The organism is Microvirga aerilata, from assembly GCF_016743775.1.
Lineage (GTDB): Bacteria > Pseudomonadota > Alphaproteobacteria > Rhizobiales > Beijerinckiaceae > Microvirga > Microvirga aerilata.
In genome coordinates, this window is the sequence record NZ_JAEQMY010000033.1 from 1 (window position 1) to 55094 (window position 55094).

The window sequence follows — 55094 nt, forward strand, 5'->3', positions numbered from 1 at the left end:
GAGGAGATCGCCCGCAGCGTGCTCTACCTGGCGGCGGACGAGGCCGGCTTCATCACGGGCTCGACCCTGTCCGTGAACGGCGGTCAATACATGGCCTGACCCGGAGGGCGTCATCCCGGATGGTTTTCATCCGGGATGACGCCCCGGTGCATCGATGCAGCGCCGCAATGGCCGGTCCGCCTATGGAGTCTCATGAATGAATCACATCGACATGGCCGGCAGAACCGTCGTGATCACGGGCGGGGCTCGCGGCATCGGCTACGCGATCGGCGAGCGGCTGGTGCAGTCGGGAGCCAGGGTCGCCCTCTGGGATCTTCGGGCTGAGGAGGCGGAGGCGAGTGCTGCGGCGCTCTCGAACGACTGCATCGGCCTCAGCGTCGATGTTGCGGACAGCCTGTCCGTCGAGCACGCGGCTCAGCAGACCCATGCCGCCTTCGGCCGCATCGACGGCCTGGTGAACGGGGCGGGGATCACGGGGCCCGTCAAGCCGCTTGCCGACTACTCCGTCGAGGAGTGGCGCAGCGTCGTCGAGGTCAACCTGACGGGAACCTTCAACTGCTGCCGGTCCGTCGTGCCGATCATGCGGGAGAACGACTACGGCCGCATCGTCAACATCGCGTCGGTGGCGGGCAAGGAGGGCAATCCAAACCTTGCAGCCTACAGTGCCGCGAAGGCCGGCATCATCGGGCTTACCAAGTCGCTGGGCAAGGAGCTGGCCAAGACCGGAATTGCCGTCAACTGCATCACCCCGACCACGGCCAAGACGAAGATCCTCGACAGCCTCACGCCCGAATTCATCGAGTACATGCGCGTGAGGATCCCGCGGGACCGCTTCGCCGAGCTGCACGAGATCGCCGCCATGGTGGCCTGGCTGCTGTCCGAGGAGAACTCCTTCACAACGGCCGCCACCTTCGATCTCAGCGGCGGGCGAACGACGTACTAGAGTTGCCTCCAGCGCCATCTCCAGGCTTCGCGTCTGCGGAGAAGACGTGCTAGGTGGCGGCCATGACAGCTCGCACCGCCACCACCATCGGCCTCACCGCCATTCTGCTCTGGTCCCTGCTGGCCGTGTTGACGGCCGCAACAGGCACGATCCCGCCGTTCCAGCTCAACGCCATGACCTTCCTGGTCGGAGGGCTCGTGGGGGTGGCGAGCTGGATCGCACGTCCCGAAGGCCTCAAGGCCCTGCGCCAGAAGCCTGTCGTGTGGGCTTTGGGCATCGGCGGACTGTTCGGCTACCACGCGCTCTATTTCGCGGCCCTGCGCTGGGCGCCGCCTGCGGAATCCGGGTTGATCAACTACCTCTGGCCGCTCCTGATCGTGCTGTTCTCGTCGCTTTTGCCAGGGGAGCATCTGCGGCGGGCACACATCGCCGGAGCCTTGCTCGGCTTTGCCGGCGTCATCGTGCTGATCGCCGGGCGCGGCGCTTTCGACGCGCGGGCGGAATACATGCCCGGCTACATCTGCGCCTTCGTCGCCGCCTTCGTCTGGGCTGGGTATTCGGTCCTGTCCCGGCGCATCGGTCAGGTGCCGACCGATGCGGTGGCGGGCTTCTGCCTCATGACTTCGCTCCTGAGCCTGGTCTGCCATCTCGCCTTCGAGACCACCGTATGGCCCGAGTCGACGGTGCAATGGCTGGCTCTCCTGGCGCTGGGCCTGGGACCGGTGGGCGCGGCCTTCTATGTGTGGGATATCGGCATGAAGCGGGGCGACATCCGCTTTCTCGGCGTCGCGTCCTATGCCACGCCGGTGCTCTCCACGCTTCTGCTGGTGGCGGCCGGCTATGCGGAGCCGTCCCTGACCCTGGCGCTGGCCTGCGGCCTGATCGTGGCAGGCGCCCTGGTGGCGACCCTCACGCCGAAGAGGAACGCCCCGGCATGACCCGGTGGGTGTAGCGATAGGCGGTCTGGAAGCCCAGCGCCCCATAAAGCGAGCGGGCGATCTCGTTCTCCTCGCGCACCTGGAGATAGGCCGTGTGAGCCCCCTCCCCGCAGCCCCAGGCGATGAGGCTCGCAACCACCCGGCGGCCCAGCCCGATGCCGCGCAGATCGGGCGCGACCACGATGTCGTAGAGGCCGACATAGCCCCGCTCCGCCACGCCCAAGCCCCAGGCCACCGGCCTGTCGTCGAGGCTGAGGGTCGCGAAAGCCGACGTCTGGCGGATGCGCGAGACGATCTTCAGGAGGGTTTCGTCGTCGGCCTTGTCGCCGCCATAGGAGTGCGAGGCCTCCTTGACCCAGCGCTTGGACACCTGCGGCTGGAGCTGAACCTCGGGGTCGAGCTCGCAATCGCCGCTGCTGATGGGGGCCGCAAGCACATGGGTCGGCTCGATCTCCTTGAAGCCGCGCATCTTGAGCATGGCGTCCACATCCGGCGCCTCCATCCCGTTGAGGCGGAAGGTCGGACGCACATTGGCCTCCACGAAGCGGGCGACCATGTGGTCGATCAGCTCGTCGTCCAGGGTGGCATTCGGCATGAAAGGCGTCGCCGAATTGGCGCGCTTCGAGTAGCCGTTGGCCAGGCGCAGGATCCAGCCGTCATAGGTTTGATAATCGAACGAGGGCCAGGCGTTCACGAGGCGGCTCTCGAGCCCGATGATGAGGCTGTGGTCGTTCATGAGGCTGTCCGCTCCTGCAGGGTCGCCGTGCATCAGAACCTGTTCTTCCATTCGCGCAAGGCCCCGAAGACCTCCATGGGCTTTGCCCCTTCCTTATGAACGGATTTCGCCACCGCAGGCTCCCCGCTCCTCAGAAAAGGATTGGTGGCCTTCTCCTGCCCGATGGTGCTCGGCACCAGGAAGCGCCCTTGCGCCCTGGCGGCCTCGGCCTCAACTGCTCGCGCCCTCAGGGCCTCGTTGTCCGGCTCGACGGCCAGGGCGAAGCGTGCATTCGACAGGGTATAGTAGTGACCGCAATAGACCCGCGCCTCCTCCGGCAGGGCCGCCAAACGCTGGAGCGAGTGCCAGAAATCGGCGTAGGCGCCCTCGAACATGCGCCCGCAGCCGAGGGTGAACAGGGTATCGCCCGCAAACAGGGCGCGGTCCGCCGCAAACCAGTAGGAGACGTGATCGGCGCAATGGCCTGGCGTTTCCCACACATGGGCCTGGAGGCCGCCCACATGCACCGTGTCGCCCTCGCGCACGAACGCATCGGCGGACGGCACGGCCTCGCGCGCCTTGACGGGCGCCACCACCCGGCAGCCCGTGCGGCGCTTGAGAGGCTCGACCGCCTGCACGTGATCGGAATGGCGGTGCGTGACCAGAATGTCGGTGAGCTGCCAGCCGGTTTCGGCCAACGCCGCCAGGATCGGCCCTTCCTCGGGGGCATCGATGGCCGCGCAGGCCCCCGTATTGGGATCGTGGATCAGAACACCGATATTGTCCTGAAGGCAGAGAAAGGCGTGGATCTGGGCCGACATCGAGGAACCTTGTCTTGATGTGCTCTGAGCTATCATGGAACAGTTGGCCCATGAAACCAGACCCTGGTCCCGCATCAATCGCCGAAGGCTTGGGTCGAGAGGCGCCCTGTTGAGGTCATGAGCATCGACATCACCGATCTGCGCGGCTTCTACGCCAGCCCTCTCGGAGCTGTGACGCGCCGCTTCGTCGGACGGTCCGTCGACAGGTTCTGGGGCCCCCTCACGGGTCTGCGCGTGCTCGGCCTCGGCTATGCGCCGCCCTATCTCTCGGCCATCAAGGGCGAAAGCGAGCGGACGCTGGCCTTCATGCCCGCAAACCAGGGCGTGGTGAACTGGCCCAGCACCGGAGCCTCGGCCTCGGCGCTCGTCGACCCGCTGATGATGCCCCTGCCGGACGCCTCCATCGACCGGGTTCTCGTGGTCCATGCCCTGGAGACGGTGGAAAGCCCGAGCGAGCTCCTGCACGAGATCTGGCGCATCCTGACCCCGGGCGGGCGGATCATCCTGGTGGCGCCCAACCGGCGCGGCCTGTGGGCCCGCATGGACACCACCCCCTTCGGCTATGGGCAGCCCTACAGCCGCTCGCAGCTGAAAAGCCTCATGCGCCAGACCTGGTTCTCGCCGGAAGGCTGGGCCGAGACCCTCTACGTGCCCCCTTTGAGCAACCGCTTCCTCCTGCAGACGGCCCAGGCCTGGGAGCGGGTCGGGGCCGGCTTCTCGCTTCCCTTCGCGGGCCTTCACATCGTGGAGGCGACGAAGCAGCTCTATCATCCCGGTGCGGTTCGCGCGGTGCGTCGCTCCCGCAGGTTCTCGCCGGTTTTCGCGCCGGCTCCGGCGGCCCCTGCCTCGCGGGTGACGGGATTGTCCTTGATTCCGCCGGGTTTTGAGGGAGTAAGGCAGGGGCCAACTTGACTTGGAGCCCCTGAATCGCCAGTGTCCGCCCGCTTCGGCAGGCCTATCGGGTCACGCCGGCTTTCATTTTCATAGAGTCTGATGCGCAGTTATCTCGATTTCGAAAAGCCCGTCGCCGAGCTGGAAGCCAAGGTCGAGGAGCTTCGGGCTCTCGGTGAGAACCGGGACGCCGTCTCCATCACCGACGACATCTCCCGCCTGGAGGTCAAGGCCGCCGACGCCCTGAAGGATCTCTACGCCCGGCTCACGCCCTGGCAGAAGACCCTTGTGGCCCGCCACCCCCAGCGACCCCATTTCGTCGATTACTGCGCCGGGCTGATCAGCGAGTTCACGCCGCTTGCCGGCGACCGGAAGTTCGCCGAGGACGAGGCCATCGTCGGCGGCTTCGGACGCTTCCGCGGCCAGCCGGTCTGCGTGATGGGCCAGGAGAAGGGCCACAACACCGAGACCCGCATCCGGCACAATTTCGGCATGGCCCGTCCCGAGGGCTACCGCAAGGCCGTGCGCCTCATGGAGATGGCGGATCGCTTCGGCCTTCCGGTGATCTCGTTTGTCGACACCGCCGGCGCTTATCCGGGCATCGAGGCGGAGGAGCGCGGGCAGGCCGAGGCCATCGCCCGCTCCACCGAGATGCAGCTGTCCCTCGGGGTTCCCAACGTCTCCGTCGTGATCGGCGAAGGCGGCTCGGGCGGCGCCATCGCCATTGCGACAGCCAACAAGGTGCTGATGCTCGAGCATGCGATCTACAGCGTGATCTCGCCGGAAGGCGCGGCCTCGATCCTCTGGCGCGACGCGGCCCGCGCCCAGGACGCGGCCACCAACATGAAGATCACGGCCCAGGATCTCCTGCGGCTCGGCATCATCGACGGCATCGTGACCGAGCCCATGGGCGGCGCCCACCGGAACCCGGAGGCGGCGATCGCCTCGACCGGCAACGCCATCGAGGAGGCCCTGCACGACCTCGGCAACATGGGGCCGGCGGAGATCCGGGATCACCGCGCCGACAAGTTCCTCGCTATCGGCCGGAAGCTCTGAAAGCCTGCGGCAACCTGAGGCTCGCGATGCTGGGATCCGGTCTCCTGCGAGCCTGCCTTACCCCTGAAGAGATGCCTTCTTCCCGGCGAGGAGCGTCCAAATCCCTCGATGTCCGGATTTTTTACCTCTCTTTAACCATAACCTCATAACGGCCCCGCTTGCAGTAAGGGCCGGTTAAGGCTAACGATCTAGAGGTATAAGGGGAACTGCTCGGCACGAAGCCGGCAGATCAATAACTGCGGGGTCCCCCATGATGAAGCGTATCGCATTGGCCGCGAGCCTGGTGCTCGCGCTTGCTGCCTGCCAGGACGACAACCTGTCCCGAGGCTCCACACGCCACCTGGCTCCGATTCCGCCCGCGACCATGGCGTTGATGTCGACCAAAGGCATGTCCAAGGACGATCCCATCCTGGTCCGAGCCTACAAGAAGGAATCGGAACTGGAGGTCTGGAAGCGCGGCTCCAACGGGAAATACGCGCTCCTCAAGACCTACCCGGTCTGCCGCTGGTCGGGCCAGCTCGGCCCCAAGAACCGTGAGGGCGACCGCCAGGTGCCGGAAGGCTTCTACACGGTCACTCCGGCGCAGATGAACCCCAACTCCAACTTCTACCTCTCGTTCGACACCGGCTACCCGAACGCGTTCGACCGGTCGCTGGGCCGTAACGGCGGCGACATCATGGTCCATGGCTCGTGCTCGTCGCGCGGCTGCTTCGCCATGACCGACCAGAACGTGGCCGAGATCTACGCCATCGCCCGCGAGGCGCTCGGCGCCGGCCAGCGCGGCTTCCAGTTCCAGTCCTATCCGTTCCGGATGACGGCCGAGAACCTGGCCAAGCACCGCCTCGACCCGAATATCGCCTTCTGGAAGAACCTGAAGGAAGGCGCCGATGCCTTCGAGGTGACGAAGGACGAGGTCCGGGTTGCCGTCGGCCGCGGCCGCTACGAGTTCAACCTCGATCCCGACTCCGCCTCCGTCGTGGCGCAGAAGCGCGCCCAGGACGAGCAGGAGGTGGCCGAACTGGTCGCCAAGGGCGAGAAGCCGATCAAGCTCGTCTACAACGACGGCGACACCCACGAATCCTTCCGCACGGCGCTGGCCAACGTCACCGGCGTGACCGACAGCAAGCTCGGCTACGTGAGCCGGATCGACGGCATCTCGTCGGGTCCGCAGGTGATTGCCCTCAACGACAGCGCCCCGCAGACCAGGCCGGAAGCCCCGGCAACGGCCCTTGCCTTCGCGTCCATGAAGGAAGTGCCCGCCACGCAGCCCGAGAGCCGCGCGGCGGTGACGCAGCAGACGGCTCCGGTGGCAGCGGCCGCAGCGGCTACCGCTTCGGACGAGACGCCCTTCTACAAGAAGATGTTCGGCGGCGTCGGCGACCTGTTCAGCACCTCGGCCGCGCAGCCTGTCGCCGAGACGGTCCAGGCGGCTCCAGCCGCTCCCGTCGCTCCCGTCGCCAGGATGGAGCCCGCCGCGAAGGCTGTGCCCCAGAAGCGGGCTCAAGCTCCCTCGAAGGTCAATGTGGCGGCGGCTGACTGAGCACCCCAAACATCACGCAATGCAAAAGCCCACCGATCGGCGGGCTTTTGTTTGAGACGCGGATTCTTCGGGCTCGAGGGGCTGTTGCACTGTTTTTCGTGAGAAACGACGCCCTTGCGAGCGGCGTTTGATGAGCTGGGCATTCTTGCAGGATCGGATCACCCGAACAGGGCGTCGATGTCGTCCTGGGACGTGCGCGTCGGGTCGCCATCCAGAGCAGGCCCGTTCAGAAGAGCCTCATCCCCTTCCCGCTCCGGCACCTGGAAGGCCTCCACATCGCTGAAGCTTTCCAGCCCGCCCCAGATATGCGCCATCTGGGTCACGCGCTCCTCGATGAACTTCATCGAGTTCACGACCTTGCTGATCCGCTGGCCCGTAATGTCCTGGAAGTTGCAGGCCTCGAAGATCGTGATCACCTTGTCGGAAATCCGCTGAGCCATCTCGGCGTCCCCATCCGTAAGGCGGGGCGCAAGGGCTCCGGTGATCTCGTCGATCTCCTCCGCCGCCGCCAGGATGCAGTTGGTGGCGGCTTCCGTGCCGCAGACCACCGCTCCGAGCTCGTCGGTGACGCTCGTCACCTGCCCGCCCGGCGTGCGGGAGTGCAGGGTTGCGATCTCCTGCTTGGTGCGCTGGATCGACCCGGCTATGGCGTCGAGCTGTTCCTTCAGCTTCAGCGCCTCGCGCAGGTCCGTGCGGATCTGGTCCAGGAGCGCCTTGGAGGCCCCGCTGTTCGGCTCGAGAGCCGCATGGATGGCAGCCATGCCGCGCATGAGTTCGGCATGCCGACGGGCCGCAACGCTCTCGCGCGACTGGGCCAGCAGGTCCAGGTTCAACGGATCGAAGGAAACCGGTGGCGGGAGGCGCATGGCAGCTACTCACCCAGCACGGCGGCGATCTTCGAGCGCAGGGTGTCCGCGTTGAAGGGCTTCACGATGTAGTTGTTGACGCCCGCCTGCTTGGCCGCCACGACGTTTTCGGTCTTGGCTTCCGCGGTGATCATGATGAAGGGCAGGCTGCCCAGCTCCGCATCGGCGCGAACCTTCTGGAGAAGCTCGAAGCCGGTCATCGGAGCCATGTTCCAGTCGGAAATCACGAGCCCGTACTGCTTCTCCTTCAGCTTGCCCAGAGCCTCCGAGCCGTCCTTGGCTTCGTCGACGTCGTTGAAGCCGATCTGCTTCAGGAGGTTGCGGATGATGCGCAACATCGTCTGATAATCATCGACGATGAGCACCGGAAGAGACGTATTCAATGCCATAATGTTTCGGCCCAGAGAGTGAGTAAGGGATAATCGCGAAGGATCTTTGCCAGAAACTTCTTCAAAAATAGTTGTTATCCACCCACCCTAGAGGTTGATGCTTGCCCAAGGCTGGCGCAGCGACACGGTCGATTCCAAAAGGTCTTGCTCCTGCGGCAGCTTGCTCTGCGTCAGGCCGGGACCGGAAGCCCCCTCGGCCGCCCGGCTTGCAGGCTTCAGACCTGAGGATTGGGCGCCGCCGCAGCAAAAAGCCCGGCGCGGGGCCGGGCTTTGCAATCTCAGCTCTCAATGGCGCAGGCCCGGAGCCTCCTGGCCGGTGCGGGCCACGTACTCGGTATAGCCGCCGCCATATTGGTGGACCCCCTCCGGCGTGAGTTCGAGAACCCGGTTGGACAGAGCCGCCAGGAAGTGGCGGTCGTGCGAGACGAAGAGCATGGTGCCCTCGTAGCGGGACAGGGCGTCGATGAGCATTTCCTTCGTGGCCATGTCCAGATGGTTCGTGGGCTCGTCGAGCACCAGGAAGTTCGGCGGGTCGTAGAGCATCTTGGCCATCACCAGCCTGGCTTTTTCGCCCCCCGACAGGACGCGGCACTTCTTCTCCGCATCGTCGCCCGAGAAGCCGAAGCAGCCGGCAAGGGTGCGCAGCGAGCCCTGGCCCGCCTGCGGGAACGCATCCTCCAGGAACCCGAACACCGTGCGGTCGCCCTCCAGCACCTCCATGGCGTGCTGGGCGAAATAGCCCATCTTCACGCTGCCGCCGACCGCGACCGTACCCTCGTCGGGCGCGGTCGCGCCCGTCACCAGCTTCAGCAGCGTCGACTTGCCGGCGCCGTTGACGCCCATGACGCACCAGCGCTCCTTGCGGCGCACGCCGAAATCCAGGCCCTCGTAGATGCTCCGGCTGCCGTAGCGCTTGTGAACGTTCTTCATGCTGACCACATCCTCGCCCGAGCGCGGGGCGGGCTGGAACTCGAACGCCACGGCCTGCCGGCGCTTGGGCGGCTCGACCCGGTCGATCTTCTCCAGCTTCTTGACCCGGCTCTGCACCTGGGCCGCGTGGGAGGCGCGGGCCTTGAAGCGTTCGATGAACTTGATCTCCTTGGCAAGCATCGCCTGCTGGCGCTCGAACTGAGCCTGCTGCTGCTTCTCGTTCAACGCCCGCTGCTGCTCGTAGAACTCGTAGTCGCCCGAATAGGTCGTCAGGGTTCCGCCGTCGATCTCGATGATCTTGTTCACGATGCGGTTCATGAAGGCGCGGTCGTGCGAGGTCATGAGCAGCGCGCCGTCGTACCCTTTGAGAAACTCCTCGAGCCAGATGATGCTCTCGAGATCCAGGTGGTTGCTCGGCTCGTCGAGCAACATGACGTCCGGGCGCATCAGGAGGATGCGGCCCAATGCAACGCGCATCTTCCAGCCGCCGGACAGGGCGCCCACATCGCCCTCCATCATCTCCTGGCTGAAGCCCAAGCCCGCGAGAACCTCGCGGGCCCGGCCCTCGAGGGAGTAGCCGTCCAGTTCCTCGTAGCGCGCCTGCACCTCGCCGTAGCGTGCGATGATCTCGTCGAAATCTCCAGCCCGGTCCGGGTCCGCCATCGCGGCCTCAAGCTGCTTCAGCTCGGCGGCGACCTCACTCACGGGACCTGCCCCGTTCATCACCTCGGCCACGGCGCTGTGGCCGGCCATTTCGCCGACGTCCTGGCTGAAGTAGCCGATCATGATGCCGCGATCGACGGAGACCTGGCCCTCGTCGGGCTGCTCCTCCTTGTTGATCATCCGGAACAGCGTGGTCTTTCCCGCGCCGTTGGGGCCCACCAAGCCGACCTTTTCGCCTTTCTGGAGGGTCGCGGAAGCCTCGATGAAGAGGATGCGGTGGCTGTTCTGCTTGCTGACGTTCTCGATACGAATCATTAGTCCAGGGCCTGAGAGGGTTTCGGCGGCCTTATGGCATGGGTCGCACGCAGGCACGAGGGCCCTGGATCGGGCAAAATGTCAGAGGCTTCAGCTCCCGTCGGCAGGCCTGCGGCAGCGCGCTCAGGCTTGAGCCTGCAGGGCCATCCTCTTCTTGGCCTGTCTGGTCATCCAGACGGTGAGAACGATCGTGGCCACAAGGCCGACCACCAGCAGGATCCAGTTCGCCACGCCGGCTCCGCCCTGCGCGGCGGTGCGGCCGATGACGCCGATCCAGACGTTCTGGATCGTGCCCGGCACGATCCCGATGGCGGTTGCGAGCAGGAACGACCCGAGGCGGACACCCGTGACGCCGAACGCATAATTCTCGACCGCGAAGGGCGTGACGGGGGTCAGGCGGGACAGGAGGATCGTCTTGAAGCTCTCCTCATAGGCGACGGTGTCGATGGCCCTGATCGTCGGATGCTTGTCGATGAAGCGCTTCACACGATCCCGGGCGAGATACCGGCTGATCAGGAAGGAGATCAGAGCCGCCAGCATCCCGCCGAAAAAGCAGATCAGCAGCGACCACCAGCCGTAGGCGACCGCGACCGCGAGCGTGAGCGGAACGCCCGGAACCAGCAGAATCGTGCAGATCACATAAGCGATGCTGACGAGCACGACGCCCATCGTCCCGAGGCCCTGGGCCCATTCGCTGAAACTTTGGAGCCAATCCTGCACAGGCAGCAGAAACCAGGCGACGAAGATCGCCACGAATCCGAGCACCGATGCGGCCGCGAGCCAGACGAAACTCCGATGCTGGGATACAGATTGCACAGGGCCAAGCTTTCCTTTTGAGCCAAGGCCAAACGCCCCATCGCCTGTGCTGTTCCGGCTCCTCTGGCGCTTCAGGGGCTTTGGCCGATCCCAGCCCAAGAAAAAGCCCGGCGCTGGGGCCGGGCTCTTGCGTCGATGTTTCAGCCCTTCGGGCCTCAGGCCACGAACTGTCCGTGGCAGTGCTTGAACTTCTTGCCCGACCCGCAGGGGCAGGGCTCGTTGCGGCTCACCCGGCCCCAGGACGAGGGATCGTTCGGGTCGCGGGCCGGGACGGGCTCCATCTCGGCGGCGGCTGCCGCAAAGCCCAGAGCCGGGCCGGCACCGAAGGCGCCGCCTTGCGGCATGTCGAATTCGTTCTCGCCCGTCGCCGGATCGAGATGCTGGGCGAACATGGGCGGCAGTCCTTGCGGCTCCGGCTGCTGGAACACCACCTGGATGCGCATGAGCTGGCCCGTCACCTGCTCGCGCAGATGGCCGATCAGGCCGTTGAACAGCTCGAAGGCCTCGGACTTGTACTCGTTGAGCGGGTCGCGCTGGGCAAGCCCGCGCCAGCCGATCACCTGACGCAGGTGGTCGAGGGTCACGAGGTGCTCGCGCCAGAGGTGATCGAGGCTCTGGAGCAGAACCTGCTTCTCCACATAGTTCATGACCTCGGCGGAGTTGGCCTCCACGCGCTGGGCGTAAGCCTCGTCGGCGGCCTTGGTGATGCGCTCGCGGATCTCGTCGTCGGCGATGCCCTCTTCCTTTGCCCATTCCTCGATCGGCAGGTCGAGGTTGAGGAAGTTGACCACATTCTCCTTCAGACCCGCGACATCCCATTGCTCCGCATAGGCGTTCTCGGGGATCGCCCGGGAGACGATGTCCTCGATGACGCCGTGGCGCATGTCGTCGATGGTCTCGCGCACGCTCTCTTCCGCCATGAACTCCTTGCGCTGCTCGAACACGACCTTGCGCTGGTCGTTCATGACGTTGTCGTATTTCAGGATGTTCTTGCGGATGTCGAAGTTGCGCGCCTCGACCTTCGCCTGCGCCCGCTCGATGGCCTTGTTGATCCACGGGTGGATGATGGCCTCGCCTTCCTTGAGACCCAGCTTCTGCAGCATGCCGTCCATGCGGTCGGAGCCGAAGATGCGCATCAGGTCGTCCTGGAGGGACAGGTAGAACTTGGAGCGGCCCGGATCGCCCTGGCGGCCGGAGCGGCCGCGCAGCTGGTTGTCGATGCGCCGCGATTCGTGGCGCTCGGTGCCGAGCACGTAGAGGCCGCCGGCGGCCAGCGCCTTGTCCTTGAAGGAGGCGACCTCGTCCAGGATCTCCTTCTCGCGGCGGGCGCGTTCCTCGCCCTCGACCCCGGCAAGCTCGCGCTCGATGCGCATCTTGGCGTTGCCGCCGAGCTGGATGTCGGTGCCGCGGCCGGCCATGTTCGTGGCGATCGTGATCGCGCCGGGCACGCCAGCCTGGGCGACGATGAAGGCCTCCTGCTCGTGGAAGCGGGCGTTCAGCACGGCGAAGTGCTTGGTGCCCCGGCCGGCCCGGGCGTCCTGGTAGAGGGGCTCCAGCGCCAGCGGGTTCTCGAAGTCGATGAGGGTGTAGCCGTCCTTGATCAGAAGCTCGGCCAGATGCTCCGACTTTTCGATGGAGGTGGTGCCGACCAGGATCGGCTGGCCCTTGGCGGAGGAGGCCTCCACATCGCGGATGACCGCCTGGTAGCGCTCCTCGACCGTCCGGTAGACCTCGTCGTCGTCGTCGATGCGGGAGACGGGGCGGTTGGTGGGAATTTCGACCACTTCGAGGTTGTAGATCTCCAGGAACTCGTCGGCCTCGGTGGCTGCCGTGCCGGTCATGCCGCTGAGCTTGCCGTAGAGACGGAAGTAGTTCTGGAAGGTGATGGAGGCCAGCGTCTGGTTCTCGGGCTGAACCTGCACGTGCTCCTTGGCCTCGAGGGCCTGGTGCAGGCCCTCCGAGTAGCGGCGGCCCTGCATCATGCGGCCGGTGAACTCGTCGATGATCACCACCTCGCCGTTGCGGACGATGTAGTCCTTGTCGCGCTGGAACAGGGTGTGGGCGCGCAGCGCCTGGTTCATGTGGTGGACGAGGGTGGCGTTCTGGGCGTCGTAGAGGTCGCCTTCCTTGAGGAGCCCCTCGGTCCGCAGCAGCTCCTCGATCTTCCCGGTGCCGTCTTCGGTGAGCGCCACGGAGCGCTGCTTCTCGTCGAGCTCGTAATCGCTCTTGTCGAGGCGCGGGATGACCTTGTCGATGGCGTTGTAGAGCTCGGAGCGGTCGTCGAGGGGGCCGGAAATGATGAGCGGCGTGCGCGCCTCGTCGACCAGGATCGAGTCCACCTCGTCCACGATGGCGTAGTAGTGGCCCCGCTGGACCATCTGCGCCATCTCGTACTTCATGTTGTCGCGAAGGTAATCGAAACCGTATTCGTTGTTGGTGCCGTAGGTGATGTCGCAGGCATAGGCCTGGGCGCGCTCCACGTCGTCGAGCCCGTGGACGATGACGCCGACGGACAGGCCCAGGAAGCGGTAGATCTGCCCCATCCACTCCGAATCGCGGCGGGCGAGGTAGTCGTTCACCGTCACCACATGGACGCCCTTGCCGGCCAAGGCATTGAGATAGACTGGGAGCGTGGCCACCAGGGTCTTGCCCTCGCCGGTACGCATTTCGGCGATCGAGCCCTCGTGGAGCACCATGCCGCCGATGAGCTGCACGTCGAAGTGGCGCTGGCCGAGCGTCCGCTTGGCCGCCTCGCGCACCGTGGCGAAGGCCGGCACCAGGATATCGTCCAGGGTCTTGCCTGAGGCGAGCTGGGCCTTGAAGTCCTTGGTGCGGGCACGGAGCTGCTCGTCGGACAGGGCCTCCAGCTCGGCCTCCATCGCGTTGATGGCCGCTACCTTCGGCCGGTAGGACTTCAGCCGGCGGTCATTGACCGAGCCAAAGATTTTCTTCGCGAGAGAACCGAACATCGAGAGCCTTCAGAATTCCAGAATGCAGGAGATAAGGGCGTTTGCGCCGCCTTATAGACCTAATTACGCCTGAGCGCATCTTAAAGGCTGTGCCGGAGTGGCGCAGCCCTCGCGCTCACAAGCTGAGCCCTGTTCAAGACCCCGCGAGCGGCGATGCTGTGACATAAATATGCCATCACTTGCAAACGTAAACACATTCGGCCATCTGATCATCGCTGTCCGTGGGCAATCTCGCGCTCACCAGAGGAACTGACATGTCTCGCTCACTCACCGTCCGCAAGAGCCTTCTGACCCTCGGGGTTGCCCTGCCTCTCATGGCCGGCGCCGCCTTCGCCCAGACGAGCCCCGCCACCTCTCCCGCCACATCCCCTGCGGCCGTTCCGGCCATCGATCCCGCCAAGGTGATCGCCCGCGTCAACGGCCTCGAGATCACCGAAGGCGACCTTGCGCTGGCTGCCGAGGATCCGGCCCTGCAGATGCCGAACGTGCCCGAGGCCCAGAAGCGCGACCTGCTGACCGGGTACATGATCGACCTGAAGCTCGGCGCCAAGGCGGCCGAAGCCGCCAAGGTCGGCAGCGGCGCGGAGTTCGCCCGCAAGCTCGCCTACAACCGGGACAAGACCCTGCTCGACCAGTATCTCGACCAGGAGGCCAAGAAGGCCGTGACCCCGGAAGCCGCCCGTAAGCTCTATGACGAGACGGTCAAGAGCGTTCCGGCCGAGCAGGAAGTTCGCGCCCGCCACATCCTGGTGGAAAACGAAGAGGACGCCAAGAAGGCCGCGACCCGCGTGAAGGGCGGCGAGGACTTCGCCAAGGTGGCCGGCGAGCTCTCCACCGATCCGGGCTCCAAGACCGACGGCGGCGATCTGGGCTTCTTCACCAAGGACCGCATGGTCGAGCCTTTCGCCGAAGCCGCCTTCAAGCTGGAAGCCGGCCAGATCTCCGATCCGGTGAAGAGCCAGTTCGGCTGGCACGTGATCAAGGTGGAGGAGAAGCGCAACAAGCCTGCGCCGAGCTTCGAGGAGACCAAGGATCAGGTGGAGGCCTATCTCGCCCGCAAGGCGCAGCAGGACCTGATCGTGGGCCTGCGCAAGGATGCCAAGATCGAGCGCCTGGACGACAAGGGCAACCTCGTCGAGCAGAAGCAGCCGTAAGCTCCAGGCACTTGCGACGTCGAAGGGCGGCCTCCGGGCCGCCCTTTTCGTTCGGGCCGGCCGAAGGGAAGCCATGGCTCAGTGCCTGATCGTGGATCCCCTTCCCTCGCCTGCGGCTCGCCGGGGATGACAGCGACACACCTTCAGTGTCATTCCCGGCCGGAGCGTAGCGGAGGGGAAGGGAATCCACTCACCCGCACACCACTATGGATCCCCTTCCCGGCCTGCGGCCGCCGGGGATGACATTGCCCTGGGGCCAATGTCACTTGTTCGTGCGGCCCATCCGGCTCTGATCGACTCCGCCCTGGTCGTTGGTCTGGTTCTCGACGTCGCCCTGGAACGTCGATCCGCCGTCGAGATCGCGCGGATCCTCGCCGGCCATGGTGGCGCCTTTCGACCGTCCGATGCCGGGATCCACCTCGAGATCGCTGCGGGGGCGGTCCTGCGGCTGGGTCTTGGGATGCTTGCTCGTCACGAAGGCCTCCATCGTTCTCAAGACCGGTTCAACGGCAGGGGTGAGGCGTCGTTCCGTGCCATTGGAATTCCCCTGCTGAAGCTTTGACTTGACAAAAAGCCTTAAAAAACCACAGGTCGCGGCTCGCAACGTCGTATCCCAACACCTCTCCAGGCTCTCGCATGTCCAAGACCGTGTCTCCGCTCGCGCCTAAGTCGTTTCCGGCTCTTCCCGCCATCGAGGGCGTCAGGATCGCGACCGCGGAGGCCGGCATCCGCTACAAGAACCGGACGGACGTGCTCTATGTGACCCTGCCCAAGGACACGGCCGTCGCCGGCGTGTTTACCCGTTCCAAGTGCCCGTCGGCGCCGGTGGACTGGTGCCGCAAGAACCTTGCGAAGGGCACGGCCCGGGCGCTGGTGGTGAATTCCGGCAATGCCAACGCTTTCACCGGCAAGAGGGGCGCGGAAGCGGTGAAGCTCACCGCCGACATCGCTGCCGAAGCCGCCGGCTGCCGGGCCTCCCAGGTCTTCATCGCCTCCACCGGCGTCATCGGCGAGCCGCTGGACGCCGCCAAGTTCGAGGGCGTGCTCACCGCGTGCGAGAAGAAGGCGAAGCCCACCGCCTGGCTCGACGCCGCCAAGGCGATCATGACCACGGACACCTTCCCGAAGGTGGCGACCCGCACCGCCACCATCGGCGGCGTCGAGGTCACCCTGAACGGGATCGCCAAGGGCGCGGGCATGATCGCCCCCGACATGGCCACCATGCTGTCCTTCGTGTTCACCGACGCGCCGATTGCGGCCCCGGTGCTGCAGGCGCTTCTGAAGAAGGGCGCCGACAAGAGCTTCAACTGCGTGACGGTGGACAGCGATACCTCCACGTCCGACACGCTCCTGTTCTTCGCGACGGGCACGGCGGGGGCCAGGGGCGCTCCCACGATCTCGCTGCCGAGCGACCGGCGCCTCAAGGAGTTCCGCTCGGCGCTGGAAAGCCTCCTGTGCGATCTCGCCCAGCAGGTTGCCCGCGATGGCGAGGGCGCGCGCAAGTTCGTGACCGTGAAGGTGACCGGCGCCACAGGCGCGACATCCGCCAAGCGCATCGCCATGGCGATCGCCAACTCGCCGCTGGTGAAGACGGCGGTTGCGGGCGAGGACGCCAACTGGGGCCGCGTGGTCATGGCGGTCGGCAAGGCGGGCGAGCCTGCCGAGCGCGACAAGCTCGCCATCTGGTTCGGCGACATCCGCGTTGCCGTCAAAGGCGCGCGCGACCAGGAGTACGACGAGGCGAAGACCTCCGCCTATATGAAGGGCGACGAGATCACGATCCGCGTCGATCTGGGGTTGGGCCGGGGCGAGGCCACCGCTTGGACCTGCGACCTCACCAAGGCCTATGTGGAAATCAACGGCGATTACCGGAGCTGATCCCTATCAGGGGACAACGGTGATCTTCCGCTTGATGGTCACCCGCATCGGGCCGCCATATCGGCCCGTTCCGATGAAGGTATAGGCGAATGCGTCGGGCCCCTGATAGCCGGGCTTGGCCATGTAATAAGGCTTGAGTCCGTTAATTCCCGCCCTGCCGGTCCTGGGCTTTTGGGAAATGACGGTTTCGGTCACCGCCCCAGGAATGCCGTTGAGGTTGAAATAGCAGCCCTTGCCGGCCTTCACGGTCATCGGACCTTCGACCTCCGCGAGATCGCCATTGAAGTAGACGGGGTCCGCCGCGCAGTTCTGTGCTTTTGCTTCCGCCCCGAAGATCAGGCATCCGACGATGCCTGCAGCTGCGATGGAGAGGGACTTGCTCATGGGATCGCTCCTCAGCATTCATGCAATGATAAATTATTTCATAGGATTGTATGGCTTGGAAGCGGCATGGCAAGACGGTAGGAGGGCTGATCGGGAACGGGGCGTAACCCTGCGCGGATGGCCCGCCGAGGACGCTCACGAAATTCAGTTCGCGCCGCCCCGGAAACAGGTTAAGACACCGCCTCTGACCTCATTTTTCGCCATGCTCTAAAGCGGATTCTCGGCGTGTCCTCCATAAAGCTCACCCTCGTCGTTGCCGTCGCCCTCATCGACACCGACAACCGCATCCTTCTCGCGCAGCGCCCCGAGGGGAAGCAGCTGGCCGGCCTGTGGGAGTTTCCCGGCGGCAAGGTGGAGCCGGGCGAGCGGCCGGAGGAGACGCTGATCCGCGAATTGCGGGAGGAGCTCGGCATCGATGTGAAGGAACCGTGCCTCGCGCCGCTCACCTTCGCGAGCCACGCTTACGAGACCTTCCACCTGCTCATGCCGCTTTATGTCTGCCGCCGCTGGGAGGGCTTCGTGCAGCCGCTCGAGGGGCAGGGACTCAAATGGGTGAAGCCGCAGGAGCTGCGCGCCTATCCCATGCCGCCCGCCGATGAGCCGCTGATCCCTTTCCTCGTCGACCTCCTGGCCTGAGGTCGCGCATGTCCGCCACACCTGGCGAAGCCGCCGCGCTTCCCGCAGCCCCGACCGCGATCTTCTTGGCAGCGAACCTCCTCGTCTGCTCGATGCTGTGGTCCACCTCGTTCCTGTTCATCAAGCTGAGCGGAAGCATAAACCCCTTCGTGCTGGCCTCGATCCGTGGCCTCATCGGGGCATCGGCCCTCCTCGTGTGGTTCGCCGTGCAGGCCAAGAGCCTCCGGCCCGACAATGGCCAGTGGCACCATTGGGTGGTTCTCGGCACCCTCAACGGCTGGATTCCGAACGTTCTCGTGGCGCATGCGCTGACCCAGATCGGAACCGCTCCGGCGGCCATGATCCAAGCGTCGGGACCGCTCATCGTCGCGGTTCTGTCGCACCTGCTCTACGCGGACGAGCGGCTGACTGTGCGGCGCTTCGCCGGTGTGCTCGTCGGCCTTGCGGGAATGGGCATTCTCATCGGACCCGCGGCCCTGCCGGACAGCGGCATCAGCCCCTGGGGCGCACTGGCCATGGTGGCGACCGCTCTCAGCTATGCGACCGCAAACCTCTATGTCCGCTCGATCAGGCAGGCAGACCCGGCCCGCCTCGCTCTCGGTCAGCAGATCTGCTCCGCCATTCCGGCAACCGCGCTGGCGCTCGTCGTCACTGGCCCATCCGCCTTCGCAGGCGTGCCGAACAGCGCGGCGCCGCTGCTGGCGCTCGGCATCGTCTCCACCGCTCTGCCGATCCTGCTCTTCATGCGGCTCATCCGCCGCGCCGGTCCGACAAGAGCCTCGATGGTCGGGTATCTCCAGCCGGTCTGGGCGGCGGTCCTTGCCGTTCTCTTCCTCAACGAGAGCATAGGATTGCGCGAAATCATCGGCGGAGCCGTGGTGCTGTCGGGCGTCGCGATCGTGTCCTTGAGCGGGCGGTTCAGGCGAGCTGCTTGAGCGCCTCACGGGTGCTTGGCGGAATCTCGACCGACCGCTGGGTGGCGCGATCCACGTAGACATGAACGAAATGGCCCTGCGCTGCCGCTTGTGCGGCACACGCCTTGAAGATCCCGATCCGGTAGCGCACCGAGGAACGGCCGAGATGGTCGACCGCAAGACCGGCCTCCAGGGCATCGGGGAAGGCGACGCTCTCGAAATAGGTGCAGCCGGATTCGACGACGAGCCCGACGACCGGACTCTCGGCGATGGCAAGCAGGCCCTGCTCGACCAGCCAGCCGTTCACCGCCGTGTCGAAATACGAGTAGTAATGCACGTTGTTCACGTGCCCATAGGCGTCGTTGTCCATCCAGCGGGTGGCGATAGGGCGAAAAAGCCTGAAGGCGGCGCGGTCGGGACGCGTGGGGCGGTCTGCCATAGGCCTGTCACCAGGCCGCTTCGTAGATCGCGCGGGCATCCTGGAGGGTGAGCGGGCGCGGATTGTTCACCAGAAGCCGCGTCTGCTTCATGGCGTCTTCGGCCATCATCGGTACCGCATCCTGCGGGATGCCTACGTCGCGCAGGCGCGGCTGCAGCCCGACCTTTTCGCACAAGGACGCGAGCGCCTCGACGAAGGCCGATCCTGTGGCGTGACCCTCAAGGTCCGGGAAGGCGAGGGGCGCGAGTTCCGCGTAAGATCGCTCGCAGGCGCTCGCATTGAAGCGCAGCACATGCGGCAGCACGAGGGCGTTGGAGAGCCCGTGCGGGATGCCGAAATGGCCGCCGATGGGATAGGCCAGGGCATGCACCGCCGCGACCGGAGAATTGGCGAAAGCCTGGCCTGCCAGCATCGAGCCGAGCAGCATGGCGGAGCGTGCCTCCAGGTCCCCTCCCTGGTGCACCGCCCGCTCGATGTTGCGGCCCAGCAACCGCAGTGCTTCCTTGGCCAGGGCCTGCGACACCGGATTGTTGTTGGCGCTCGTCGACGTATAGGCCTCGATGGCGTGAACCATCGCGTCGATGCCGGTGGCGGCCGTCACGTGGGGCGGCAGGTTCACGGTCAGATCGGGATCGAGGAGCGCGATGTCCGGGATGATCAGGGGCGAGACCACGCCCTTCTTCTCGTGTGCGCCGGTGGTGACGATGGAGATCGGCGTCACCTCCGATCCGGTGCCGGCCGTGGTGGGGATGGCGAGCAGGGGAAGCCTGGGCCCCTTCGCCAGACCGACGCCGTAGATGTCGGGCAGGCTCTCGCCGCCCACCGCCAGCAGCGCCACGAGCTTTGCCACATCGATGGACGAGCCGCCGCCGAAGCCGATGACGGCTCGTGCCTCGAAATCCCTCGCCCGAGCGACGGCTGCGAGCACCACATCCTCGGGCGGGTCGGCGACCACCGCGTCGAACACGTCGACGGCGACCCCGGCCTCTTCCAGCGAATGCAGGGCCGGCCCGACCAGCCCGGCTTTCACGAGCCCGGCATCCGTGACGAGCGCCACCCGGGGCCCGAGGCGCTGGGCTGCGATCTCGCCCAATCGGGCGATGCTGCCGGAGCCGAAGATGAGCGAGGGGGCGGTGTTGAAGATGAACGGCGACATGGGGGGTTCCCAAGATGGGGGCTTTGCGCCGGAGATTGCCTTGGGGCTGCCGCGGCAGCAACCCGCATCCTCTAGGCCATTGGGAGAATGGTCTAGTCGGTGAACTCCTCGATGGCGTCCACCCGGTCAGGATAGAAGGCGAGATGCTCCTTGATGGCGGCAACCGAGGAGGCCGGCTCCTCATAGCTCCAGGCCGCGTTCTCCCGCACCAGACCGCCGCCGTTGGCGGTGAAATAGGATGCATCGCCCTTGTACGGGCAATGGGTCTTGTGATCCGTCGGATCCATGAGGTCCATGCGCACGTCCTCGCGGGGAATGTACTGCACGGGCGGATAGGAGGCTTCCTGAAGGGTCAGGGCCTGCGTGGTCTCGGCGATGATGAAGCCGCCGAGCATGACCCGGATGCGGTTGGGGTTCTTCGTGATGGTGATCGGATGATCCGGCCCGGGCTCTTTCATGATTCGTCCTCTCTGGGAATGCGTCTGGAGAACGAAAGACACGGCAGCCCGGTTGCAACCGGACGCGAAGGCTCATTCCCCCTTCGGGTTGACCGGAGCTGCGCCCTCCTTGACGCCCAGGGCATCGGCCAGACGCACCTTGGCGGAGCCTGGACGCAGGGGCTTCTGCTGGCTTTCATGGGGGGTCCAGCCGGACAGCCAGACGATCTCGAAGGTTGCCGGAATGCGCCCGTCAGGCTCGCCGAAGCGCTCCGCGTAGATCTCTGCGGCGCGGATCAGGGTGGCGCGCCGCAGGGGGGTTCTGCGACGATCCTGGAGGGCGTTGGTCAGCCCCATCTGGCGCAGGTCGCGCATGAGCGCGAAGGCATTGGCGTAGCGCACCCGGACGATGTCGGAATCGGCGACCGGGAGCGCGAAGCCTGCCCGCTGGAGCAGGCCGCCGATGTCGCGCAGGTCGGCAAAGGGCGCCACGCGCGGGCTCACGCCGCCCTCGATCTCCGCCTCCGCCTGCGTCAGGGCCTGGCGCAGCTCGGTGAGCGTCGTGCCGCCCAGGAGGGCCCCGACGAACAGCCCATCGGGCTTGAGGGCCCGGCGGATCTGGACCAGGGAGCCCGGCAGATCGTTGACGCCCTGCAGGGCCAGAAGGGAGACCGCGAGGTCGAAACGCTCCCCCGAAAAGGGCAGGCGCTCCTCGTCTCCCAGAACGCTTCCGGGCTCCGCCACCGGCGACAGGCGGATTACGGTTTCGGCCCGTCCGCTCCGGCGCAGGGCATCCGCTGCGGCGGGGGTGGGCGTTCCCACATCCAGAGCAAAGGAGAATGACCGCAGCACCGTGGACAACCGCTCCTCCAGATCCTCGACGGCGCGGACCAGGAGAAAATCGGCATAGCCCTGCCGGAGCGCTCGCGACAGGCGGCGGCGGACGAGAGGGCGGTCGAAGACGAGGGGCGTGCTCATGAGAGGCTCGATATGGCGTCTGCCGATGCCGGAACCAAGGGTCTTCTGGCCGATCCGGCGAAAGAGGTGTCAGGAGGCCGTCCATCGGCTAAGCTTGCCCCATGAGCGAGCCCCTTGACGCCGAGCCGGTCCGGCTGAACCTGCGCCTCCGTCGGGGTGCGCGAGCGGCTTGGGGCGCGGCGCTCGGTCTCCTCTACCCGCCCACCTGCATCGCCTGCCAGGCCGCGACGGGGGAGCCCCATGCCCTGTGCGCGGCCTGCTGGGCTGGAATCCGCTTCATCGAGCGCCCCTTCTGCGAACGGCTGGGAACGCCCTTCGCCGTCGACCTCGGCCAGCCGCTGCTTTCGCCTGCCGCCATCGCCGATCCGCCGGTGTTCGAGCGCGCCCGGGCCGTGGCCGAATACGACGGCACGGCAAGCCTTCTCGTGCATCGGCTCAAATACGATGACCGGCTCGAGCTGGCGCGCGCCCTGGGCCTCATGATGAGCCGGGCCGGCGCGGAGCTGCTGCGGGAGGCGGACGTGATCGTTCCCGTGCCCCTGCACCGCTGGCGCCTCTGGCGGCGGCGCTTCAACCAGGCGATGGCGCTGGCCAAGGCCGTGTCGGCCCAGAGCGGTGTCGCCTGCGACCCGTTTCTGCTTGCCCGCGTGAAACGCACCCGCCGGCAGGTCGGCCTCACCAAGGCGCAGCGACAGGTGAACCTCCAGGGCGCCTTCCGTGCGCCCGAGGAGGCCAGGGCGCGGCTCAAGGGCAAGCGGGTGCTCCTCGTCGACGATGTGCTCACCACGGGCTCCACCGCCAACGCCGCCTCCCGGGCGCTGCTGCGGGGCGGCGCGGCGTCCGTGGACGTCCTGGCCTTCGCCAGGGTCGTGCAGGAGTTGTGAAGAAGCCCGAAGGCTTCCTATATCCTCCCCATCAATGGAGACCTCGATCATGCCGTCCATCACGATCTACACGAAGAGCTGGTGCCCCTACTGCTCGGCCGCCAAGAAGCTTCTCGACGAGAAAGGCGCAGCCTTCACGGAGATCGACATCGAGAAGAAGCCGGAAGCCCGCGCCGAGATGATCCAGAAGGCGGGCGGCCGCTCCACGGTGCCGCAGATCTTCATCGGCGAAAAGCATGTGGGCGGCTGCGACGACCTGTATGCCCTCGATGACAGGGGTGAGCTGCAACGGTTGCTCGCGGCCTGAAATCGCGGCCGCATGATGCATCGAAGCGACAGGCGGCCCTGATTTTGAGAACAGGCGGACCAATCCGCTTGCGATATATAATATTGTTTGAGAAAGTCGCGCCTTGGATCTTCCATGGGCAGACATGCGCACTTTCAGCTTTATCCTTCTTCTCGGCGCTTTGGCGGTAGCAGGCTGCAATACCACCGGCTCGACAATGAGCACCAAGGTGGTTCTGAACGGCAGGACCCTGAAGGTCGATACCTGGGGCTCCCTTAATCCGGAATGCGTCTCGACAGGATCAACCAGCATCCGGGTTCTAGAGCAACCCAGGAACGGGCGTATCGAGATCAAGGAGGCGATGGATTTCTCCACTTACCCGAAGGACAACATTCGCGCCCATTGCAACGCGAAACGCACCCCGGCAACCCAGGTGCTCTATACTCCGTCGCCCGGGTACAAAGGCCCCGACACCTTTCAGGTCGAGGGAATTTTTCCGAACGGCTCAACGAGAATAACCCGCTACTCACTGGATGTCCGGTAAGGGCGGGCCAGAGGGCTTAGCAGGGTACCCGGCTCTGGACAGGCAGGCCTTTTAGGGCCTTATTACGGGCCTGACGGAGACCAAACCCCATGACCCAAGCCCGCTTCACCGCCGCCTGCATCCAGATGCGCTCCGGGCGCGACGTCCTGAAGAACCGCGACGCCGCGGTTGGCCTCATCCGTGAGGCTGCCGACCGGGGCGCGCATTTCGCCCAGACCCCCGAGATGACGTCTCTCGTGTGCCGGGACCGGGCCGAGCTCTTCGACAAGGTCGGGCCCGAGGCGCAGGACCCGGTCCTGGCGGCCGTGCGCGAGGTGGCGCGGGAGCGGGGCATCGTGGTCCAGATCGGGTCCATTGCCGTGAAGGAGGGCGACAAGGTCGCCAACCGCGCCTTCCTGATCGGCCAGGATGGGGAGGTGATCGCCTCCTACGACAAGATCCACCTCTACGACGTGGACCTGCCGAACGGCGAGAGCTGGCGCGAATCGGCCACCTATACGGGCGGCGCCTGGGCGGTCGCCGCCGAGACGCCCTGGGGCTATCTCGGCCTGACCATCTGCTACGACGTGCGCTTCGCGGCCCTCTACAAGGCGCTCGCCGAGAACGGCGCCTCCTTCCTGTCGGCTCCCGCCGCCTTCACCAAGCAGACCGGCGAAGCCCATTGGCATGTGCTGCACCGGGCACGCGCCATCGAGACGGGCTCCTTCATGATCTCCGCCGCTCAAGGGGGCCTGCACGAGGACGGCCGCGAGACCTATGGCCATTCGCTGATCGTCGATCCCTGGGGCCGGGTTCTGGCGGAAGCCGGCACGGAGCCGGGCGTGATCCTGGCCGAGATCGACACCGCTCTCGTGGCCGAGGTGCGCGGCCGCATCCCGACCCTCAAGAACGCCCGACCCTTCAAGGTCGAGGTCGTGCCCACCATCGAGATCGAGCGGGCGGCAACCGCCTGATCCCTTCCCTTTTGGCCCCCAAGCCCATACTTCCCAAAGGACATGATCAAGTACGCCCTGGCCTGCGAGCAGGCCCACGCATTCGAGAGCTGGTTTCCCTCAAGCGACGCGTTCGAGACGCAGCGCAAGCGCGGCTTCGTGACGTGCCCGTTCTGCAACTCGGCCAAGGTCGAGAAGCAGATCATGGCGCCCTCGGTGGCGCGCACCGACAAGGCCCCCGCCCCGGCAGCGCCGGAAACCCAGCCCGTGGCGGTTCTGTCCGAGAAGGAAAGGGACATCCGCGCCGCGCTGCGGGCCCTGCGCGACCATGTGCTGAAGAATTCGGAGAACGTGGGCAAGGGCTTCGTCGAGGAGGCCCGCAAGATGCATTACGGCGAGACGGAGGAGCGCTCGATCTACGGCGAGGCGGATCTCGCCGAGGCCCGGGCGCTCCTGGAGGAAGGCATCGACGTGCTGCCGATTCCTGTCGTGCCCGACGACAGGAACTAGCGCCGGGGTTCGTCCGGTTGGAGGCCGGACGAAAGCCTACTTCTTCGGCACGATCATCTCCACGCCGAGATGCGTGTCGCCCTTGAAGGCCCAGATGCTCTTGTAGGCCCCTTTGTTGTCATCGTCCTCGACGAGGAGAGCCGTGCCGCTGGAACCCTTGCTCGTGAAGCTTGCCGCCATCACGCGCTCGTCGCCGATCGCAAAGCCGTCGTATCTTTCGCCTGCGATGTTCCAGGTGAGCTTGAACGTGTCCTTGCTCGTTTGAACGATGGTCAGCGTGCCCTTGTAACCGGAGTCAGGTTCGCCGTTGTTGCCCTCGACCGTGTAGACGCCAGGCCCGCCTGCCATGGCCGGAAGGCTCATGCCCATGGCAAGCCCCATCAAGGCCAGCCCAAACAATTTCGATTTCATCATGTGTATCCCCTGCCCAATGGGCCTTCAAAGAAAGACTGGTTCAGCGCTGATAGGTGAATGTGGAGATCTTGCAGACGTCGACCGCGCGTCTCACGTGGGAGCTGCCGTCCGTGAAAACGGCCTTGAAGTCGAACTTGCAGGCGCCGGTGCCGTCATCGATATCGATGTCGAAGACCTCCCCGTTGGCCAAGGTGTCCTCGCCCAGGATGTCTTCTTCCCAATCGTCGGTTCCGGTCGCGGAAGCATAGAATTCCGTCAGCGTCTTTCCGGTCTCGTTGACGATGTCGACATGCCGGTTTGCAGCAGCGGCTGCAGTGAGAGCGGACACGGCAAAAAAGCCGGTCACGGCGAGTGCTCTGATGATCTTCAAGGTTTGCCCCTCAGGTAACGATGGCGGCAGGATCGCCCTGCCAAATGCACCCAAGTTACAACGAGCCTAGCTGTTGGGGACTTTTATTGTCTCGGCTTAGCCGGATGCGTGCCCCGAATAGCATAGCTTACCTTAAGGAAATACATCCATCTCACCGGGAATTTGTTCTCCTTGGCTTGGAGCGCGGTCCCTTCCGGATCTCGACCTTTGGAACCTCTGCCCCATCTGACCCTCACGCTCGACCCAGGACATCTTCCAGTAGGACCTCCCTTGGCGGTTTTCTTCACCAGCGACACCCACTTCGGCGATCCTCGCGTGCTGCGGATCGACAAGCGGCCCTTCAAGACGATCCCCGAGCATGACGAGGCGCTCATCGCCCATTGGAACGAGACCGTCTCACCTGACGACGAGGTCTGGCATCTGGGCGACTTCGCTCTGCATGTGCGCCCGGAGCGGATCGACGGCCTGCTGGGGCAGCTCAACGGTCGCAAGCACCTGATCACCGGCAACAACGATGGCGCCGCGACCCTTGCGGCGAAGGGCTGGGAGAGCGTGCAGGCCTATGCGGAACTCGTGCTCGAGGGGCACGCCGTCGTGATGTGCCACTACGCCTTCCGCACCTGGAAGAACATGGGCCGGGGCTGGATCGACCTGCACGGGCACTCCCACGGAAAGCTCAAGCCCCAGACGCGGCAATACGATGTGGGCGTCGACGCCTGGGACTACCGGCCCGTGACCCTGGAGACCGTGCTCGGCACCCGCCGCCGGCGCCTGCCCGCCAAAACCGCCTGATCCAGCAGAGTTGCTCCTGGTTTTGTTATTGGACCCGCACGAGCCTGGAAGCTTTATCCGAACCATTCGCCGCATGACCGGTTTGGGTCACAAGGAGTTATCGATGGATCAGCCGGGAAACAGCCTGAAGCCTGCACGACGCGTCTCACTGATGCGCCGGTTCTTCGACAGCGAGGCGTCCGGCGGCATGATCCTCATGGGTGTGACGGTGATCGCGCTTGCGGTCGCCAACTCGCCCCTTGCCGATGCCTATTTCGGCCTTCTCAAGACCTATGTCCTGGGCTTGAGCGTCCTGCACTGGATCAACGACGCGCTCATGGCCGTGTTCTTCCTGCTGGTGGGGCTCGAGATCAAGCGCGAGATGCTCGACGGACAGCTCTCCACCTGGCCGCGCCGGGTTCTGCCCGGGATCGCGGCTCTAGGCGGCATGGTCGTGCCGGCACTGGTTTATCTGGCGATCACCTGGAACGAGCCGCATCTTCGCCACGGCTGGGCGATTCCAGCCGCCACCGACATCGCCTTCGCCCTCGGCGTGCTGGCGATCCTGGGCTCCCGCGTGCCCACTTCGCTCAAGATCTTCCTGACGGCGCTCGCGATCCTCGACGATCTCGGCGCGATCATCATCATCGCCCTTTTCTATACGAGCGACCTCTCGCTCGCGATGCTGGCCGCGGCCGGCTTGTGCCTTCTCGTGCTGGTGGCCTTCAACCGTTTCGGCATCACCACGCTCCTGCCCTACCTGGCCGTGGGTGCGGCTCTGTGGTTCTTCGTCCTGAAATCGGGCATCCATGCCACGCTCGCCGGTGTCGCGCTTGCGCTCACGATCCCGCTCCACGCCAACCCCAAGAAGACAAGAGCCGAGGACGCACCCCTTCATCGGCTGGAGCACGCGCTTCATGGATGGGTGGCCTATGCCATCATTCCGATCTTCGGCTTCGCCAATGCGGGCGTGTCGCTCTCCGGCCTCTCCCTCGACGCCGTCCTGAGCCCCCTGCCGCTGGGCATCGCCATGGGTCTCTTCATCGGCAAGCAGGTGGGCGTCTATGCTTTCTCCCATGCGGCCATTCACTTCGGCTTTGCCGATGTGCCGGCCGGCGCCACGCGTATCCAGTGTTACGGCGTCGCGCTCCTGTGCGGCATCGGCTTTACCATGAGCCTGTTCATCGGGGCGCTGGCCTTCCCGGGCCAGCCGGAGCTGGGGGATGCCACCAAGATCGGCGTTCTCATGGGCTCCGCCCTGTCGGCGCTCGCGGGCTATCTTCTGCTCAGCGTCGCGCCTCGGGAGCAGCCGCTCCAGCCTTCGAGGCCAGCAGCATATAATTGACGGCCGTGTCGCCCGACAGGGACCAGCTGTCCCGCAGCGGGTTGTAAGCCACGCCCTTGAGATCGTTCACCGCAAAGCCGGCGGTTTCGATGGCGGAGGTCAGCTCCTCGGGGGTGACGAACCTGTCCCATTCGTGGGTGCCCTTGGGGAGCCAGCCCAGGATGTACTCGGCGCCCACGATGGCGGAAGCAAAGGAGCGCAGGGTCCTGTTGATGGTCGCCATGGCAAGGCAGCCGCCGGGCTTCACCGCCTGCGTGCAGGCGTTCACGAAGGCCTGCCGGTCCGCCACGTGCTCCACCACCTCCATGGCGAGCACCATGTCGAAGGTTTCGCCGCGCGCGACCACCGCCTCCACGGTCTCGTTGCGATAATCGACGATCACCCCTGCACGCTCCGCATGGAGCCGGGCGACCGAGATGTTGGTGGGAGCAGGATCGAGCCCGGTGACGCGGGCGCCCAGGCGTGCGAGCGGCTCCGAGAGTACGCCGCCGCCGCAGCCCACATCCAGGATGGCGATCCCCTCGAGCGAGCGGGCGGAGCGTGGGTCGCGTCCGAAGCGGCGGCAGGCCTCGTCGCGGATATAGGCCAAGCGCACCGGATTGAACCGGTGCAGCACCTTCATGGGCCCCTTCGGATCCCACCACGTGCTGGCGATCCCTTCGAAACGGGCGACCTCGGCCGGGTCGATGGTCGTGGATGCGCCGGTGGACATGCCGGTGGACATGGCGGACTCCTTATTTTCTTTCCCTTGAGGAAAGACAACGAAACAGCGCGTTGACAGGGCGCACCCCTGCCGTCATGTATACGCGCCTTTTCGCGGCGCGAAGGGGCAAAATTCATTTCCCCTCACCACGGCCTCCCCTGCCCATGCCCCGTCTCGTCATGAAGTTCGGCGGAACATCCGTCGCCACCGTAGAGCGCATCCGCAACGTGGCGCGGCACGTCAAACGCGAGGTCGAGGCGGGCTATGACGTCGCCGTGGTGGTGTCCGCCATGGCAGGCAAGACCAACGAGCTCGTCGGCTGGGTAAAGGACGCCTCGGCCCTCTACGACTCGAAGGAGTACGACGTGGTCGTGGCCTCCGGCGAGCAGGTGACCTCCGGCCTCCTGGCGCTGGCCTTGCAGGAAATGGGCCTCAAGGCCCGCTCCTGGCAGGGATGGCAGATCCCGATCATGACCTCCGAGGCCCATGGCTCGGCGCGAATCGCCGCCATCGACGGCACGGGGATCCTCAAGGGTTTCACCGACAACAAGGAAGTTGCCGTCGTGTCCGGCTTCCAGGGGGTGCACCAGCCGACGGGGCGCATCACGACCCTGGGGCGCGGCGGCTCGGACACCAGCGCCGTGGCGTTGGCGGCCGCCGTTCAGGCGGAGCGCTGCGACATCTATACGGATGTGGACGGCGTCTACACCACCGATCCGCGCATCGTGCCCAAGGCCCGGCGCCTGGATCGGGTTTCTTACGAGGAGATGCTGGAAATGGCCTCGCTGGGGGCCAAGGTGCTGCAGGTGCGCTCGGTCGAGCTCGCCATGATGCACCGGGTGCCCACCTATGTGCGCTCCAGCTTCGACGATCCCGCCGATCCCAAGCTCGGCACCCTCATCTGCGACGAGGAAGACATCATGGAACAGCAGGTTGTCACGGGCATCGCCTATTCGCGCGACGAAGCCCAGATCACGCTGCGGGACATTGCGGACAAGCCGGGCATCGCCGCTTCGATCTTCGTGCCCCTGGCCGACGCCAACATCAACGTGGACATGATCATCCAGGTGGTGTCCGACAACGCCGCCACCACGGACCTGACGTTTACGGTGCCCACCGCCGATTACGAGCGGGCCTGCGCGCTCCTGAACGAGCGCCGGAACGAGATCGCCTTCAAGGAACTCCAGGGGGCGACCGATGTTGTGAAGGTCTCGGCCATCGGCGTCGGCATGCGCAGCCATGCGGGCGTTGCGGCGAGAGCCTTCAAGGCCTTGGCGGACAAGGGCATCAATATCCGGGCGATCACGACCTCTGAGATTAAGTTCTCAGTCCTGATCGAATCCGCCTATACGGAACTTGCGGTGCGCACGCTCCACTCGCTATACGGCCTTGATCAAGCCTGATTGACGAGTGATCTGTCGGGCTGCGACACTCAAGCGACGTAGCCGCCGGTCCGCCTCGCCGGCTCCAAAGGACGGGAACTGATAAGCTCATGCCCAGCGCTCCCGGCGGTCCGCGCCTTCTGTTGCGCCGCCTCCGCGAGATCATGGCGGAGCCGGTCGGGGCGCAGGACCGTCTCGACAAGATCGTCACCCAGATCGCCGCCAACATGGTGGCGGAGGTGTGCTCCGTCTATGTGATGCGCGGCGACGGGGTTCTCGAGCTTTTCGCCACCGAGGGCCTGAACCGGGAAGCCGTCCACCTCACCGTCATGCGATCGGGCGAGGGCCTGGTCGGCCTCATCGCCTCGACGGCGGAGCCCCTGGCCCTTTCCGACGCCCAGAGCCACCCGGCCTTCTCCTACAAGCCCGAGACGGGCGAGGAGATCTACCACGCCTTTCTGGGCGTGCCGCTGCTTCGCGCCGGCAACACGCTCGGCGTTCTCGTCGTCCAGAACCGCACCTACCGGGCCTATGCGGAAGAGGAGATCGAGGCTCTTCAGACCACCGCCATGGTGGTGGCCGAGATGCTTGCCTCGGGCGAGCTGCAGGCCCTGGCGCCGGTGGACACCGGCATCGCCCTGCGCCGCCCGGTCTATCAGAAGGGCGTCGCCCTGGCCGACGGCGTGGGCCTGGGCCATGTGGTGCTGCATGAGCCCCGCGTGGTGGTCAAGAACCTCATCGCCGAGAATGTGGAATCGGAGCTGAAGCGGCTGGATGCGGCCATCGGCGAGGTCAGGACCTCCATCGACGAGCTGATCGAACGCGGCGATGTGGCCCATCACGGCGAACACCGGGAGGTTCTGGAAACCTTCCGCATGTTCGCCCATGACCAGGGCTGGCTCCGGCGCATGCGCGAGGCGGTCACCTCGGGCCTGACGGCGGAAGCCGCCGTGGAGCGGGTGCAGTCCGACAACCGCGCCCGCATGCTGCGCCAGACCGATCCGTACCTGCGCGAGCGCCTGCACGATCTCGACGATCTCGCCAACCGCCTCCTGCACCGCCTCGTGGGGCGCGACCTGGTGGTGGAGCGCGGCCTTCTGCCGGAAAACGCCATCCTGGTGGCCCGCTCCATGGGGCCTGCGGCGCTCCTCGACTACGACCGCTCGCGCCTGCGCGGCCTCGTGCTCGAAGAGGGCGGCCCCACGAGCCACATCGCCATCGTGGCTCGCGCCCTTGGCATTCCAGCGGTCGGCGAGGTGTCGAACGCCACATCCCTCACGGAGCCCGGTGATGCCATCATCGTCGATGGCGCAGCGGGCGAGGTGCAGATCCGCCCGAACCCGGACGTCGAGGCAGCCTATGCGGAGAAGGCGCGCCTGCGGGCGCGGCGCCAGGAGCAATATCTCAAGCTTCGGGACGTGCCCTCCGTCACCAAGGACGGCGTCGAGATCACCCTGCAGCTCAATGCGGGCCTCGTGGTCGACCTGCCGCATCTGGCGGAGACGGGAGCAGCCGGCGTCGGGTTGTTTCGCACAGAACTGCAATTCATGATCGCGGCCAGAATGCCCTCGGCCTCCGAGCAGCAGGCCCTCTACAGCACGGTCTTTACGGAAGCCGGCGACCGGCCCGTCACCTTCCGCACCCTCGACATCGGCGGCGACAAGATTCTGCCCTACATGCAGTCGGTGGAGGAAGAAAACCCGGCCCTGGGCTGGCGCGCCATCCGCATCGGGCTCGACCGCCCGGGCCTGCTGCGCGCCCAGATCCGCGCCCTGCTCAAGGCCGCGGCCGGACGCCCCTTGAAGATCATGTTCCCGATGGTGGCGACCTGCGACGAGTTCGAGCGCGCCAAGCAGACCGTGGAGCGGGAGAAGTCGCATCTGGCCAACCATGGCCACCCCCTGCCGTCGGACCTGAAGCTCGGGGTCATGCTGGAGGTCCCGTCCCTCCTGTTCCAGCTCAGGGAAATCTGCGAAAGCGCGGATTTCATCTCGCTGGGCACCAACGACCTGATGCAGTTCCTCTTCGCAATCGATCGCGAGAACCGGCGGGTGTCGGATCGTTTCGACCCTTTGAGCGCGCCCATGCTGCGCGCCTTGAGCATGGTCGCCGAACAGGCGCAGGCCTCAGGCTGCCATGCGACCGTCTGCGGCGAGATCGGCGGACGGCCCCTTGAGGCCATGGCCCTGATCGCGCTCGGCTACCGATCGCTTTCCATGTCCCCGGCCTCCATCGGCCCGGTGAAGGCGATGCTGCTCGAGATGAATGTCGCGGAGATCAGCGCCCTTGTCCGCGAGGAGCTGATGAATGCCGGAAGCGGCGATACGCTGCGGCCGAAGCTTGCCCATTTTGCGGAAACCCATGGTATTCCGGTCTGATGACGATTGCGCCTCCCTCTGATCGCCTGAATGCTATTCTGGCCCGCCATGACATCATCACGGCGACCCTGAATGCCGGGCCCGACCCTGAAACCTTTGTCGCCCTCTCCCGCGAGCTCGCCGAGCTCGACGGGGTGGTGGAGGCCATCCGGGCCTACCGGGCCATGGAGGACAACCTGAAGGGTCTCCACGCCCTTCTCAACGATGCCGCGACGGATTCCGAGATGCGCTCGCTCGTCGAGGACGAGCTGCCGGGGGCTCGGGACAGCGTGGAAAAGGCCGCGCAGGACCTGCGCATCATGCTGCTGCCCCGGGACGAGGCGGACGAGAAGAGCGCCATCCTCGAGATCCGCGCCGGCACCGGCGGCGACGAGGCTGCCCTCTTCGCCGGCGACCTGCTGCGCATGTACACCCGCTATGCCGACCTGAAAGGCTGGAAGGTCGAGATCGTGTCCGAAAGCGAGGGCACGGCGGGCGGCTACAAGGAGGTGGTGGCCGAGATCAAGGGCCGCGGGGTGTTCGCGCGCCTGAAGTTCGAGAGCGGCGTCCACCGGGTCCAACGGGTGCCGGATACGGAAACGCAGGGGCGCATCCACACCTCCGCCGCCACCGTCGCCGTCCTGCCGGAAGCCGAGGACGTGGACATCGTCCTAAACGACGCGGACCTGAAGATCGACACCATGCGGGCCCAAGGCGCCGGCGGCCAGCACGTGAACAAGACCGAGTCGGCGATCCGCATCACCCATATCCCCACCGGCATGGTGGTGTTCGTTCAGGACGAGCGCTCCCAGCACAAGAACCGCGCCCGCGCCATGACCCTGCTGCGCGCCCGCCTCTACGACGCCGAGCGCACCGCCAAGGACGCGGCCCGCGCCGCCGACCGCAAGGCGCAGGTGGGCTCGGGCGACCGCTCGGAGCGCATCCGCACCTACAACTTCCCCCAAGGGCGCGTAACCGACCACCGGATCAACCTCACCCTCTACAAGCTCGAAGAGGTGATCAGCGGCAATGCCCTGGACGAGCTGATCGACGCCATCGTGACGGAGCATCAGGCGGCCCAGCTCGCGGCCCAGGATCAGGCGGCATGATCGAAGGCAGGGTCGGGGGCAAGCTCCCGGGGCGCGCTCAGGCGCTCAGGGAGCTGCGCCGGACCTTGAGTGAAGCCGGGTTCGAGACGGCGGCCCTGGATGCCCGCCTGCTCCTTCTGACAGCTCTCGGCATTTCAGCGACGGATCTTATCGCTTGGCCCGACACCCCCCTGTCACCCGGTCAGGCCGAGACCCTCGCCTCCTATACGGGCCGGCGTCTCGCCCATGAGCCGGTGGCCCGGATCATCGGCGAGCGCGAGTTCTGGGGCCTGCTCTTCCGGCTCTCCCCCGAAACCCTCGTGCCGCGGCCCGATACCGAGACCGTCGTCGAGACGGCGCTGGCCCTGCTCCCCGACCGGCGCGCCCCCCTGCGGATCGTGGATTTCGGCACCGGATCGGGCTGCATTCTTGTCGCCCTCCTGCATGAGCTGCCGTATGCGACGGGTGTCGGGATCGACCTGTCCTTCGGGGCTCTTAGCACGGCCCGCGACAATGCCCTTGCCAATGGGGTCGGCGCGCGCAGCCATTTCGCCCTCTCCCGCTGGGCTGACGCGATGTCCGGCTCCTTCGACCTGATCGTCTCGAACCCGCCCTACATCGCCTCGGCCGTGATCCCCACCCTCGACCGGGAGGTGCGGCTCCACGATCCACAGCTTGCCCTGGACGGTGGCCCGGACGGCCTGGAGCCTTACCGGGTTCTCCTGGGGGAGGCAGGCCGGCTGCTCGGCCCCGAGGGCCTGCTTGTGGTCGAGATCGGATACGATCAGGCCGAGAGCCTGAAAGGCCTGGCGGCCGCTCACGGCCTTGAAATCCTGAGGATCGCGCACGATTTAACGGGGACACCCCGCTGCATCGCCATGAAGCGATCGTGATCGACAAGATGAGGGAATCTCGTCACAACGGGGAGAAATTCTGAAATATCCCTTGTTGGACCGAGCGGAACCCGCTAGATTCAGGCATAGAGATCGTCCTCGGTCTAAACAAATCGGCGGCTCCCACGGGGAGAACGCCGGAAGACCAAACGATATCAATCGCGCAGGCAGGGGCTTTTGAACGAACAGCCACGCGCGATCATCTGAACCCGACACTGAAGGATGGCCAGGCTTTTCCAAAGGCTGTGGCTGAACGACAGACGGTTTGCCACGCGAACGGTGGGCGTTGAGCCCGTTCGGTGAACATTGGCTTGCATATCGCGTGGGCTTGAAGAACCAGCGAGGCTCGTAGAGCGAAAATGAGACCAGGACAAAACAGGCGTATGCGCGGTCGTAACAACAACAACCGCAGTAACAACAACAAGGGCCCCAATCCCTTGACCAAGAGCTACGAGTCCAATGGGCCGGATGTAAAAATCCGCGGCACGGCTCAGCATATCGCCGAGAAATACAGCCAGCTCGCCCGCGACGCTCAGTCCAGCGGCGATCCGGTGGCGGCCGAGAACTATTTCCAGCACGCCGAGCATTACTTCCGCATCATCGCTGCCGCCCAGGAGCAGCTGCGCGAGCAGTACGGCTACCAGCAGCGTTCCTTTGACGAGGAAGGCGGCGACGAGGACGGCTTCGCCCAGGGCGAGCGCGGGGGCTTCGACCGGCAGGACTTCGGCAACGGCGAAGATTCCGATCTCGGATCCCAGCCGCAGCCTTACGAGAACCGGGCCGACCGCCCTGCCCGCTTCGACCGCGGCGAGCGTCAGGACAGGGGCGACCGGCAGGATCGGGGCGACCGTCCCGAGCGTAACGACCGGCAGGACCGCCCGGACCGTCGTGAGCGCTTCCAGCGCGATCGCGGCCCGCGTCAGGACTTCCAGCAGCGCGACGACCAGCCCTTCGAGGCACGGTCCGACAATGGCGAGCGCAACGAGCGCCCGGCCCGTTTCGACCGGAGCGAGCGTCAGGACCGGGCCGACCGCCCTGAACGTCAGGACCGCCCTGAGCGTCAAGATCGTCCCGAGCGTCAGGATCGTCCTGAGCGTCAGGACAGGCCTGAGCGCAACGACCGCTTCGAGCGCGCGGACCGTCCCGAGCGGGGCGAGCGCCGTGAGCGCTTCCAGCGCGACCGGCGCCGCGACGAGGCCGATGCCCCCGAGCAGCCCAGCCTGCCGGCCTTTCTGACGAACCCGGTCCGCACTCCGGCTCCCGTTGCGGCCGAGGAGGCCCGGCCTGCCGCTCCGGTTGTGCAGGAAGCGGCCAACGACGAGGCCGTGCCCCGTCCGCGCCGCCGCCGCCGCACCCGCCAGGAGATGATCGACGCGGCCAATGCCGAGAACGCCGGCTTCGCCTCCGATCCGGTCGAGACCCCGGCCGCCGAATAAGGCGGGCGGATTAAGGAATACGAAAAGGGAGAGCCAGGCTCTCCCTTTTTTGTTGCCTGCTTGAGTATATGCGGACCTTCCGGGTCTGGGCCCGGCGGTGCTCTACAGGGCCAATTGCGGCTGCTCCGCCTCGAAGCGCTCGTCGACCGCAAGGCTTCCGCCGCTCAGAACCTCCGCGTAGATCCCGCAGTCGAAATGGCCGTAAGCCTTCATGAGGCTCTTCGGGATTTCCAGGTCGCGGACCCCGGTGTCCGGGTCCACGTTCGTGGCGGCGCAGCGCTCGATGCGCTTGGTGACCTTCAGGCGCACCCCCGAGGAGGTGGTGAGAACCTGCCCCACGAGATCGAACTCCGCCCAAGGGGCAAGTCCCTCGATGTGGATGTTGCCGCGGAAGCGAAGAGGGTCCACGGCCGCGCCGACCACGGTCTCCAACTCCCGGACGCTGGCCAGGTTGATCAGCGAAACATAGCCGCGCCGGGAATCCGTGAACCGGAAGCCTTCCGGGGCTGTGAGCACCTTGGGCGGGCCGCGCAGCTCCTTGGGCATGAAGCGGCGGAAGAAGGCCTCGATGGCCAGCCGCCCCTCCCGGGTCGAGAGATCGCCCCGCGCCACCTCGCGTCCGCCCTCCTCCATAAAAAGGGTGGTGATCGCATCCAGGTAGCGGGTTCTCAGCCGCGCCAGGCTCTCGTTGCGCATTAGCATCAGGAACTTGATCTTGGACTGATGCTGCGGGTTCTCCGGATCGAAGCCCGCCGGGCCGTTCTCGACGGCAAACAGCCGGTCCCCGGGAAAGTAGTCGCCCTTGGTCAGGGCGACGCAGGACAGGGTCTCGGGCGAAAGGCCTTTGACGGGATAGCGCTGGAGGGAGGCGATGCGGATGCTCATGGGCAATGGATAGAAGGCCTCCAAGCCTGGGACAAGGGCCTCCCCATGTCCATCCCCGACCGAAGCGCCAGCGGGGGGAGGGACACCATAGGGTTGAGCCTGATCGTGGATCCCCTTCCCGGCCCTCCTCAGCCGCCGGGATGACATGAAAGGACGGCCCAAGCAAAAAGCCCCGCCGTCAGGCAGGGCTTTTCCTTGCGAGCGTGCTCGCAGATCTTATGAAGCGTCGCCTGAGCGGGCCACGTTCGTGCGCTTGAGTTCGGGCGTGAAGTACCCTTCCCGCGCCGGGATGTGATCCTCGTTCGTGGTCTTGGGGCTCATGCCCTCATTGGCGGTCTGGTGCGGCGGGATGTTGGCGCCGACGCCGTTCTCCTGCTTCATGCGCAGCGCCTTCTCGGCATTCGCCACCAGATCCTGGTGTGCCTTCTCGGCCTTGCGCTTCCTAGGGCTGAACATGGAAAAGATGTCTGAAAGGGCCATGGTGCATTACTCCTTGGCGCGCGAGAGCACGCCGTCGCTCTCGTCGCTGCGATGGGTCGGCGGGGATTGGACGTTTTGCCGGGAAACCGGGATGTCGCGAGAGGTTGCCATGGTGCCGGTCGAGTCGCCGATGTCGCGGCTTTCCGCGATCTCCTCCGGGGTCATGGCCTGGTTCAGGATGCTGCCGTTCTCGGTCCTGTCGCCAAAGGTCTGCGGGGTCACCGAGGGCTGCTGCTCGGCCGGGCTCTGCGGCACGCCCAGGCCCAGCTCCGCGTTGCGGGCCAGATCGGCGCGGGCTTTCTCGGCGTCTGAACGCGGATCGCGTGTCATGATAGCCTCCTTGATACGTGCTGGGTCAATGCGAGGATGGGAAGCGGGTTCCCCCTCTTGTTGTGACGAATTAGACACACCACCTTAACCTGGCGCGTCGCTCGGAGCAGAAGGTCCGCTCCCAACGATGCGCATGCAGGAATGAGCATCGAATAGGTCTCAAAAGCGCAATCCGCTTTTGGGGCCGATGCTTGGGCGGATGCTCCAAAAGGAGGTCCGACATCGCAGGATCGGCCTGTGCCTCCAGGAGGGCGGGCGGATCTGAGGAGGGATGAGAATGAATTTTGAAAAGTACACCGAGCGCGCCCGGGGTTTCGTTCAGGCTGCGCAAAACCTCGCCGTCCGGGAAGGCCATCCGCAGCTGGCTCCCGGCCATGTTCTGAAGGTTCTGCTCGACGATCCGGAGGGCCTGTGCGCCGGCTTGATCGACCGGGCCGGCGGGCGCTCCCGCGATGCGCATGCCATGGTCGAGCAGTGGCTCGCCAAGCAGCCGAAGGTTTCGGGCTCGGCCTCGCAGCCGCAGGCCACTCGCGAGCTGATGCGCTTCTTCGACACCGCCGAAAAGGCCGCCGAGAAGGCGGGCGACTCGTTCGTCACCGTCGAGCGGATGCTGCTGGCGCTGGCCGTCGAGAAGGACACGGACGCCGGCCGCATTCTGGCGCAGGTCGGCGTAACGGCCCAAGGGCTGAACACCGCCATCAACACCCTGCGCAAGGGCCGCACCGCCGACAACGCGACGGCGGAGAACGCCTACGACGCATTGAAGAAATATGCCCGCGATCTCACGGAAGCGGCCCGCGACGGCAAGCTCGATCCGGTGATCGGCCGCGACGAGGAGATCCGCCGCACGATCCAGGTTCTGTCGCGGCGCACCAAGAACAACCCGGTGCTCATCGGCGAGCCCGGCGTCGGCAAGACCGCCATCGTCGAAGGCCTCGCGCTGCGCATCGTCAACGGCGACGTGCCGGAATCCTTGAAGGACAAGCAGCTGCTGGCGCTCGACATGGGCGCCTTGATCGCCGGCGCGAAATATCGCGGCGAGTTCGAGGAGCGCCTCAAATCCGTGCTGCAGGAAGTGACCTCGGCTGAAGGCGGCATCATCCTGTTCATCGACGAGATGCATACCCTGGTGGGCGCCGGCAAGGCCGATGGCGCGATGGATGCGTCGAACCTCTTGAAGCCCGCGCTCGCCCGCGGCGAGCTGCACTGCGTGGGCGCGACGACGCTCGACGAGTACCGCAAGCACGTGGAGAAGGACGCGGCTTTGGCCCGCCGCTTCCAGCCCGTCTTCGTGAGCGAGCCCACGGTGGAGGACACCGTGTCGATCCTGCGCGGCCTCAAGGAAAAGTACGAGCAGCATCACGGCGTTCGCATCACCGACTCGGCGCTCGTGGCGGCGGCAACCCTGTCGAACCGCTACATCACGGATCGCTTCCTGCCGGACAAGGCCATCGACCTCGTCGACGAGGCCTCCTCGCGCCTGCGCATGCAGGTCGACTCGAAGCCGGAGGAGCTCGACAACCTCGACCGCGAGATCGTGCGCCTGAAGATCGAGCAGGAAGCCCTGAAGAAGGAGACGGACGCCGCCTCCCGGGACCGCCTCCTGCGGCTCGAGAAGGAGCTCGCGGATCTGGAAGCGCGCTCGGCCACCATCACGGCCCGCTGGAAGGCGGAGAAGGACAAGCTCGGCTATGCGGCCGAGCTGAAGAAGAAGCTCGACGAGGCGCGCAACCAGCTGGCCTCCGCGCAGCGCGCGGGCGACTGGGCGAAAGCCGGCGAGCTGTCCTACGGGGTCATTCCGGGGCTCGAGAAGGAGCTGGCCGAAACCGAAGCCATGGGCAACGGCGGGGGCCTGATGGAAGAGGCCGTGACCCCCGACCACGTGGCGGGCGTCGTGTCCCGCTGGACCGGCGTGCCGGTCGACAAGATGCTGGAAGGCGAGCGCGAGAAGCTGCTTCACATGGAGCAGGACATCGCGCGTCGCGTAGTCGGCCAGGCCGAGGCGGTGAAGGCGGTCTCGACCGCCGTGCGCCGCTCCCGTGCGGGCCTGCAGGATCCGAACCGGCCCATGGGCTCGTTCATGTTCCTCGGCCCCACGGGCGTGGGCAAGACCGAGCTGACGAAAGCGCTGGCGCATTTCCTGTTCGACGACGAGACCGCGCTCGTGCGCCTCGACATGTCGGAGTACATGGAGAAGCATTCGGTGGCCCGGCTCATCGGCGCGCCTCCCGGCTATGTGGGCTACGAAGAGGGCGGCGCTCTCACCGAAGCCGTTCGCCGCAGGCCCTATCAGGTGGTGCTGTTCGACGAGATCGAGAAGGCGCATCCGGACGTGTTCAACGTTCTCCTGCAGGTGCTCGACGACGGACGCCTCACGGACGGACAGGGCCGCACCGTGGACTTCCGCAACACGCTGATCATCATGACCTCGAATCTGGGCGCCGAATATCTGGTGAGCCAGCCCGAGGGCCAGGACACCGATGCGGTGCGCGACGAGGTGATGGGCGAGGTGCGCAAGCGCTTCAGGCCCGAGTTCCTCAACCGCGTGGACGAGATCATCCTGTTCCACCGGCTGCAGCGCTCGGAGATGGGCGCCATCGTGGACATCCAGATGCGCCGCCTGCAGAAGCTGCTGGAGGACCGCAAGATCACCCTCGAGCTCGACGAGGAGGCGCGCCTCTGGCTCGCCGAGAAGGGCTACGATCCGGCCTACGGCGCGCGTCCCTTGAAGCGCGTGATCCAGAAGCATGTGCAGGATCCGCTGGCGGAGCTGATTCTTGCTGGCGAGATCAAGGACGGCGAGACCGTGCCGGTGCATGCGGGCCCCATGGGCCTGATGATCGGCGACGTCACCGTGAGCGGCACGGAGCGTCCGCCGCAGGGCGTGCGGTTGAACTAAGGCCCAAGGGCTGAGAACGAGAAAGGCCGGGCGAACGCCCGGCCTTTTTTAGCATGTCGGTGTCATTGCCGGCCGGAGATGGCGAGAGCCGTCGCAGGGGAAGAGAATCCGTAGCACTGAGCCTGTAAATGGATCCCCTTCCCGGCCTTCGGCCGCCGGGGATGACACCGGGCTTGGTAGACGGATTACTCTGCAGCGACGCGTAGATCGTCCTCGTCGTTCATCGGCAGGCCGGCATCGTCTCTGCGCCCCGACACGCCTTCCCGCAGGAGCATGTCCTTGTCGATGCGCTCGGCCTTGTCTTCGCGCAGCTCGCGCTTGGACCGGCGAAGCTGCTTGGCGGTCTTCTGCAGGGCGGCCCGGAAGGCGGCGTAGAGGTCCTTGTTCTTGGCCTCGCCGCTCATCATCTTGAGCGCTCCCATCTGGATGTTGACCGTGCAGCGGTAGGTGATCCCTTCCCGGGTCACATGCACGGAGGCCATGCTCAGGTGGCCGAAGTACTTTCCGGCGACCTGCTGGATATTCGTCTTCGCGTAGTCCGGGAACATGTCGCCCAAATCGACATTCGAGCTTTGCACGAGAATCTTGTTGTCGTCGCTGTCTGGCTTCATTCACTCCTCCGTCGCATGAAGGTTCGATGGCTAACGGCGAGGGGGCGCGAAGGTTGCGCCCCTGAAGGAGCCGACTTAGGCCTGCGCTCAGGGCCTGCGGGGCTGCGCGGCCTGCTCGCCCACGTCGACGATGCGCACATCGACCGTCCGCGACCGATTGTCCCGCATGACCGTGAGCGACACCGTGTTGCCGACGCCGGTCCGCTCGAGCCTGTCGGTGAGGTCCGACAGCCGCCGCACCGGCTCATCCTCCACGCCGACGATGATGTCGCCGATCACGCCCGCCCTCGCATCGACCCCGCGCAAGCCTGCCTGGTCGGCGGGCGAGCCGGGCACGATTCCCGCCACGATCACGCCCGTGACGCCGAGCTGGGCCGCGAGCGTCTCGTCCCCTGCCAGGATTCCGATGCCGGGAGTCGGCACGCGGCCGGTGCGGATCAGCTCCGGCACGACCCGGTTGACCACGTCCACCGGAATGGCAAAGCCGATGCCCGCGCTCGTGCCCGAGGGCGAATAGATCGCCGTGTTGACGCCGATCAGGCGCCCGGCGGAGTCGAGCAGCGGACCGCCCGAATTGCCGGGGTTGATCGCCGCATCGGTCTGGATCACATCCGCGACCTCGCGCCCGCCGCTCGTGGGCAGGCGGCGCTTGAGCGCGCTGATGATGCCGGTGGTGAGCGACTGGTCGAGCCCGAAGGGATTGCCGATGGCATAGGCCGTCTGGCCCACCTTGAGATCGGCCGAACTCCCTACGGTCACGGGGGCCGGCAGATTGCTCCGACGCTGGAGCCGCAGGACGGCCAGATCGTAGTTCGGAGCGCGCCCGATCACCTCGGCCGGCAGCACCTCCCCGGAGGCGAGGCGCACCACGAAGGATGCGCCGTTGTCCACCACATGCGCGTTGGTCACCACGTGGCCGGCGGCATCCCAGACGAAACCGGTGCCGGAGCCTGCCGGTTCCGCTTCCGTGGTGCGGCCGCCGCCCGAGAGGCTCACCACCTGGACCACGGAAGGCGCCACCGTCTCGAAGACCTGGATCGTCGCCTGTTCGAACGCGGCAAGATCCCCGCGCGCCGCAACGGGCCTCGGCTCCCGCGCGGAGAACAGGTAGGTGTTCACGTAAGGCTGGAGCACGAGAAGCGCGAGCAGCACCGCGACCGCCAGCATGATGATTCGTGTCGTCCGATCCTGCATCGTGCCTCCATCGCCCATCGGTCCTGTCTCACAACGGACGCGCTTGCCTGAAGTTCGCCGCGAGCCCTTGGCAGGCCTGAGAGGAACCATAGGAGCACCGCTGGCTTGTTCCCGGGTGGATGGCTGAGCTTCCACCGCTTGAGGTTTGGTTCACAGGAGGACGCGGCCTTGCACGATCCGTCACCGCCCCCCAACGCGGCCAGGACCCCGGTTCAGGCCGGCATCTTCCCGACCTTCTTCCTGTCGGGCTTCGAATGCTCCACCTTCATTTGGAAGGATCAGGGCCGCCGCGACCTCGTGGCCGAAACGCAGCACCGCGAGCATGTGGACGAGGATCATGCGTTTCTGCGCTCGCTCGGCATCGCGGTGGCCCGCCAGGGCATTCCCTGGCCGTTCGTGGACAAGGGCGGCACTTACGATTTTTCGGGACTCGATCCCTTTATTGCGTCCATGAACCGCCACCAGATCCTGCCGATCTGGGATCTGTGCCATTACGGCTATCCCGACGACGTCGATCCCTTCGCGCCAGAATTCGCGGAACGGTTCGCAGCTTACGCCAGGGCGGCAGCGGAATACGTGACGCCGCGCATCCGCGGCCCGCATTTCTTCACCCCCATCAACGAGATCACCTTCTTTGCCTTCATGGGGGGCGAGTGGGCCTGGACGGCGCCATTCGGCACCACCGACGAGCAGAGGCGCCGCCTGCGCCTTGCCCTGTGCGGAGCCGATATCGCGGCGGTCAGGGCCATTCGCGAGGTGGAGCCCGAAGCGCGCATGGTGCACATCGATCCGCTCATCCTCGTGGTGGCGCCCCGCGACCGCCCCGACCTGCAGGACGAGGCGGATCGCGAGACCTATGAGGACACGTTCTACGCCTGGGACGTGATCGCAGGACGGCGGCACCCGGAGCTCGGCGGCTCGCCCGAGGTGCTCGATATCGTAGGCGTCAACTGCTACTCGTTCGGCCAGATGGAATATCGCGAAAACGGCCCGCATGCCTCGCTGGAACCCCATGACGAGCGCATCCGCCCGCTCGGCGATCTTCTCGCCTATGCCTGGGAACGCTACCGCCGCCCAATGATCGTGGGCGAGACGAGCGGCCTGCGCGAGGGCCGCCCCGAATGGCTGTGCGACATCGTCGAGGAATCGCTTGCCGCCGTGCGCAAGGGCATCGACCTTCACGGCGTCTGCCTGTTCCCGGCCGTCGACATGCCCGACTGGCACAAGGGCGGTTGGCTGCACAACGGCCTGTGCGACCTGATGGAAGAGAACGGCACCCTCAAACGGGTTCCGTATCAACCCTATATCGACGAACTGCGACGCTGGCAGAAGCGCCTGAACCGGGTGACGGAACTCGACGAGGATCCGTTCAGCGACCCGGTGGATCTTGCCGACATCCGGCGGGCCGCCGAGGACATGAAGATAACGTCGGACAAGGATTGGTGCTGATCTTCAGCAACGGGCAGGCGTCAGGCTTCCTTCAAGCCTGAGGATACAATAACGTAGAGCCCCAACCGGCCTCCAACCTCCAGTCCGCAATGCCGCCCGACATCTTCGCCATCATTCTTGCGGCTGCGTTTCTGCATGCGAGCTGGAACGCCATTGCCAAGGGCGGCAAGGGCGATCCCCTGGGCAAGGGCGATCCCCTGGTCCGGGCGAACCTGATCGCCATCGGGTCGGCCATCGCGGCGGCTCCGGCCCTGCTGGTCTCGGGGCTGCCCGACCCCGCCAGCTTCATGCACGTTCTGGCATCGGCCCTGATCCATGTGGCGTATTTCGTTCTGATCGGCCTCGCCTATCGCCACGCGGACTACTCCGCCATCTATCCTCTCGTGAGAGGCAGCGCGCCCCTGTTCACCACCCTTCTGGCGCTGCTCCTGCTGGGCGAAACCCTCGAGCCCGTCATGTGGATCGGCATCAGCGTCTTGTGCGGCGGGATCCTGGGCCTGGGCCTCGATGCCGTCCGCCGTGGCGGGCTGAACGGCCGGAGCCTGGCGATCGCGGCCCTGACCACCGGTGTCGTCGTCAGCTATACCCTCGTGGACGGTTTGGGAGCGCGCCTGTCGGGGAATGCCGCCGGGTACATGCTGGCGATGATGGGGCTCACCGGCCTGCTCATGGTTCCGGTCATGCTGTTTTTCCAGAGAGCGGCCTTGTTCGGCGCATCCGCATCCTTGTGGGGCAAGAGCATCGCAGGCGGCGCCATGGCCAACATCTCCTACGGGGCCGCCCTTTGGGCCATGACGAAGGCCCCCATCGGCCTGGTCGGCGCGATCCGGGAGACCTCCGTGCTGTTCGCGGCGCTGATCGCCACCGTGGCCCTGAAGGAACGCTTCGGCCCCGCCCGGTGGGTTGCCGCCGTCATGATCGTGACCGGCCTGGCGCTCGCAAAGTCCGGATAAGGGAGCAGGCCCCAAGCCTTTCCGAACCAAAGCCTCCTGCAAGCGTTCGCCTTCACAGTCCCGTTCGCAGGAGAAATACATGTCACGCCGTCTCGTGATCGCCGGCATTGTCGCCGCCGTCAGCCTTCCGGCCCTCGCCCAGCAGCAGAACCAGGCCATCCCGTTTTCCACCACGCCGCAGCCTGCCGAACGGCAGACGAACCCGGCTCTCGGACAGAACGCGCAGGAGCGTCAGCAGCGCACGCAGCAGGGCGGCGCGCCGCAGGATACGCAGACCCCCGCGCGCCAGGGCCAGGCCAACAGCGCACCGCCCGCCATGGGCCAGCAGCAGTCCCAGGCGGACCGGCAGTACATCCAGCAGGCGCTGGCGCTCAGCACCGTGTCGCTGCAGCAATCGAACTTCGCCTTGAGCAAAGCGCAGAACCCTCGCGTGAAGCAGTTCGCGGAGTTCGAGATCGGCGAGCAGAATCTGCTGACCGACATCATGCATTCCTTCGCCGACCCGAACGCCACCGCCTCCACGACGCAAGGCGCGCAGGCTGCGGCGTCCACCGCACCCGAGCTGCCGGCAAAGGACTCGCAGGCGATGGAGCGCCTGTCGAAGGCGCAAGCGGGTCCGGGCTTCGACCGGGATTACGTCGCGCTGCAGATCCAGGGCCACCAGGAGCTGCTGAAGCTTCAGGAGACCTATCTCCAGCAATCGTCCGGCAACCGCGAGACCACGAACGTGGCGCGGCTCTCGCGCGGCCAGATCCAGGAGCATCTGGCCATGCTGCAGGACATGCAGAAAGAGCTTGGCCAGTAAGAAAAACCGGCCCTGCTTTTCACCGTCGCAGAGCCGGAACACCGTCCGCCGACAGGACGTTGCCTCTGGGAGTCGCGAGGCCCCGCGGCCTACCCGATAACCTGAGAAGAGGAACAACTCATGGCGCGAAGCAAGCTCGGACATCCCCCTGAGCCGGATGTGGATGAGGTCATGAACCAACTGGTTCAGGAGGAGACAGGCGGCGACGATTTCATTGCGGGCCCGACCCAACGCAACGATGTCGGCGATACCAAGCGCGCCGCCGCGAAGGCAACAGGCGTCATGGGAGCCTCGAAGAAGCTGGATCCCGATCTCGACATCAGCCATGTGGACGACAACCGCGTCAAGAGCGGCTCGAATGCCGGGCTCCACTCCTTCAAGGAAGTGCCGCCGGAGGAGGATGCAAAAGCCGGTTTCGAGCTGTCAAACGAGGAGATCGCCGAGAGCGTCAACACGACCGCGAACAAGAGCCCGGCTCCCCGCCCGGCCCGCACGGAAGGCTCGACGGGCCCCACCGGCATGAGCGGCGGGGCGGCCTCCCGCGCCCGGGTGCCGGCGCCGGGCAACGCCGTGGACGTGCCGAAGGGCACCCTGGTGCGCGGCCATCCCACCGCCAGCCAGTCCGGCGGCAAGTCGACCTCCTCCACCGGCGACGAGAAGCCCCCGAAGCGCTCCGCCCGCGCCCATAGCGGCCAGCAGCAGCGCCCGCTGTCCAAGGGCGGCAACGAAGAGCGCTAACCCCCATGTCGTTCCCGGCCACAGCGTAGCGGAGGGGAAGGGAATCCATCAGGTTGAGCCTGATCGTGGATCCTCTTCCCGCGCTCAGCGCGCCGGGGATGACACCAATGGGTGGGAACGGCACTGATGGCGCTTCGCCTGCCCTCCTCCCCTCGTGCTGCATAGCTGCCTCGACGGAAGGCGAGGTGACAGGGGCCTGCCTCCCGCTTTATGGATTGTTCAGCCGAACCGGCAATCACGACATAAATCGGTCGAGGAAACGCTTATGGACAGAAGAAAAGTTCTCAAAGGTGCAGGCCTGGCAGCTGCGGCAGGAGCCGTGGCGTCCCCCGCCATCGCACAGGCGCAGCCGGAAATCCGCTGGCGCATGGCCTCGGCCTATCCGAAGAGCCTCGACACCCTCTTCGGCGCGGGCGAGATGATCGCCAAGCGCGTGGCGGCCGCCACCGACAACAAGTTCCAGCTCCAGACCTTTGCGGCGGGCGAGATCGTCGGCGCGCTCCAGACCCTCGACGCCACCCAGAATGGCACCGTCGAGTGCTCCTACACCCTGTCGAGCTTCTTTATCGGCAAGGATCCGACCTTCATGTTCGACACCTCGGTGCCGTGGGGCATGAACGTGCGCCAGCACAATGCCTGGATGCATTACGGCGGCGGTCTCGATCTCATGCGCGAGTTCATGAGGGACTACAACGTGTTCCCGATGCCGGCGGGCCAGACCGGCGCGCAGATGGGCGGCTGGTTCCGCAAGGAGATCAACTCCATCGCGGACCTGCAGGGCCTCAAGATGCGCATCGCCGGCATGGGCGGCCAGATCATGCAGAAGCTCGGCGTGGTGCCCCAGGTGCTGGCCGCCGGCGACATCTACCCGGCGCTGGAGCGCGGCACCCTCGACGCGGTGGAGTTCTCCGGCCCCCACGACGACGAGAAGCTCGGCTTCGTGAAGGTTGCCAAGTACTACTATTATCCCGGCTTCTGGGAAGGCGGCGCGCAGCCCTCGCTTCTCGTGAACATGGGCAAGTGGAACGAGCTTCCGGCGAACTACAAAGCCATTCTCGAAGCGGCCTGCGCGGAAGCCAACGCCATGTGCGTGGCGAAATACGATGCCCAGAACGCCGACGCGATCCGCCGCCTCGTGGGCCAGGGCGTGCAGCTGCGCCCCTTCCCGCGCGACGTGATGGAGCAGAGCTACAAGGAAGCCTACAAGCTCTACGGCGAGATCGCGGCGTCGAACGCCAAGTTCAAGAAGGTGTTCGATTCCTGGAGCGCCTTCCGCGAGAAGGAGCTGACCTGGTTCCGCATCGCCGAGCTGCCCTTCGACTACTTCGTCAACCAGCAGCAGGGCCAGCCGCGCTAAAGGATTTCAAAGTTGAAACGGCGCCGAAAGGCGCCGTTTTCATATGAAGTCCGAAGCGGATCGAAGCTTGGCTCCATGCGTTGTCGTCCCGATAAGCAACAGCGACCAGCACAATGGAGGCAGGCTATGACGGACCAGAATCGCCCTCAAGAAAAACCCCAGGACAAGCAGAGCGAGCGCAAGGACGAAAACCAGTCCGAGAACAGCAAGAAGCACCAGGAGGAGCTGCTCGACGAGGGCGTCGAGGAAACCTTCCCGGCCAGCGACCCGGTCTCCGTGAAGATCACGAAGTAGGTTTGCCTTTGCGCCAAACCCCGGGCGCGTCCGCCTGGGGTTTGCGCGTCAATTGCGGCTCGCCACGGCAACGCCCAAGGCGGCAAGCGCCATGCCGGCGAGCTGAATGACGCTCAAGGTCTCGCCGAAGAGCGCAAAGGCCATGAGCGCCGCGACCGGCGGCACGAGATAGAGCAGCGTCGCGACACCCACCACCGCTCCCTGCCGGATCAGGAAGAGCAGCAGCCCGATCGCCCCGATGGAGAGGCCGAATACCGCCCAGGCGAGGCCGCCGAGCAGCGGAAGGGTAAGGTCCATGCGCCCCTCCTCCGTGAGCAGCATCAGCGGCAGGGTGGCCATGGCGGCCCCGATATACTGGATCGTCGCGTTGACCCGCAGGTCCAGGGTGCTGCCGGTGCGCTTCTGCCAGATGGTGCCGAAGGTGATGGAGAGCATCCCGAGCACGCAGACCGCGAGCGCCAGCGGCGGCACCCCCCCGTCCCCCAGCTTCGGCGCCACCACGAGCGCCGCCCCGAGAAAACCGATGCCGATTCCGGCCCAGCGCCTTGGCGAGACGCGCTCCCCCAGCAGGGGTCCGGCGAGAAAGCCCGTCGCCAGCGGCTGCAGGCCGGCCACCAGAGCGGAAATCCCGGCGGGCAGCCCATGCTTCACCGCCCAGAACACGCCGCCGAGATAAAACCCGTGCAGGAGAACGCCGGCGATCATGCTGTTGCGCCAGTCGCTCCATCGGCGCGGCCAGGAGACCCGCGCCACCGTCACGATGGCGGCCAAAACCAGGGTGGCGAGCACATAGCGGACGAGAAGAAAGGTCAGCGGCTCGGCATAGGGCGCCACGAACCGCGCCACGACGAACCCCGTCGCCCAGATGAGCACGAAGAGCGGCGGCGCGAGGCGGGCGAAGAGGCTCGGGTTCATGGCAATGCCGGAAAGGAAGCAAAAAGGATCACGGGCCTTGTAGGCCCGAACCTCGAGCCTTGTCGATCCATCGCGCCTTGGTCAAAGGTCGAGATCGAGCGGCGGCCAAACGACAGGGATCGAGATGAACGTCGATATAGACCCTGGCAGGCCGATGGGCGTTGTTTCCTTGCCCTCAGGGTTCGTCGCACCATCTCCAGAGGCCTGGAGACCCGTCTTTTGAACCGCCTTCGCCTCTCGTTCGAACTGCTGGCCATCGCCTCGACCCGCTTCGTGCTGCACGACGCCTGGGCGATCGCGAGCCATATCGCCCTGTCCGTGCTCACATCGATGTTTCCATTCCTGATCCTGGTCACGGCGCTGGCGAGCCTGTTCGGCACCGGAACCCTCGCGGACGAGGTGGCCGACATCATTCTCGAAGCCTGGCCGCGGGAGATTTCAGGGCCTATCGCGGGCGAGGTGCACAACATCCTGTCGGTCAAGCGCAGCGACGTGGTCACCTTAGGGTTGGTGCTCGCGCTCTATTTTGCCTCGAGCGGGGTGGAGAGCCTCCGGGTCGGTCTCAACCGGGCCTATGGGGTGCGCGAGACCCGGGCCTGGTGGCTGACGCGGCTCGAATCCATCGCCTTCGTGATCGCGGGCGCCCTGATGCTGCTGGCGCTGGCCCTGCTCGTGGTGCTCGGCCCCCTGCTCTGGCGGGTCGTGCTCTCCTGGGTGCCGGCCTTGCAGCCCTTCGACGGGCTCATCGCGTTCCTGCGGATCGGCGTGGCGACGGTGGTCATCGTGGCGGGCCTGCTGCTCGCCTACAAGCTCATTCCGTCAGGGCGGCGCAGCTTCCGCGCGGTGCTGCCGGGGGTCGCCATGACCCTGATCCTCTGGCTTTTCGGCGGCTTTGCCTTCAGCTGGTATCTGGAGTTCTACCCGGGGGCCTATGCGTCCACCTATGGGGGCCTGGCCACCGCCATGGTGGCCCTGATCTTTCTTTATACGCTCTCCGCCATCTTCCTCTTCGGCGGAGAACTCAACGGCACGATCATCCTGGCCAAGCGCAGGCGCCTGGGCAAGGAGCCCAAGCCCGAGCACCTCACCGACCTGATCCCGCTGCCCTGAACCAGGCGTCGGGCCGCGGCATGCAGATTCGGGCTTCGTCAGCCAAGGAACCCATGCCCTATCAGTCCCGCCAAACCCAAGCCCGTCAGGAACAGAAGGAACCAGCGCGGGCAATGGTGGGAACAATCGTCCGCATCGAGGCTGTGGTCGAAAACATCTTTGGGGGAACGGCTCATCATGGGCGCGGAGCTACGCCCGAAACATTTCAGCCGTGTGACGCCACGGCGATACCCGCTTCATCGCCTCGTCAAAGATTGGGCGTGATCCTCAATTCGACCTTGGCGGACGCGACAGGCCGCGCGCTGGGGGCAAGGCCGTAGCCGAGGGTGACGTTGAGAACCGATTTCAAGCGGTCCGTGGGCCTGCCGAGCTGGGTCTGTCCCATGACCTCGGACATCAAGCTGGTGCTGAAATCGCCGCTTGCCGCATCGAGGTTGAGGCTTGGCGAGAGGCGCAGCTCCGTGCTCCAGGAATGGAGCGCGAGGTCCAGGGGAACTCCCAGGGTGCTGCTGACCGATTGCGTGTAGCCGCGGCTGGCGCCGTCCACGAAACCTCCCGTGGAAAAGCTGAAGGTGACGCCGCCCAGGCTCTCCCAGTCCCGGGTCACGAAGGCCTCCCAAGTGGCATTCGACCACAGCGCCCCGTGAAACCCGCCGCCTCGGACCAGCTCGGTGCCGACCAGGACATTGTAGTCCCGCAGCAGCTGCAGCTTGGCGCCGAGGGAATGGCCCACCGCTTCCGGCCTGAAGCCCTGCGCGGGATCGGCCGTGATGCCGTTCGCCCAGACCCGGGTGCGGTTCAGGCTGTAGGAGACCCGAGGCCCGTTGCCGCGGGGCTTGGCCGAGACGTTTTCGTCAAGCCATCCGGGCGTGAGATCGGCGCTCCAGATCTCGGCCTCGCCGGCCCACGACGGAACGCAGCTCAACACGAGAGGCAGAAAGCAAATCGGAAGCCGACGAAGAAGATAAACCATCAGAGGCGCCAGAATAAAATCATAAAGATGGAAGCAATGTTGCGCCTATTCCCATTGAAACCGGTTAATGCCTGGTTAACCGATCATCAAACATCCGTGACCCGGAATGCTATAGCCTGCAGCAAGGCGCCCCACCGGCTTGAGCGGAGGCCATTTTCTCGTCGGCAGCCGATGACAGGCCGTTTCATGAACACTCTGCTATCCTGAGCCCGAACAAGAGCTTGGGCGCAAATGAAAACGGCCGGGCATCAGCCCGGCCGTTCCGCATCCCGATCAAGCAACGATCAGCCGACGATGCGGTACTTCACGAAGCCTTCCGGCGCATCGCCCATCTTCTCGACCTTGATGCCGGCCGGCTGGTAGTTGGCGGCGTTTGGGCCGGTGGTGAAGGTCATGGTGACGCCGGCAGGCACCGCGAGCGACCAGGAGCCGTCGGCCTTCGGGGCCACTTCCTTCTTCTCGACGATGAAGCGCATGATGGCGTCGCGGGTGAGATCGGGCGCCTCGAACACGATGGTGGAGCCGTCGGCGCCCGGGAAGTTGCCGCCGCCGCCGGCGCGGTAGTTGTTGGTCACCACGAGGAACTGCTGGTCGTCCGTCACGGGCTTGCCGTTATAGGTCAGGTCCTTGATGCGGCGGGCATCGGCGTTCACCACCTTGCCGTTGTCGTCGTAGCGCGAGGCCTGGGTGGGATCGATCTTGTACTGCACGCCTGCGATCACGTCGAAGTTGTAGGCCGGGAACTTGGGATTGATGAGCTCCTGCTCGCCGCCCTTGGCCGGGTCGATCTGGTTGTAGATGCCGGCCGAGCGCTCCAGCCACTCGCGCACCTGAGCGCCCGTGATCTTCACCACCCGGATCGTGTTCGGGTAGATGTAGATGTCCGCCATGTCCTTGATGGCGAGGGGGCCGGGCTTGATCTCGGTGAAGTAGTTCGGGCCGCCGCGTCCGCCGGCCTTGAAGGGAGCGCCCGCGGAGAGGATCGGCAGGTCCTTGAAGGCCGAGGCCTTGAGCTGGTCCGCCACGTACCAGGCCTGCGCCTCGGTCACGAGCTTCACGGAGGCGTCGTCCGACACGAGCGAGTAGTAGGAGTGGATCGGAACGGCCGTGGTGCCCACGGGCTCGCGCACGTATTTCAGCGTCGCGTCGTGGCCGGCCTGGGCTGCCGCCACGACCGTCGCATCCGACTCCACCTTCGCCACCACCTTGCGGTCGACGCGGTCGTAGATCGGGCGCGCCTCGGTGCGGAAGTTCGCCACCTTCCAGGCATTGCCCTCCTTGGTCAGCTCCAGGTCAATGAGACCGAGATGGCTGCCCCAGAAGCCTGCCATGACGGCGGGCTTGCCGTGGAGCGTGCCGGCCTTGGCATCGACGCCGGAGATGTTGGCGAACTCCTTGCCGCCCGGGAACGTGAAGTGCTGGTGGCCGGTGAGGATCACGTCGATGCCGTCGACCTTGGCAAGGTGCAGGGCCGCGTTCTCCTCGCCGCCTTTCCGCTCGCCGCCCGCGATGCCGGAATGGCAGAGCGCCACCACGATGTCGGCGCCGGCCTTCTTCAGGTCGGGCACATGCTTGTTGGCCGCATCCACGATGTCGATCGTGGTGGCCTTGCCGTCGAGATGGGCCTTGTCCCATTGCACGATCTGCGGCGGCACGAAGCCGATCACGCCGACCTTGATCGTCTGCTTGGCGCCGGATTCGTCCGTGAACTCGCGGTCCAGCACGATCCAGGGCTTTTGCAGGGTCTCGCCGTTGGCTTTCAGCACGTTGGCGCAGACCAGCGGGAATTTGGCGGCGCCCATGGCGTTCTGCAGGAACTCGAGGCCGTAGTTGAACTCGTGGTTGCCGAGCGTGCCGCAGTCGTAGTTCAGGGCGTTCATGGCGGCCACCATGGGATGCACGTCGCCTGCCTTCATGCCCTGGCGATAGGCCACGAAGTCGCCGAGCGGCGAGCCCTGGATCAGGTCGCCGTTGTCGAAAAGGAGGCTGTTCTTGGCCTCGGCGCGGGCGCCCTTCACCAGGGTGGCGGTGCGGGCGAGCCCCACCGTGTCGTCCGCCGCGTCGCGGTAGTAGTCGTAAGGGAAGACGTTCACGTGAAGGTCGGTGGTCTCCAGGATGCGGAGCTTCACGACCGGCCCGGCGGCCCAGATCGACTGGGACATCCCGGCAAGAGCGGCAGCGGCCACGCCGGTCTGCAGGACGCGGCGGCGGGTGATGGATTGTGTCATGGTCTTCCCTTGGCTTGTCTTTTTTACGAAACAGGGTTCGCCTGTAGCTGAGAGAAGCACAGGTTTTATGACAAGATCAATATAGCTGGCTAAGCGGCGTGGAGAATTCACCGGTCCCGGAGCGGCGCCGCCTTGTCATCCCCGGCGGTCCGCGGGACCGGGAAGGGGATCCAATCTCACGCGCGGTGCCATGGATTCCCTTCCCCTACGATGGCTGCGCCATCTCCGGCCGGGAATGACACGGAGGTTGGTGCTCTGCCGTCAGCCCCGCAGCGCCTCGTCGAGATCGCGGTAGAGATCCTCCACGTCCTCGATGCCGGTGGAGAGCCGCAGGAGATCGGGCGGGCACGGGGTGCCCGGCCCCTCGATGGACGCACGGTGCTCGATGAGGCTCTCGACCCCGCCGAGCGACGTCGCCCGCTTCCACAGGCCCACCCGCGCGGCCGTGCGGATGGCCGCGGCCTCGCCCTCCGAGACCTGAATGGACAGCATGTAGCCGAACCCGTTCTCCATCTGCCGCGCCGCGATGTCGTGGCCGGGATGCTGCGGCAGGCCGGGATAGAGCGCGCGGGCCACCTTGGGGTGGGCCGAGAAGCGCTGGGCCAGATCGAGCGCGCTTTTGGCCTGGGCCGCCGTGCGCACATGGAGCGTGCGCATTCCCCGCATGAGCAGATAGGCCTCGAAGGGGCCGAGGATCGCGCCCTGCATCTTGCGGATGGACGCCACCCGCGCCCAGAACGCGTCGGCCTTGGCGCCCGCGAGAACACCCGCCACCACGTCCGAATGGCCGTTCAGCACCTTGGTGGCCGCATGCATGACGATGTCGGCGCCCAGCGTCAGGGGCCGGGTGTGGACCGGGGAGGCGGTGGTGGAATCCACCGCGAGCCTTGCGCCTGCCGCGTGCGCGATCTCGGCGGCGGCGGCGATGTCCGTGATGGTCCAGAGCGGGTTCGAGGGCGTCTCGATCCAGACCAGCTTGGTCTGACCGGGCTTCACGGCCTCCCGCAGGGCCACGAGGTCGTCGGTCTCCACGAATTCCACCTTGAGGCCCCAGCGCACGGCCTCCGTCATGAGCCAGCTGCGCAGAGCCCAGTACATGACCTTGGAGGCCACGATGTGGTCGCCCGGATCCAGCGCCTGGAACACGGCGGTGGCGGCCGCCATGCCCGAGGAGAACAGCAGCGCGCCGGCCTCGGCCTCCTCCAGCATGGCGAGCACCTCCTCGGCCTCACGGATGGTGGCATTGTCGGGCCGGCCGTAGACGAAGCCGGAGGAATAGCCGTTGTCCTCGTCGCGGATATAGGTGGTCGCCACATGGATCGGGAGCACGACCGCCTTGGTGATCGGATCCACATGACCCATGGCCTGAGCGGTCAGGCTGCGCTTCGACCACGGGGAACGCGATGACGACATGGGAACCTCCGGCAAGCGTGACAGGTTGCGTCACGAAGAAACGACGCGCCGTCTTTAAAGGGATTTCGAGCATGCATACAGATCAAACTGCGCCGGGGGGCCATGCAATGCCGCCATTGCTACGGTTCCTGGTCTCAGTGCTGCCCGTGGTCCTGGTGGCCGTCTCGGCGAGCCTCGTCACCCAGCCGAGCATCCCGGGCTGGTATGCAGGTCTCCAGAAGCCGGGCTTCACGCCGCCGAACTGGGCCTTCCCGGTGGCGTGGACGCTGCTTTACGCCATGATGGCCTATGCGCTCTGGCGCATCCTGAGCCTGCCGAAACATCGCCCGGGCCGCTCCGCGGCGATTGCCGCGTTCTTCGTGCAGCTCGCCCTGAACGGGCTCTGGTCCTTCGCCTTCTTCGGCGCCCGGAGCCCGCTTGCGGGCCTTGTGGTCATCGCCGCCCTGATCGTGGCCATCGGGGCGGCGATCCGCGCCTTCTGGAAGCTCGACCGCACGGCTGCCCTGCTGCTCGTGCCCTATCTCGCCTGGGTCGCCTACGCGGCCCTGCTCAACGGGACGATCTGGCGGATGAACGGCTGATCAGTTCGAGGCGCCCTGCTCGGGGTTGTCGAACAGGTGCGGTTCCTTGTCGAGGTGGTCGAGAACGCCGACGTAAGGAAGCTGGCGGTAGGAGTGGGCAACATCCATGCCGTAGCCGATGACGAACACGTCGGGG

General features: G+C 65.8%; 57 protein-coding genes (1 of these 57 running past the window's edge). 31 read left to right on the forward strand and 26 right to left on the reverse strand.

The features are described from left to right. From JKG68_RS18955 to yddG, 3 genes are all read left to right on the forward strand, one after another. A partial coding sequence (locus JKG68_RS18955) for an SDR family oxidoreductase (protein ID WP_202062664.1) occupies positions 1-99 on the forward strand: 99 nt, incomplete at its 5' end. A gap of 97 nt (positions 100-196) precedes the next feature. Beyond that, positions 197-943 (forward strand): SDR family NAD(P)-dependent oxidoreductase, encoded by a 747-nt coding sequence (locus tag JKG68_RS18960; protein WP_202062666.1) that lies wholly within the window; start codon positions 197-199, stop codon positions 941-943. 62 nt (positions 944-1005) lie between these two features. Then, the gene (gene yddG, locus JKG68_RS18965) at positions 1006-1881 is read left to right on the forward strand and encodes an aromatic amino acid exporter YddG (RefSeq protein WP_202062668.1); all 876 of its coding nucleotides are present in this window, start codon (positions 1006-1008) and stop codon (positions 1879-1881) included. On the opposite strand, the gene JKG68_RS18970 is transcribed toward yddG, so the two are convergent. Next, positions 1853-2617, reverse strand: a complete 765-nt coding sequence (locus tag JKG68_RS18970) for a GNAT family N-acetyltransferase (RefSeq protein ID WP_202062670.1) — start codon at positions 2615-2617, stop codon at positions 1853-1855. The genes yddG and JKG68_RS18970 overlap by 29 nt on opposite strands. 32 nt (positions 2618-2649) lie before the next feature. Next, positions 2650-3417: a hydroxyacylglutathione hydrolase gene (gene gloB / locus JKG68_RS18975; protein WP_202062672.1), complete on the reverse strand. Its 768-nt coding sequence runs from the start codon at positions 3415-3417 to the stop codon at positions 2650-2652. Between the two features lie 117 nt (positions 3418-3534). Between gloB and JKG68_RS18980 the strand changes: the two genes are divergently transcribed. The 3 genes from JKG68_RS18980 (at position 3535) to JKG68_RS18990 (ending at position 6904) form a co-directional block, all read left to right on the forward strand. After that, the gene (locus JKG68_RS18980) at positions 3535-4329 is read left to right on the forward strand and encodes a class I SAM-dependent methyltransferase (protein WP_202062673.1); all 795 of its coding nucleotides are present in this window, start codon (positions 3535-3537) and stop codon (positions 4327-4329) included. Between the two features lie 81 nt (positions 4330-4410). After that, positions 4411-5364 (forward strand): acetyl-CoA carboxylase carboxyltransferase subunit alpha, encoded by a 954-nt coding sequence (locus JKG68_RS18985; protein ID WP_202062675.1) that lies wholly within the window; start codon positions 4411-4413, stop codon positions 5362-5364. A 250-nt stretch (positions 5365-5614) separates the two neighbouring features. Then, positions 5615-6904: a L,D-transpeptidase family protein gene (locus JKG68_RS18990; protein WP_202062677.1), complete on the forward strand. Its 1290-nt coding sequence runs from the start codon at positions 5615-5617 to the stop codon at positions 6902-6904. 158 nt (positions 6905-7062) lie between these two features. Here JKG68_RS18990 and JKG68_RS18995 read toward each other — a convergent pair whose 3' ends face one another. The 5 genes from JKG68_RS18995 to secA form a co-directional block, all read right to left on the reverse strand. After that, a complete protein-coding gene (locus tag JKG68_RS18995) occupies positions 7063-7770 on the reverse strand; it encodes a protein phosphatase CheZ (protein WP_202062679.1) in 708 nt (235 codons plus the stop codon). A 5-nt stretch (positions 7771-7775) separates the two neighbouring features. Beyond that, a complete protein-coding gene (locus JKG68_RS19000) occupies positions 7776-8159 on the reverse strand; it encodes a response regulator (RefSeq protein WP_202062681.1) in 384 nt (127 codons plus the stop codon). A gap of 285 nt (positions 8160-8444) precedes the next feature. Then, the gene (locus JKG68_RS19005; protein ID WP_202062683.1) at positions 8445-10067 is read right to left on the reverse strand and encodes an ABC-F family ATP-binding cassette domain-containing protein; all 1623 of its coding nucleotides are present in this window, start codon (positions 10065-10067) and stop codon (positions 8445-8447) included. A gap of 123 nt (positions 10068-10190) precedes the next feature. Beyond that, on the reverse strand, positions 10191-10883 hold the full coding sequence (locus JKG68_RS19010; protein ID WP_202062685.1) for a TVP38/TMEM64 family protein: 693 nt from the start codon (positions 10881-10883) through the stop codon (positions 10191-10193). A 155-nt stretch (positions 10884-11038) separates the two neighbouring features. Further along, positions 11039-13852 carry a preprotein translocase subunit SecA gene (gene secA, locus JKG68_RS19015; protein WP_202062694.1) on the reverse strand — a complete coding sequence of 938 codons (2814 nt, stop codon included), beginning with the start codon at positions 13850-13852 and terminating at the stop codon, positions 11039-11041. Between the two features lie 254 nt (positions 13853-14106). On the opposite strand from secA, the gene JKG68_RS19020 reads away from it, so the two are divergent. After that, positions 14107-15006 carry a peptidylprolyl isomerase gene (locus JKG68_RS19020; RefSeq protein ID WP_202062696.1) on the forward strand — a complete coding sequence of 300 codons (900 nt, stop codon included), beginning with the start codon at positions 14107-14109 and terminating at the stop codon, positions 15004-15006. 262 nt (positions 15007-15268) lie between these two features. Here the strand turns inward: JKG68_RS19020 and JKG68_RS19025 are convergent, their stop codons facing one another. Further along, positions 15269-15481: a hypothetical protein gene (locus tag JKG68_RS19025; protein WP_202062698.1), complete on the reverse strand. Its 213-nt coding sequence runs from the start codon at positions 15479-15481 to the stop codon at positions 15269-15271. A gap of 161 nt (positions 15482-15642) precedes the next feature. Between JKG68_RS19025 and argJ the strand changes: the two genes are divergently transcribed. Further along, positions 15643-16884 (forward strand): bifunctional glutamate N-acetyltransferase/amino-acid acetyltransferase ArgJ, encoded by a 1242-nt coding sequence (gene argJ / locus JKG68_RS19030; RefSeq protein ID WP_202062700.1) that lies wholly within the window; start codon positions 15643-15645, stop codon positions 16882-16884. 6 nt (positions 16885-16890) lie between these two features. Here the strand turns inward: argJ and JKG68_RS19035 are convergent, their stop codons facing one another. Further along, positions 16891-17268: a hypothetical protein gene (locus JKG68_RS19035; RefSeq protein WP_202062701.1), complete on the reverse strand. Its 378-nt coding sequence runs from the start codon at positions 17266-17268 to the stop codon at positions 16891-16893. 225 nt (positions 17269-17493) lie between these two features. Between JKG68_RS19035 and JKG68_RS19040 the strand changes: the two genes are divergently transcribed. Continuing rightward, complete coding sequence (locus tag JKG68_RS19040; protein ID WP_202062703.1) at positions 17494-17904, forward strand: (deoxy)nucleoside triphosphate pyrophosphohydrolase; 411 nt, start codon at positions 17494-17496, stop codon at positions 17902-17904. Between the two features lie 8 nt (positions 17905-17912). Beyond that, positions 17913-18839 carry a DMT family transporter gene (locus JKG68_RS19045; RefSeq protein ID WP_202062705.1) on the forward strand — a complete coding sequence of 309 codons (927 nt, stop codon included), beginning with the start codon at positions 17913-17915 and terminating at the stop codon, positions 18837-18839. On the opposite strand, the gene JKG68_RS19050 is transcribed toward JKG68_RS19045, so the two are convergent. The 4 genes from JKG68_RS19050 to JKG68_RS19065 all read right to left on the reverse strand — a co-directional run bounded on the left by JKG68_RS19050 (position 18823) and on the right by JKG68_RS19065 (position 21828). Continuing rightward, a complete protein-coding gene (locus tag JKG68_RS19050; RefSeq protein WP_202062707.1) occupies positions 18823-19257 on the reverse strand; it encodes an acyl-CoA thioesterase in 435 nt (144 codons plus the stop codon). The two genes, JKG68_RS19045 and JKG68_RS19050, sit on opposite strands and share 17 nt — an antisense overlap. A gap of 7 nt (positions 19258-19264) precedes the next feature. Next, the gene (locus JKG68_RS19055; RefSeq protein WP_202062709.1) at positions 19265-20413 is read right to left on the reverse strand and encodes an iron-containing alcohol dehydrogenase; all 1149 of its coding nucleotides are present in this window, start codon (positions 20411-20413) and stop codon (positions 19265-19267) included. Positions 20414-20505: 92 nt separating this feature from the next. Further along, positions 20506-20871 (reverse strand): DUF427 domain-containing protein, encoded by a 366-nt coding sequence (locus tag JKG68_RS19060; protein ID WP_202062711.1) that lies wholly within the window; start codon positions 20869-20871, stop codon positions 20506-20508. A 72-nt stretch (positions 20872-20943) separates the two neighbouring features. Further along, positions 20944-21828: a methyltransferase domain-containing protein gene (locus JKG68_RS19065; RefSeq protein WP_202062713.1), complete on the reverse strand. Its 885-nt coding sequence runs from the start codon at positions 21826-21828 to the stop codon at positions 20944-20946. Positions 21829-21929: 101 nt separating this feature from the next. Here JKG68_RS19065 and JKG68_RS19070 point away from each other — a divergent pair, with 101 nt between their 5' ends. The 5 genes from JKG68_RS19070 (at position 21930) to JKG68_RS19090 (ending at position 24984) form a co-directional block, all read left to right on the forward strand. Next, positions 21930-22712, forward strand: coding sequence for a ComF family protein (locus JKG68_RS19070; RefSeq protein WP_202062715.1), 783 nt, complete (start codon positions 21930-21932; stop codon positions 22710-22712). Between the two features lie 49 nt (positions 22713-22761). Then, on the forward strand, positions 22762-23019 hold the full coding sequence (gene grxC / locus JKG68_RS19075; RefSeq protein WP_202062717.1) for a glutaredoxin 3: 258 nt from the start codon (positions 22762-22764) through the stop codon (positions 23017-23019). 124 nt (positions 23020-23143) lie between these two features. After that, positions 23144-23542 carry a hypothetical protein gene (locus JKG68_RS19080; RefSeq protein ID WP_202062719.1) on the forward strand — a complete coding sequence of 133 codons (399 nt, stop codon included), beginning with the start codon at positions 23144-23146 and terminating at the stop codon, positions 23540-23542. 89 nt (positions 23543-23631) lie between these two features. Then, positions 23632-24495, forward strand: coding sequence for a carbon-nitrogen hydrolase family protein (locus JKG68_RS19085; RefSeq protein ID WP_202062721.1), 864 nt, complete (start codon positions 23632-23634; stop codon positions 24493-24495). A gap of 42 nt (positions 24496-24537) precedes the next feature. After that, complete coding sequence (locus tag JKG68_RS19090; RefSeq protein ID WP_202062723.1) at positions 24538-24984, forward strand: DUF1178 family protein; 447 nt, start codon at positions 24538-24540, stop codon at positions 24982-24984. Positions 24985-25020: 36 nt separating this feature from the next. On the opposite strand, the gene JKG68_RS19095 is transcribed toward JKG68_RS19090, so the two are convergent. Together JKG68_RS19095 and JKG68_RS19100 are read right to left on the reverse strand one after the other, a co-directional pair. Then, a complete protein-coding gene (locus tag JKG68_RS19095) occupies positions 25021-25398 on the reverse strand; it encodes a hypothetical protein (protein WP_202062725.1) in 378 nt (125 codons plus the stop codon). A gap of 40 nt (positions 25399-25438) precedes the next feature. Continuing rightward, on the reverse strand, positions 25439-25768 hold the full coding sequence (locus tag JKG68_RS19100) for a hypothetical protein (protein WP_210346384.1): 330 nt from the start codon (positions 25766-25768) through the stop codon (positions 25439-25441). Positions 25769-26038: 270 nt separating this feature from the next. Here JKG68_RS19100 and JKG68_RS19105 point away from each other — a divergent pair, with 270 nt between their 5' ends. Together JKG68_RS19105 and nhaA are read left to right on the forward strand one after the other, a co-directional pair. Continuing rightward, on the forward strand, positions 26039-26560 hold the full coding sequence (locus JKG68_RS19105; RefSeq protein WP_202062727.1) for a metallophosphoesterase family protein: 522 nt from the start codon (positions 26039-26041) through the stop codon (positions 26558-26560). A 103-nt stretch (positions 26561-26663) separates the two neighbouring features. Then, complete coding sequence (nhaA, locus tag JKG68_RS19110; protein ID WP_202062729.1) at positions 26664-27884, forward strand: Na+/H+ antiporter NhaA; 1221 nt, start codon at positions 26664-26666, stop codon at positions 27882-27884. Here nhaA and ubiG read toward each other — a convergent pair. Further along, positions 27826-28596 carry a bifunctional 2-polyprenyl-6-hydroxyphenol methylase/3-demethylubiquinol 3-O-methyltransferase UbiG gene (ubiG, locus tag JKG68_RS19115; RefSeq protein WP_202062782.1) on the reverse strand — a complete coding sequence of 257 codons (771 nt, stop codon included), beginning with the start codon at positions 28594-28596 and terminating at the stop codon, positions 27826-27828. The two genes, nhaA and ubiG, sit on opposite strands and share 59 nt — an antisense overlap. A gap of 155 nt (positions 28597-28751) precedes the next feature. Here ubiG and JKG68_RS19120 point away from each other — a divergent pair, with 155 nt between their 5' ends. The 5 genes from JKG68_RS19120 (at position 28752) to JKG68_RS19140 (ending at position 35743) form a co-directional block, all read left to right on the forward strand. Continuing rightward, on the forward strand, positions 28752-29990 hold the full coding sequence (locus JKG68_RS19120) for an aspartate kinase (RefSeq protein WP_202062731.1): 1239 nt from the start codon (positions 28752-28754) through the stop codon (positions 29988-29990). Between the two features lie 89 nt (positions 29991-30079). Then, entirely contained in the window at positions 30080-32347 is a 2268-nt protein-coding gene (gene ptsP, locus JKG68_RS19125; RefSeq protein ID WP_202062733.1) for a phosphoenolpyruvate--protein phosphotransferase, read from the forward strand. Further along, positions 32347-33435, forward strand: coding sequence for a peptide chain release factor 1 (prfA, locus tag JKG68_RS19130; protein ID WP_202062736.1), 1089 nt, complete (start codon positions 32347-32349; stop codon positions 33433-33435). Before ptsP ends, prfA begins: the two co-directional genes overlap by 1 nt. Next, positions 33432-34307 (forward strand): peptide chain release factor N(5)-glutamine methyltransferase, encoded by an 876-nt coding sequence (gene prmC / locus JKG68_RS19135; protein ID WP_202062738.1) that lies wholly within the window; start codon positions 33432-33434, stop codon positions 34305-34307. The genes prfA and prmC overlap by 4 nt, the downstream gene beginning before the upstream one ends. A 383-nt stretch (positions 34308-34690) precedes the next feature. Further along, positions 34691-35743 carry a DUF4167 domain-containing protein gene (locus JKG68_RS19140; RefSeq protein ID WP_246515596.1) on the forward strand — a complete coding sequence of 351 codons (1053 nt, stop codon included), beginning with the start codon at positions 34691-34693 and terminating at the stop codon, positions 35741-35743. Between the two features lie 102 nt (positions 35744-35845). Here the strand turns inward: JKG68_RS19140 and JKG68_RS19145 are convergent, their stop codons facing one another. The 3 genes from JKG68_RS19145 to JKG68_RS19155 form a co-directional block, all read right to left on the reverse strand. Beyond that, on the reverse strand, positions 35846-36628 hold the full coding sequence (locus JKG68_RS19145) for an MOSC domain-containing protein (protein ID WP_202062784.1): 783 nt from the start codon (positions 36626-36628) through the stop codon (positions 35846-35848). Positions 36629-36844: 216 nt separating this feature from the next. Further along, positions 36845-37108: a hypothetical protein gene (locus tag JKG68_RS19150; RefSeq protein WP_202062742.1), complete on the reverse strand. Its 264-nt coding sequence runs from the start codon at positions 37106-37108 to the stop codon at positions 36845-36847. A gap of 6 nt (positions 37109-37114) precedes the next feature. Next, a complete protein-coding gene (locus JKG68_RS19155) occupies positions 37115-37438 on the reverse strand; it encodes a hypothetical protein (RefSeq protein ID WP_202062744.1) in 324 nt (107 codons plus the stop codon). A 277-nt stretch (positions 37439-37715) separates the two neighbouring features. Here JKG68_RS19155 and clpB point away from each other — a divergent pair, with 277 nt between their 5' ends. After that, positions 37716-40337 carry an ATP-dependent chaperone ClpB gene (gene clpB / locus JKG68_RS19160; protein WP_202062746.1) on the forward strand — a complete coding sequence of 874 codons (2622 nt, stop codon included), beginning with the start codon at positions 37716-37718 and terminating at the stop codon, positions 40335-40337. 185 nt (positions 40338-40522) lie between these two features. Here clpB and hpf read toward each other — a convergent pair whose 3' ends face one another. Next, positions 40523-40948 (reverse strand): ribosome hibernation-promoting factor, HPF/YfiA family, encoded by a 426-nt coding sequence (hpf, locus tag JKG68_RS19165; protein WP_202062749.1) that lies wholly within the window; start codon positions 40946-40948, stop codon positions 40523-40525. 87 nt (positions 40949-41035) lie between these two features. Next, positions 41036-42142: a S1C family serine protease gene (locus JKG68_RS19170; protein ID WP_202062751.1), complete on the reverse strand. Its 1107-nt coding sequence runs from the start codon at positions 42140-42142 to the stop codon at positions 41036-41038. 168 nt (positions 42143-42310) lie between these two features. On the opposite strand from JKG68_RS19170, the gene JKG68_RS19175 reads away from it, so the two are divergent. The 6 genes from JKG68_RS19175 to JKG68_RS19200 all read left to right on the forward strand — a co-directional run bounded on the left by JKG68_RS19175 (position 42311) and on the right by JKG68_RS19200 (position 47738). Next, positions 42311-43591: a glycoside hydrolase gene (locus JKG68_RS19175; RefSeq protein WP_202062753.1), complete on the forward strand. Its 1281-nt coding sequence runs from the start codon at positions 42311-42313 to the stop codon at positions 43589-43591. An 89-nt stretch (positions 43592-43680) separates the two neighbouring features. Further along, positions 43681-44544 (forward strand): EamA family transporter, encoded by an 864-nt coding sequence (locus tag JKG68_RS19180; protein ID WP_202062755.1) that lies wholly within the window; start codon positions 43681-43683, stop codon positions 44542-44544. Positions 44545-44623: 79 nt separating this feature from the next. Further along, entirely contained in the window at positions 44624-45349 is a 726-nt protein-coding gene (locus tag JKG68_RS19185) for a DUF4142 domain-containing protein (protein ID WP_202062757.1), read from the forward strand. A 120-nt stretch (positions 45350-45469) separates the two neighbouring features. Continuing rightward, positions 45470-46087, forward strand: a complete 618-nt coding sequence (locus JKG68_RS19190; protein WP_202062759.1) for a hypothetical protein — start codon at positions 45470-45472, stop codon at positions 46085-46087. Between the two features lie 265 nt (positions 46088-46352). Beyond that, complete coding sequence (locus JKG68_RS19195) at positions 46353-47444, forward strand: TRAP transporter substrate-binding protein (RefSeq protein ID WP_202062761.1); 1092 nt, start codon at positions 46353-46355, stop codon at positions 47442-47444. 126 nt (positions 47445-47570) lie between these two features. Next, on the forward strand, positions 47571-47738 hold the full coding sequence (locus tag JKG68_RS19200; RefSeq protein ID WP_202062763.1) for a hypothetical protein: 168 nt from the start codon (positions 47571-47573) through the stop codon (positions 47736-47738). Positions 47739-47786: 48 nt separating this feature from the next. Here JKG68_RS19200 and JKG68_RS19205 read toward each other — a convergent pair whose 3' ends face one another. Further along, positions 47787-48653 (reverse strand): DMT family transporter, encoded by an 867-nt coding sequence (locus JKG68_RS19205; protein ID WP_202062766.1) that lies wholly within the window; start codon positions 48651-48653, stop codon positions 47787-47789. 219 nt (positions 48654-48872) lie between these two features. Here JKG68_RS19205 and JKG68_RS19210 point away from each other — a divergent pair, with 219 nt between their 5' ends. Next, positions 48873-49763, forward strand: a complete 891-nt coding sequence (locus JKG68_RS19210) for a YihY/virulence factor BrkB family protein (protein WP_202062768.1) — start codon at positions 48873-48875, stop codon at positions 49761-49763. Between the two features lie 247 nt (positions 49764-50010). On the opposite strand, the gene JKG68_RS19215 is transcribed toward JKG68_RS19210, so the two are convergent. The 3 genes from JKG68_RS19215 to JKG68_RS19225 all read right to left on the reverse strand — a co-directional run bounded on the left by JKG68_RS19215 (position 50011) and on the right by JKG68_RS19225 (position 54377). Further along, a complete protein-coding gene (locus JKG68_RS19215; RefSeq protein WP_202062770.1) occupies positions 50011-50736 on the reverse strand; it encodes a hypothetical protein in 726 nt (241 codons plus the stop codon). Positions 50737-51020: 284 nt separating this feature from the next. Continuing rightward, positions 51021-52964 carry a bifunctional 2',3'-cyclic-nucleotide 2'-phosphodiesterase/3'-nucleotidase gene (locus tag JKG68_RS19220; protein ID WP_202062772.1) on the reverse strand — a complete coding sequence of 648 codons (1944 nt, stop codon included), beginning with the start codon at positions 52962-52964 and terminating at the stop codon, positions 51021-51023. Positions 52965-53225: 261 nt separating this feature from the next. After that, positions 53226-54377 carry a trans-sulfuration enzyme family protein gene (locus tag JKG68_RS19225; RefSeq protein ID WP_202062774.1) on the reverse strand — a complete coding sequence of 384 codons (1152 nt, stop codon included), beginning with the start codon at positions 54375-54377 and terminating at the stop codon, positions 53226-53228. A gap of 71 nt (positions 54378-54448) precedes the next feature. On the opposite strand from JKG68_RS19225, the gene JKG68_RS19230 reads away from it, so the two are divergent. Continuing rightward, on the forward strand, positions 54449-54958 hold the full coding sequence (locus JKG68_RS19230; RefSeq protein ID WP_202062776.1) for a TspO/MBR family protein: 510 nt from the start codon (positions 54449-54451) through the stop codon (positions 54956-54958). Here JKG68_RS19230 and hpt read toward each other — a convergent pair whose 3' ends face one another. Further along, a protein-coding gene (hpt, locus tag JKG68_RS19235) for a hypoxanthine phosphoribosyltransferase (RefSeq protein WP_202062778.1) crosses the window boundary here: on the reverse strand, positions 54959-55094 show its 3' end. The gene runs 449 nt beyond the window's last position; only the last 136 of its 585 coding nucleotides appear in the window; the start codon falls outside the window, past its right edge; its stop codon occupies positions 54959-54961.

Excerpts from the sequence above, each read along its gene's own strand:
- JKG68_RS19225 (WP_202062774.1), bottom strand. The coding sequence starts at position 54,377 with ATGTCGTCATCGCGTTCCCCGTGGTCGAAGCGCAGCCTGACCGCTCAG.
- JKG68_RS19095 (WP_202062725.1), bottom strand. The coding sequence starts at position 25,398 with ATGATGAAATCGAAATTGTTTGGGCTGGCCTTGATGGGGCTTGCCATG.
- JKG68_RS19180 (WP_202062755.1), top strand. The coding sequence starts at position 43,681 with ATGCCGCCCGACATCTTCGCCATCATTCTTGCGGCTGCGTTTCTGCAT.
- JKG68_RS19200 (WP_202062763.1), top strand. The coding sequence starts at position 47,571 with ATGACGGACCAGAATCGCCCTCAAGAAAAACCCCAGGACAAGCAGAGC.
- JKG68_RS19050 (WP_202062707.1), bottom strand. The coding sequence starts at position 19,257 with ATGGCAGACCGCCCCACGCGTCCCGACCGCGCCGCCTTCAGGCTTTTT.
- clpB (WP_202062746.1), top strand. The coding sequence starts at position 37,716 with ATGAATTTTGAAAAGTACACCGAGCGCGCCCGGGGTTTCGTTCAGGCT.
- JKG68_RS18985 (WP_202062675.1), top strand. The coding sequence starts at position 4,411 with ATGCGCAGTTATCTCGATTTCGAAAAGCCCGTCGCCGAGCTGGAAGCC.
- JKG68_RS19035 (WP_202062701.1), bottom strand. The coding sequence starts at position 17,268 with ATGAGCAAGTCCCTCTCCATCGCAGCTGCAGGCATCGTCGGATGCCTG.
- grxC (WP_202062717.1), top strand. The coding sequence starts at position 22,762 with ATGCCGTCCATCACGATCTACACGAAGAGCTGGTGCCCCTACTGCTCG.
- JKG68_RS19080 (WP_202062719.1), top strand. The coding sequence starts at position 23,144 with ATGCGCACTTTCAGCTTTATCCTTCTTCTCGGCGCTTTGGCGGTAGCA.
- JKG68_RS18995 (WP_202062679.1), bottom strand. The coding sequence starts at position 7,770 with ATGCGCCTCCCGCCACCGGTTTCCTTCGATCCGTTGAACCTGGACCTG.
- JKG68_RS19150 (WP_202062742.1), bottom strand. The coding sequence starts at position 37,108 with ATGGCCCTTTCAGACATCTTTTCCATGTTCAGCCCTAGGAAGCGCAAG.
- JKG68_RS19045 (WP_202062705.1), top strand. The coding sequence starts at position 17,913 with ATGTCCGCCACACCTGGCGAAGCCGCCGCGCTTCCCGCAGCCCCGACC.
- JKG68_RS19220 (WP_202062772.1), bottom strand. The coding sequence starts at position 52,964 with ATGACACAATCCATCACCCGCCGCCGCGTCCTGCAGACCGGCGTGGCC.
- JKG68_RS19170 (WP_202062751.1), bottom strand. The coding sequence starts at position 42,142 with ATGCAGGATCGGACGACACGAATCATCATGCTGGCGGTCGCGGTGCTG.
- JKG68_RS18960 (WP_202062666.1), top strand. The coding sequence starts at position 197 with ATGAATCACATCGACATGGCCGGCAGAACCGTCGTGATCACGGGCGGG.
- JKG68_RS19000 (WP_202062681.1), bottom strand. The coding sequence starts at position 8,159 with ATGGCATTGAATACGTCTCTTCCGGTGCTCATCGTCGATGATTATCAG.
- ubiG (WP_202062782.1), bottom strand. The coding sequence starts at position 28,596 with ATGTCCACCGGCGCATCCACGACCATCGACCCGGCCGAGGTCGCCCGT.
- yddG (WP_202062668.1), top strand. The coding sequence starts at position 1,006 with ATGACAGCTCGCACCGCCACCACCATCGGCCTCACCGCCATTCTGCTC.
- JKG68_RS18970 (WP_202062670.1), bottom strand. The coding sequence starts at position 2,617 with ATGAACGACCACAGCCTCATCATCGGGCTCGAGAGCCGCCTCGTGAAC.
- JKG68_RS19085 (WP_202062721.1), top strand. The coding sequence starts at position 23,632 with ATGACCCAAGCCCGCTTCACCGCCGCCTGCATCCAGATGCGCTCCGGG.
- JKG68_RS19090 (WP_202062723.1), top strand. The coding sequence starts at position 24,538 with ATGATCAAGTACGCCCTGGCCTGCGAGCAGGCCCACGCATTCGAGAGC.
- JKG68_RS19055 (WP_202062709.1), bottom strand. The coding sequence starts at position 20,413 with ATGTCGCCGTTCATCTTCAACACCGCCCCCTCGCTCATCTTCGGCTCC.
- JKG68_RS19230 (WP_202062776.1), top strand. The coding sequence starts at position 54,449 with ATGCATACAGATCAAACTGCGCCGGGGGGCCATGCAATGCCGCCATTG.
- JKG68_RS19185 (WP_202062757.1), top strand. The coding sequence starts at position 44,624 with ATGTCACGCCGTCTCGTGATCGCCGGCATTGTCGCCGCCGTCAGCCTT.
- prmC (WP_202062738.1), top strand. The coding sequence starts at position 33,432 with ATGATCGAAGGCAGGGTCGGGGGCAAGCTCCCGGGGCGCGCTCAGGCG.
- ptsP (WP_202062733.1), top strand. The coding sequence starts at position 30,080 with ATGCCCAGCGCTCCCGGCGGTCCGCGCCTTCTGTTGCGCCGCCTCCGC.
- prfA (WP_202062736.1), top strand. The coding sequence starts at position 32,347 with ATGACGATTGCGCCTCCCTCTGATCGCCTGAATGCTATTCTGGCCCGC.
- gloB (WP_202062672.1), bottom strand. The coding sequence starts at position 3,417 with ATGTCGGCCCAGATCCACGCCTTTCTCTGCCTTCAGGACAATATCGGT.
- JKG68_RS19155 (WP_202062744.1), bottom strand. The coding sequence starts at position 37,438 with ATGACACGCGATCCGCGTTCAGACGCCGAGAAAGCCCGCGCCGATCTG.
- JKG68_RS19060 (WP_202062711.1), bottom strand. The coding sequence starts at position 20,871 with ATGAAAGAGCCCGGGCCGGATCATCCGATCACCATCACGAAGAACCCC.
- JKG68_RS19065 (WP_202062713.1), bottom strand. The coding sequence starts at position 21,828 with ATGAGCACGCCCCTCGTCTTCGACCGCCCTCTCGTCCGCCGCCGCCTG.
- nhaA (WP_202062729.1), top strand. The coding sequence starts at position 26,664 with ATGGATCAGCCGGGAAACAGCCTGAAGCCTGCACGACGCGTCTCACTG.
- JKG68_RS19190 (WP_202062759.1), top strand. The coding sequence starts at position 45,470 with ATGGCGCGAAGCAAGCTCGGACATCCCCCTGAGCCGGATGTGGATGAG.
- JKG68_RS19005 (WP_202062683.1), bottom strand. The coding sequence starts at position 10,067 with ATGATTCGTATCGAGAACGTCAGCAAGCAGAACAGCCACCGCATCCTC.
- JKG68_RS19120 (WP_202062731.1), top strand. The coding sequence starts at position 28,752 with ATGCCCCGTCTCGTCATGAAGTTCGGCGGAACATCCGTCGCCACCGTA.
- secA (WP_202062694.1), bottom strand. The coding sequence starts at position 13,852 with ATGTTCGGTTCTCTCGCGAAGAAAATCTTTGGCTCGGTCAATGACCGC.
- JKG68_RS18990 (WP_202062677.1), top strand. The coding sequence starts at position 5,615 with ATGATGAAGCGTATCGCATTGGCCGCGAGCCTGGTGCTCGCGCTTGCT.
- JKG68_RS19140 (WP_246515596.1), top strand. The coding sequence starts at position 34,691 with ATGCGCGGTCGTAACAACAACAACCGCAGTAACAACAACAAGGGCCCC.
- JKG68_RS19145 (WP_202062784.1), bottom strand. The coding sequence starts at position 36,628 with ATGAGCATCCGCATCGCCTCCCTCCAGCGCTATCCCGTCAAAGGCCTT.
- argJ (WP_202062700.1), top strand. The coding sequence starts at position 15,643 with ATGTCCAAGACCGTGTCTCCGCTCGCGCCTAAGTCGTTTCCGGCTCTT.
- JKG68_RS19205 (WP_202062766.1), bottom strand. The coding sequence starts at position 48,653 with ATGAACCCGAGCCTCTTCGCCCGCCTCGCGCCGCCGCTCTTCGTGCTC.
- JKG68_RS19195 (WP_202062761.1), top strand. The coding sequence starts at position 46,353 with ATGGACAGAAGAAAAGTTCTCAAAGGTGCAGGCCTGGCAGCTGCGGCA.
- JKG68_RS19070 (WP_202062715.1), top strand. The coding sequence starts at position 21,930 with ATGAGCGAGCCCCTTGACGCCGAGCCGGTCCGGCTGAACCTGCGCCTC.
- JKG68_RS19020 (WP_202062696.1), top strand. The coding sequence starts at position 14,107 with ATGTCTCGCTCACTCACCGTCCGCAAGAGCCTTCTGACCCTCGGGGTT.
- JKG68_RS19215 (WP_202062770.1), bottom strand. The coding sequence starts at position 50,736 with ATGGTTTATCTTCTTCGTCGGCTTCCGATTTGCTTTCTGCCTCTCGTG.
- JKG68_RS18980 (WP_202062673.1), top strand. The coding sequence starts at position 3,535 with ATGAGCATCGACATCACCGATCTGCGCGGCTTCTACGCCAGCCCTCTC.
- hpf (WP_202062749.1), bottom strand. The coding sequence starts at position 40,948 with ATGAAGCCAGACAGCGACGACAACAAGATTCTCGTGCAAAGCTCGAAT.